This is a genomic window from Paenibacillus sp. J31R98 (assembly GCF_056269245.1).
On sequence record NZ_JBWDNO010000002.1, the window covers coordinates 230686 to 287171 of the forward strand.

69 protein-coding genes and 1 pseudogene (1 of these 70 running past the window's edge) are annotated in these 56486 nt (G+C 45.8%); 15 read left to right on the plus strand and 55 right to left on the minus strand.

Translation table 11 applies throughout. The annotated features are described in order from the left end of the window. From selD to AC0YNX_RS09360, 3 genes are all read right to left on the minus strand, one after another. A protein-coding gene (selD, locus tag AC0YNX_RS09350) for a selenide, water dikinase SelD (RefSeq protein ID WP_475816212.1) crosses the window boundary here: on the minus strand, positions 1-593 show its 5' portion. The gene continues 448 nt to the left of window position 1, outside the view; 593 of the gene's 1041 nt are visible here — the first part of the coding sequence; it begins with the start codon at positions 591-593; the stop codon falls past the left edge of the window. 142 nt (positions 594-735) lie between these two features. Continuing rightward, positions 736-1284, minus strand: coding sequence for a Rieske 2Fe-2S domain-containing protein (locus AC0YNX_RS09355; protein WP_475815419.1), 549 nt, complete (start codon positions 1282-1284; stop codon positions 736-738). A 103-nt stretch (positions 1285-1387) separates the two neighbouring features. Next, positions 1388-2230: a phytanoyl-CoA dioxygenase family protein gene (locus tag AC0YNX_RS09360; protein ID WP_475815420.1), complete on the minus strand. Its 843-nt coding sequence runs from the start codon at positions 2228-2230 to the stop codon at positions 1388-1390. A gap of 371 nt (positions 2231-2601) precedes the next feature. Here AC0YNX_RS09360 and AC0YNX_RS09365 point away from each other — a divergent pair, with 371 nt between their 5' ends. Further along, positions 2602-3114 carry a hypothetical protein gene (locus AC0YNX_RS09365; protein WP_475815421.1) on the plus strand — a complete coding sequence of 171 codons (513 nt, stop codon included), beginning with the start codon at positions 2602-2604 and terminating at the stop codon, positions 3112-3114. Between the two features lie 82 nt (positions 3115-3196). Next, a complete protein-coding gene (locus tag AC0YNX_RS09370) occupies positions 3197-3655 on the plus strand; it encodes a hypothetical protein (protein ID WP_475815422.1) in 459 nt (152 codons plus the stop codon). 560 nt (positions 3656-4215) lie between these two features. Here AC0YNX_RS09370 and AC0YNX_RS09375 read toward each other — a convergent pair. The 29 genes from AC0YNX_RS09375 to AC0YNX_RS09515 all read right to left on the minus strand — a co-directional run bounded on the left by AC0YNX_RS09375 (position 4216) and on the right by AC0YNX_RS09515 (position 22416). Further along, positions 4216-5487, minus strand: coding sequence for an MFS transporter (locus tag AC0YNX_RS09375; protein ID WP_475815423.1), 1272 nt, complete (start codon positions 5485-5487; stop codon positions 4216-4218). 83 nt (positions 5488-5570) lie between these two features. Next, complete coding sequence (locus tag AC0YNX_RS09380) at positions 5571-6044, minus strand: GNAT family N-acetyltransferase (protein ID WP_475815424.1); 474 nt, start codon at positions 6042-6044, stop codon at positions 5571-5573. Positions 6045-6087: 43 nt separating this feature from the next. Then, positions 6088-6759, minus strand: a complete 672-nt coding sequence (locus AC0YNX_RS09385; RefSeq protein ID WP_475815425.1) for an HAD family hydrolase — start codon at positions 6757-6759, stop codon at positions 6088-6090. A gap of 12 nt (positions 6760-6771) precedes the next feature. After that, on the minus strand, positions 6772-7209 hold the full coding sequence (locus tag AC0YNX_RS09390) for an N-acetyltransferase family protein (protein ID WP_475815426.1): 438 nt from the start codon (positions 7207-7209) through the stop codon (positions 6772-6774). Between the two features lie 20 nt (positions 7210-7229). Next, the gene (locus AC0YNX_RS09395; RefSeq protein WP_475815427.1) at positions 7230-7748 is read right to left on the minus strand and encodes a GNAT family N-acetyltransferase; all 519 of its coding nucleotides are present in this window, start codon (positions 7746-7748) and stop codon (positions 7230-7232) included. Positions 7749-7765: 17 nt separating this feature from the next. Then, the gene (locus AC0YNX_RS09400; protein ID WP_475815428.1) at positions 7766-8227 is read right to left on the minus strand and encodes a GNAT family N-acetyltransferase; all 462 of its coding nucleotides are present in this window, start codon (positions 8225-8227) and stop codon (positions 7766-7768) included. Between the two features lie 22 nt (positions 8228-8249). Continuing rightward, a complete protein-coding gene (locus AC0YNX_RS09405) occupies positions 8250-8795 on the minus strand; it encodes a GrpB family protein (RefSeq protein ID WP_475815429.1) in 546 nt (181 codons plus the stop codon). A gap of 24 nt (positions 8796-8819) precedes the next feature. Then, entirely contained in the window at positions 8820-9245 is a 426-nt protein-coding gene (gene fosB, locus AC0YNX_RS09410) for a metallothiol transferase FosB (RefSeq protein WP_475815430.1), read from the minus strand. Positions 9246-9273: 28 nt separating this feature from the next. Beyond that, positions 9274-9534 carry a DNA-binding protein gene (locus AC0YNX_RS09415; RefSeq protein WP_475815431.1) on the minus strand — a complete coding sequence of 87 codons (261 nt, stop codon included), beginning with the start codon at positions 9532-9534 and terminating at the stop codon, positions 9274-9276. Between the two features lie 71 nt (positions 9535-9605). Continuing rightward, positions 9606-10160 carry an NUDIX hydrolase gene (locus AC0YNX_RS09420; protein WP_475815432.1) on the minus strand — a complete coding sequence of 185 codons (555 nt, stop codon included), beginning with the start codon at positions 10158-10160 and terminating at the stop codon, positions 9606-9608. Next, complete coding sequence (locus AC0YNX_RS09425) at positions 10123-10656, minus strand: DNA topology modulation protein (protein WP_475815433.1); 534 nt, start codon at positions 10654-10656, stop codon at positions 10123-10125. Before AC0YNX_RS09425 ends, AC0YNX_RS09420 begins: the two co-directional genes overlap by 38 nt. 13 nt (positions 10657-10669) lie before the next feature. Beyond that, the gene (locus tag AC0YNX_RS09430) at positions 10670-11095 is read right to left on the minus strand and encodes an HIT family protein (protein WP_475815434.1); all 426 of its coding nucleotides are present in this window, start codon (positions 11093-11095) and stop codon (positions 10670-10672) included. Beyond that, positions 11092-11700: an FMN-binding negative transcriptional regulator gene (locus AC0YNX_RS09435; protein ID WP_475815435.1), complete on the minus strand. Its 609-nt coding sequence runs from the start codon at positions 11698-11700 to the stop codon at positions 11092-11094. The genes AC0YNX_RS09430 and AC0YNX_RS09435 overlap by 4 nt, the downstream gene beginning before the upstream one ends. 29 nt (positions 11701-11729) lie before the next feature. After that, the gene (locus AC0YNX_RS09440; RefSeq protein WP_475815436.1) at positions 11730-12272 is read right to left on the minus strand and encodes a GNAT family N-acetyltransferase; all 543 of its coding nucleotides are present in this window, start codon (positions 12270-12272) and stop codon (positions 11730-11732) included. 25 nt (positions 12273-12297) lie between these two features. Continuing rightward, the gene (locus AC0YNX_RS09445) at positions 12298-12684 is read right to left on the minus strand and encodes a hypothetical protein (protein ID WP_475815437.1); all 387 of its coding nucleotides are present in this window, start codon (positions 12682-12684) and stop codon (positions 12298-12300) included. A 3-nt stretch (positions 12685-12687) separates the two neighbouring features. Further along, positions 12688-13143: a GNAT family N-acetyltransferase gene (locus tag AC0YNX_RS09450; protein WP_475815438.1), complete on the minus strand. Its 456-nt coding sequence runs from the start codon at positions 13141-13143 to the stop codon at positions 12688-12690. 3 nt (positions 13144-13146) lie between these two features. Further along, the gene (locus AC0YNX_RS09455; RefSeq protein WP_475815439.1) at positions 13147-13446 is read right to left on the minus strand and encodes a hypothetical protein; all 300 of its coding nucleotides are present in this window, start codon (positions 13444-13446) and stop codon (positions 13147-13149) included. Between the two features lie 39 nt (positions 13447-13485). Then, positions 13486-14289, minus strand: coding sequence for an inositol monophosphatase family protein (locus AC0YNX_RS09460; RefSeq protein WP_475815440.1), 804 nt, complete (start codon positions 14287-14289; stop codon positions 13486-13488). A 74-nt stretch (positions 14290-14363) separates the two neighbouring features. Next, positions 14364-14780, minus strand: a complete 417-nt coding sequence (locus AC0YNX_RS09465) for a hypothetical protein (protein ID WP_475815441.1) — start codon at positions 14778-14780, stop codon at positions 14364-14366. A gap of 23 nt (positions 14781-14803) precedes the next feature. Beyond that, positions 14804-15139, minus strand: coding sequence for a hypothetical protein (locus AC0YNX_RS09470; RefSeq protein WP_475815442.1), 336 nt, complete (start codon positions 15137-15139; stop codon positions 14804-14806). Positions 15140-15164: 25 nt separating this feature from the next. After that, on the minus strand, positions 15165-15593 hold the full coding sequence (locus AC0YNX_RS09475) for a GNAT family N-acetyltransferase (RefSeq protein WP_475815443.1): 429 nt from the start codon (positions 15591-15593) through the stop codon (positions 15165-15167). Beyond that, a complete protein-coding gene (locus AC0YNX_RS09480) occupies positions 15577-16260 on the minus strand; it encodes a hypothetical protein (protein WP_475815444.1) in 684 nt (227 codons plus the stop codon). The genes AC0YNX_RS09475 and AC0YNX_RS09480 overlap by 17 nt, the downstream gene beginning before the upstream one ends. 42 nt (positions 16261-16302) lie before the next feature. Continuing rightward, positions 16303-17544 carry a Cof-type HAD-IIB family hydrolase gene (locus AC0YNX_RS09485; RefSeq protein ID WP_475815445.1) on the minus strand — a complete coding sequence of 414 codons (1242 nt, stop codon included), beginning with the start codon at positions 17542-17544 and terminating at the stop codon, positions 16303-16305. Further along, entirely contained in the window at positions 17519-17881 is a 363-nt protein-coding gene (locus tag AC0YNX_RS09490) for a hypothetical protein (RefSeq protein WP_475815446.1), read from the minus strand. The genes AC0YNX_RS09485 and AC0YNX_RS09490 overlap by 26 nt, the downstream gene beginning before the upstream one ends. A 38-nt stretch (positions 17882-17919) precedes the next feature. Next, positions 17920-18555 carry a pyridoxamine 5'-phosphate oxidase family protein gene (locus AC0YNX_RS09495; RefSeq protein ID WP_475815447.1) on the minus strand — a complete coding sequence of 212 codons (636 nt, stop codon included), beginning with the start codon at positions 18553-18555 and terminating at the stop codon, positions 17920-17922. A gap of 156 nt (positions 18556-18711) precedes the next feature. After that, complete coding sequence (locus AC0YNX_RS09500; protein WP_475815448.1) at positions 18712-19350, minus strand: GDSL-type esterase/lipase family protein; 639 nt, start codon at positions 19348-19350, stop codon at positions 18712-18714. Between the two features lie 46 nt (positions 19351-19396). After that, positions 19397-20113 carry a ferritin-like domain-containing protein gene (locus AC0YNX_RS09505; protein WP_475815449.1) on the minus strand — a complete coding sequence of 239 codons (717 nt, stop codon included), beginning with the start codon at positions 20111-20113 and terminating at the stop codon, positions 19397-19399. Positions 20114-20223: 110 nt separating this feature from the next. Next, complete coding sequence (locus AC0YNX_RS09510) at positions 20224-21273, minus strand: S-layer homology domain-containing protein (RefSeq protein ID WP_475815450.1); 1050 nt, start codon at positions 21271-21273, stop codon at positions 20224-20226. Positions 21274-21399: 126 nt separating this feature from the next. Continuing rightward, positions 21400-22416, minus strand: coding sequence for a Gfo/Idh/MocA family protein (locus AC0YNX_RS09515; RefSeq protein WP_475815451.1), 1017 nt, complete (start codon positions 22414-22416; stop codon positions 21400-21402). A 110-nt stretch (positions 22417-22526) separates the two neighbouring features. On the opposite strand from AC0YNX_RS09515, the gene AC0YNX_RS09520 reads away from it, so the two are divergent. Further along, complete coding sequence (locus AC0YNX_RS09520) at positions 22527-22931, plus strand: VOC family protein (RefSeq protein ID WP_475815452.1); 405 nt, start codon at positions 22527-22529, stop codon at positions 22929-22931. A gap of 70 nt (positions 22932-23001) precedes the next feature. On the opposite strand, the gene AC0YNX_RS09525 is transcribed toward AC0YNX_RS09520, so the two are convergent. The 3 genes from AC0YNX_RS09525 to AC0YNX_RS09535 all read right to left on the minus strand — a co-directional run bounded on the left by AC0YNX_RS09525 (position 23002) and on the right by AC0YNX_RS09535 (position 24953). Further along, a complete protein-coding gene (locus tag AC0YNX_RS09525; protein ID WP_475815453.1) occupies positions 23002-23883 on the minus strand; it encodes a TolB family protein in 882 nt (293 codons plus the stop codon). A gap of 113 nt (positions 23884-23996) precedes the next feature. Next, a complete protein-coding gene (locus tag AC0YNX_RS09530; RefSeq protein ID WP_475815454.1) occupies positions 23997-24434 on the minus strand; it encodes a hypothetical protein in 438 nt (145 codons plus the stop codon). 54 nt (positions 24435-24488) lie between these two features. Continuing rightward, positions 24489-24953, minus strand: a complete 465-nt coding sequence (locus tag AC0YNX_RS09535; protein WP_475815455.1) for an HIT family protein — start codon at positions 24951-24953, stop codon at positions 24489-24491. 294 nt (positions 24954-25247) lie between these two features. On the opposite strand from AC0YNX_RS09535, the gene AC0YNX_RS09540 reads away from it, so the two are divergent. Both AC0YNX_RS09540 and AC0YNX_RS09545 read left to right on the plus strand, forming a co-directional pair. Further along, complete coding sequence (locus tag AC0YNX_RS09540) at positions 25248-27338, plus strand: RICIN domain-containing protein (RefSeq protein WP_475815456.1); 2091 nt, start codon at positions 25248-25250, stop codon at positions 27336-27338. A gap of 342 nt (positions 27339-27680) precedes the next feature. Continuing rightward, positions 27681-28574 (plus strand): LysR family transcriptional regulator, encoded by an 894-nt coding sequence (locus AC0YNX_RS09545; protein WP_475815457.1) that lies wholly within the window; start codon positions 27681-27683, stop codon positions 28572-28574. 67 nt (positions 28575-28641) lie between these two features. Here the strand turns inward: AC0YNX_RS09545 and AC0YNX_RS09550 are convergent, their stop codons facing one another. After that, entirely contained in the window at positions 28642-29823 is a 1182-nt protein-coding gene (locus AC0YNX_RS09550; protein WP_475815458.1) for an MFS transporter, read from the minus strand. A 329-nt stretch (positions 29824-30152) separates the two neighbouring features. On the opposite strand from AC0YNX_RS09550, the gene AC0YNX_RS09555 reads away from it, so the two are divergent. The 5 genes from AC0YNX_RS09555 to AC0YNX_RS09575 all read left to right on the plus strand — a co-directional run bounded on the left by AC0YNX_RS09555 (position 30153) and on the right by AC0YNX_RS09575 (position 34815). Further along, the gene (locus AC0YNX_RS09555; protein ID WP_475815459.1) at positions 30153-31613 is read left to right on the plus strand and encodes a spore germination protein; all 1461 of its coding nucleotides are present in this window, start codon (positions 30153-30155) and stop codon (positions 31611-31613) included. Positions 31614-31666: 53 nt separating this feature from the next. Next, on the plus strand, positions 31667-32746 hold the full coding sequence (locus AC0YNX_RS09560) for a Ger(x)C family spore germination protein (RefSeq protein ID WP_475815460.1): 1080 nt from the start codon (positions 31667-31669) through the stop codon (positions 32744-32746). A 1-nt stretch (position 32747) separates the two neighbouring features. Then, positions 32748-33851 (plus strand): GerAB/ArcD/ProY family transporter, encoded by a 1104-nt coding sequence (locus AC0YNX_RS09565; RefSeq protein ID WP_475815461.1) that lies wholly within the window; start codon positions 32748-32750, stop codon positions 33849-33851. Positions 33852-33943: 92 nt separating this feature from the next. Then, positions 33944-34321, plus strand: a complete 378-nt coding sequence (locus tag AC0YNX_RS09570) for a MerR family transcriptional regulator (protein ID WP_475815462.1) — start codon at positions 33944-33946, stop codon at positions 34319-34321. Positions 34322-34392: 71 nt separating this feature from the next. Beyond that, complete coding sequence (locus AC0YNX_RS09575; protein WP_475815463.1) at positions 34393-34815, plus strand: ester cyclase; 423 nt, start codon at positions 34393-34395, stop codon at positions 34813-34815. Between the two features lie 60 nt (positions 34816-34875). Here the strand turns inward: AC0YNX_RS09575 and AC0YNX_RS09580 are convergent, their stop codons facing one another. Beyond that, positions 34876-35739: a LysR family transcriptional regulator gene (locus AC0YNX_RS09580; RefSeq protein WP_475815464.1), complete on the minus strand. Its 864-nt coding sequence runs from the start codon at positions 35737-35739 to the stop codon at positions 34876-34878. Between the two features lie 127 nt (positions 35740-35866). On the opposite strand from AC0YNX_RS09580, the gene AC0YNX_RS09585 reads away from it, so the two are divergent. Then, positions 35867-37096 carry an MFS transporter gene (locus AC0YNX_RS09585; protein WP_475815465.1) on the plus strand — a complete coding sequence of 410 codons (1230 nt, stop codon included), beginning with the start codon at positions 35867-35869 and terminating at the stop codon, positions 37094-37096. A gap of 143 nt (positions 37097-37239) precedes the next feature. On the opposite strand, the gene AC0YNX_RS09590 is transcribed toward AC0YNX_RS09585, so the two are convergent. Beyond that, the gene (locus AC0YNX_RS09590) at positions 37240-38223 is read right to left on the minus strand and encodes an SDR family NAD(P)-dependent oxidoreductase (protein ID WP_475815466.1); all 984 of its coding nucleotides are present in this window, start codon (positions 38221-38223) and stop codon (positions 37240-37242) included. A 103-nt stretch (positions 38224-38326) separates the two neighbouring features. On the opposite strand from AC0YNX_RS09590, the gene AC0YNX_RS09595 reads away from it, so the two are divergent. Then, positions 38327-38872 (plus strand): TetR/AcrR family transcriptional regulator, encoded by a 546-nt coding sequence (locus AC0YNX_RS09595; RefSeq protein ID WP_475815467.1) that lies wholly within the window; start codon positions 38327-38329, stop codon positions 38870-38872. 108 nt (positions 38873-38980) lie between these two features. Here AC0YNX_RS09595 and AC0YNX_RS09600 read toward each other — a convergent pair whose 3' ends face one another. The 3 genes from AC0YNX_RS09600 to AC0YNX_RS09610 form a co-directional block, all read right to left on the minus strand. After that, positions 38981-39559, minus strand: a complete 579-nt coding sequence (locus AC0YNX_RS09600; protein WP_475815468.1) for a ribonuclease FAU-1 family protein — start codon at positions 39557-39559, stop codon at positions 38981-38983. Between the two features lie 65 nt (positions 39560-39624). Then, positions 39625-40188: a phosphoglycerate mutase family protein gene (locus AC0YNX_RS09605; protein WP_475815469.1), complete on the minus strand. Its 564-nt coding sequence runs from the start codon at positions 40186-40188 to the stop codon at positions 39625-39627. 212 nt (positions 40189-40400) lie between these two features. Further along, entirely contained in the window at positions 40401-40934 is a 534-nt protein-coding gene (locus tag AC0YNX_RS09610; RefSeq protein ID WP_475815470.1) for a P-loop nucleotide/nucleoside kinase family protein, read from the minus strand. A gap of 249 nt (positions 40935-41183) precedes the next feature. Between AC0YNX_RS09610 and AC0YNX_RS09615 the strand changes: the two genes are divergently transcribed. Both AC0YNX_RS09615 and AC0YNX_RS09620 read left to right on the plus strand, forming a co-directional pair. Continuing rightward, positions 41184-42128: a ribose-phosphate diphosphokinase gene (locus AC0YNX_RS09615; protein ID WP_475815471.1), complete on the plus strand. Its 945-nt coding sequence runs from the start codon at positions 41184-41186 to the stop codon at positions 42126-42128. Positions 42129-42197: 69 nt separating this feature from the next. Then, entirely contained in the window at positions 42198-42737 is a 540-nt protein-coding gene (locus AC0YNX_RS09620) for a GNAT family N-acetyltransferase (protein ID WP_475815472.1), read from the plus strand. Between the two features lie 349 nt (positions 42738-43086). Here the strand turns inward: AC0YNX_RS09620 and AC0YNX_RS09625 are convergent, their stop codons facing one another. The 12 genes and pseudogenes from AC0YNX_RS09625 to AC0YNX_RS09680 all read right to left on the minus strand — a co-directional run bounded on the left by AC0YNX_RS09625 (position 43087) and on the right by AC0YNX_RS09680 (position 54122). Further along, a complete protein-coding gene (locus AC0YNX_RS09625; protein WP_475816213.1) occupies positions 43087-44076 on the minus strand; it encodes a tRNA dihydrouridine synthase in 990 nt (329 codons plus the stop codon). A 236-nt stretch (positions 44077-44312) separates the two neighbouring features. After that, positions 44313-45158, minus strand: a complete 846-nt coding sequence (locus AC0YNX_RS09630) for a phytanoyl-CoA dioxygenase family protein (protein WP_475815473.1) — start codon at positions 45156-45158, stop codon at positions 44313-44315. Positions 45159-45205: 47 nt separating this feature from the next. After that, positions 45206-45949 (minus strand): histidine phosphatase family protein, encoded by a 744-nt coding sequence (locus AC0YNX_RS09635; RefSeq protein ID WP_475815474.1) that lies wholly within the window; start codon positions 45947-45949, stop codon positions 45206-45208. A gap of 48 nt (positions 45950-45997) precedes the next feature. Next, the gene (locus AC0YNX_RS09640; RefSeq protein ID WP_475815475.1) at positions 45998-47014 is read right to left on the minus strand and encodes an SDR family oxidoreductase; all 1017 of its coding nucleotides are present in this window, start codon (positions 47012-47014) and stop codon (positions 45998-46000) included. 666 nt (positions 47015-47680) lie between these two features. Beyond that, positions 47681-48226, minus strand: a pseudogene (locus AC0YNX_RS09645) (DNA alkylation repair protein). 69 nt (positions 48227-48295) lie between these two features. Then, positions 48296-48697, minus strand: a complete 402-nt coding sequence (locus AC0YNX_RS09650) for a P-loop NTPase family protein (RefSeq protein WP_475815476.1) — start codon at positions 48695-48697, stop codon at positions 48296-48298. Positions 48698-49354: 657 nt separating this feature from the next. After that, complete coding sequence (locus AC0YNX_RS09655) at positions 49355-49852, minus strand: NUDIX hydrolase (protein ID WP_475815477.1); 498 nt, start codon at positions 49850-49852, stop codon at positions 49355-49357. Positions 49853-49999: 147 nt separating this feature from the next. Beyond that, positions 50000-50806 (minus strand): CPBP family glutamic-type intramembrane protease, encoded by an 807-nt coding sequence (locus tag AC0YNX_RS09660; RefSeq protein ID WP_475815478.1) that lies wholly within the window; start codon positions 50804-50806, stop codon positions 50000-50002. A 146-nt stretch (positions 50807-50952) separates the two neighbouring features. After that, positions 50953-51354 (minus strand): VOC family protein, encoded by a 402-nt coding sequence (locus tag AC0YNX_RS09665; protein WP_475815479.1) that lies wholly within the window; start codon positions 51352-51354, stop codon positions 50953-50955. A gap of 85 nt (positions 51355-51439) precedes the next feature. Beyond that, on the minus strand, positions 51440-51583 hold the full coding sequence (locus tag AC0YNX_RS09670; protein ID WP_475815480.1) for a hypothetical protein: 144 nt from the start codon (positions 51581-51583) through the stop codon (positions 51440-51442). Beyond that, positions 51583-52221, minus strand: coding sequence for a hypothetical protein (locus AC0YNX_RS09675; protein ID WP_475815481.1), 639 nt, complete (start codon positions 52219-52221; stop codon positions 51583-51585). The genes AC0YNX_RS09670 and AC0YNX_RS09675 overlap by 1 nt, the downstream gene beginning before the upstream one ends. A 419-nt stretch (positions 52222-52640) precedes the next feature. After that, a complete protein-coding gene (locus AC0YNX_RS09680) occupies positions 52641-54122 on the minus strand; it encodes an aldehyde dehydrogenase family protein (protein WP_475815482.1) in 1482 nt (493 codons plus the stop codon). A 213-nt stretch (positions 54123-54335) separates the two neighbouring features. Between AC0YNX_RS09680 and AC0YNX_RS09685 the strand changes: the two genes are divergently transcribed. Beyond that, positions 54336-54830 (plus strand): hypothetical protein, encoded by a 495-nt coding sequence (locus tag AC0YNX_RS09685; protein ID WP_475815483.1) that lies wholly within the window; start codon positions 54336-54338, stop codon positions 54828-54830. 165 nt (positions 54831-54995) lie between these two features. Here the strand turns inward: AC0YNX_RS09685 and AC0YNX_RS09690 are convergent, their stop codons facing one another. Both AC0YNX_RS09690 and AC0YNX_RS09695 read right to left on the minus strand, forming a co-directional pair. Continuing rightward, positions 54996-55523 (minus strand): AAA family ATPase, encoded by a 528-nt coding sequence (locus tag AC0YNX_RS09690; protein WP_475815484.1) that lies wholly within the window; start codon positions 55521-55523, stop codon positions 54996-54998. 793 nt (positions 55524-56316) lie between these two features. Next, a complete protein-coding gene (locus tag AC0YNX_RS09695; RefSeq protein ID WP_475815485.1) occupies positions 56317-56457 on the minus strand; it encodes a hypothetical protein in 141 nt (46 codons plus the stop codon). Between the last annotated feature and the right edge of the window lie 29 nt (positions 56458-56486).

The following is a 56486-nucleotide window of genomic DNA, read 5'->3' on the forward strand; positions in this document are numbered from 1 at the left end:
GCCGTCTCTTCCGGCGTCAGCTGATCCTTCTTGATCGAAGTCGTCAGAATGCCGACACCAATCGGCTTCGTCAGAATCAGGCGGTCGCCAGGCTTCGCGCCTGCATTCGCCCGCACTTTATCAGGATGGACAAGTCCGGTGACCGCAAGTCCGAACTTCGGTTCTTTATCGTCAATCGAGTGCCCGCCAACGAGCGTTGCACCGGCCTCCTCGACTTTATCTGCTGCACCGCGCAGAATCTCGCTCAGTACGCGCTTGTCCAAGGTGGAGATTGGAAAAGCGACAATATTCAATACCGTCAAAGGCTTGCCGCCCATCGCATAAATATCGCTAATTGCGTTCGCCGCCGCTATCTGGCCGAAATCGTACGGATTGTCGACGATCGGCGTGAAGAAGTCGAGCGTCTGCACAAGCGCCAGCTCGTCTGTCAACTTGTATACGCCTGCGTCATCGCTTGTGTCGAGGCCGACTAGCAGATTCGGATCGGGCTTTGCCGCTGGTAAATTCCGAAGAACGGCCGACAAGTCTGCTGGACCGATTTTGCAGCCGCAGCCGCCTTTGCTCGAGTATGAAGTTAATTTAATATCCTGAATTGAGTCCGTCATCGCTCGCATTCATTCCTCTCAAAGACAATATATAAATGGTACCCGATACACATAGGAGAAGCAATGAGGTCGCTTTCAATAACAAAAGCACCGGCGATGCAAGATGCAACCCGGCGCTCCTCAATCTCCATTATGATTCACTTCGTTGAATCGGCTGCATGGCATCGAAATATACGCGGCCGCCGGCGATGATTGGCTTGAACGTATCTAGTCCGCGATTCACGACGTTACTTACGTTTTCTCCGAACTTGCCAAACTCTGCGCCATGACATGGGCAGATGAGCACCAGCCCCTTCGTCTTCGCGCGCTGCGCATCGGATGCCGGCTCAACCGGGCAGCCCAAATGCGAGCAAGCCGGTGACAATATTAGGATTTGCCCGCTAGCATCCTTCGTCACATAGACGAACCCTCTAAGCGATTTCTTGTACCAAGCATCCACATACTCAGCTTCGTAATTCATTTTCTTCATCTCGGTTAGAGCCGCTAACTCCTCATAGCTGCCCAGATCTACGATATTTCCCGGCCGCTGCTCGGCTTCCGCATCACTCTTGTGCGTCTTCGCGCCGTAATAGAATAGTCCCGTTGTTCCCGTCAATGCAGCAGCAACACCTAGAGCGAGTTTGCCGGTAGTCCCTAGAAAAGCACGACGCGACAGCTGCCGCGGCATTCGATCCTTCAAGCTGTCCACCTCCACATAAACCGCCAGATGCCTCCATTATAGGTCTGAATTTGGAAAATAAAAAGAACTACAAAGCCGAAGCTTTGTAGTTCTTGTGACAATATTACTCGTGCGTAGGCTCGATTGCAGGGAAGCCAATCTTCTGCCAACGGAATAGGCGCTGAGCGCGCGGCGACATGTTGTCGTACGTCTCTTGCGGAATTTGTACCCGGTTGTCGCGGTCAATGGAGCTGTAGATGAGCGCGATATTCGGACGAATTTCGTTACCCTTGTTAGGCGTTCCTCTGTGCCACATACGAACGTCGCGGATCAAGATTGAACCTGCTGGCATATGCACTTTCATTGAATGCATGTATTGCGCAAGATCTTCCGGCTTCGGCGCATTCGGGCCGTACCAGCTGTCCGGCATCAAGTGCGTGCCGCCTGGCCAAATTTCCATCGGACCATTGCCATCGTGTACGTCAACGAGCGGAATGTTGAATACCAAATCCGTGATCGGCAGGGACACTTGGCATTGATCGCCGAAGCGAGCGCCGTAGTCTGCGTGAACCGGCTGTGTCTTCTGTCCGCCTGGCAGCGAAGTGTTGGACGAGAACAGTGTTACGCTGTATTCAGGACCAAGTACTTTGTCGATGATTGCCATTGCGAACGGATGCTCGATTACGAGCGAATCGTTGAACGGAGCTTCGAACGGAAGGAAGATACCAAGGTGGTTCGTGCCTTCGTTGAAGCCTTTCTTCTTCAGGTAAATATCATGACCGTGCTTCTCAAGGAACCAGTCCATCGCTTTCTTGAATGATGTGAACAGTTCCGATACTTTCTCTTTCGGCAGAACGCTTTCAATAATAACATAACCGTTAATCTTAACCAGGTTAGCGGCTATCTCAAGTGTTTCCGGTTTAAGTGTTAGTGTATCCAATTCTTCTTGACTAACTTTCAAATTCACCTAAATCACCTCAAGGTTCGTCATCGTAAGTATCTTACACACCTAAACTAACACATTTGCTCAACGAATGCTATTATTTTTTCACAAACTTAATTAAGTTTATTAAAAAATATAAAAACAAGGAACCATAAAGCACCAATGGCACTCGGCCTCCAAGGTTCGCAGTCGCAAGGCTATGACCTTGGACGATAAGCTCACTTTATCGCTCAAGTATTCACAGAAACGAACATGTATTTTCTAACGCAATGATTAATGCCGCTCGCTTCAGAAGTCTGATTCATTCTATAATGGTCTAAGCTAGTTTTACCTAATACCAAGGAGGAAAATAGGTGTTTTTACAAACAGAGCCACATACGCGGACTAATTCCTATATGAAACAAGCCTATGAAACCCCGTCTGTCCGAGCGCATCTTGTTAATTCAGCGGTCGTCTCCATCTACAGCGATTACTCCGGTGCTGCCGGGGAAGCGGTTCATGGCGCGGGCTGCTGCCTGGTGTACAACCGCAATATGTACGTGAGCGGACGTCAGCTGGCACATGATTACGAGCGAGGCTCTAATTATGGAGAAATGCTTGCGATTGCATTCGGGGTTAAGCTGCTTGCAGAACTGCTCGAACAGTTAACGCTCAGGGGAGCGACTTTACCTAAGAGCGCCATTGTATATTCCGATTGCCATTCCATCATGAAGCTCATGACGGCGCCAAGTTTGTCGAAGGCTTATTATGAAGAAGCTAGAGCGGAATACTTGTCCGCATGCGAGCAGCTGAACGCGAAATTCCCGTCCATCCAGGTCGAGGTCAAGTACATCGGCAAGCATAAGAAGGGCAACCCGCTGCACCGGCTCGCACACAATGCGGCGCGCAAAGCGATTGGCAAAGGTTAGAAACTCTTCATAAAACCCTGAATCCGAGCCTCCCTCCCGTATTCTATAAGGATGATACCGTTAATGGAGGGAGAATCAACCAATGGCTACCGAATCAGCTAGTGCTGCGGCTCGCAGTTTTACCGTTTCCAGTGAAATTTTCAGCAATCCCCATCTCGATATTTATTCGCAAATGATCTATATCGTCCTCAGCTCGTCTGCAGCGGATTCGATGTCGCTCAGCTTGTCCGAAATGGCGAGCAAAGGCAGGATGTCCGTGAAACAAGTCATTAAAGCAACGCGAGACCTGAGCGATCACAAGCTCATCTCGCACAAAATGTTCAAGCATCTCGTCGGCGAATTCAACGATGACCGTCTCTCTTGGGCGGCTAAAGGACTACTCACGTACTGCAAAACAAATCCGAGCGCAAGTCTGGAAGAGCTGCTCGCGTTGTCCGATCAATCCAGCGAAGAAGAGAATCGAGTCATTCTCGCTCTGCAGGAGCTGAAGCAATCCGGATACTTGGATGAGTATCCCGAGTTGAAGCAGATCGCGATCTAGGAAGAGACCAGCGACAATCCAAAATAATAGATGCAGTACAGATATTGTATGGAGAATGACAGCCCCACATCTAGATATTCCATCCTCCAGCGTATGCTCCATTATTGCGCGCGAGGCTCGAACCAACTCGTACTCAATTTAGCTAGCACCGGCTGTGCCTACTCTACCAGCCAACGCTAACGGATCGTATAAACCTTATTCGCGCGATATTAGCTCTGTTCCCGCTTTAACGGATCCCAGCGATGCTATTCGGCCAAAATGGAGCATAAAGTGCTGTTTTGGAGCCAAATAACGCTTCCTGAGTCCGTTAGAATTTCAAATGAGACTAATTCGACCGAATAACGCCTCCTGGTTCCGTTAGAATCCCAGGAAGCTCGGAGACTTCCAGACTTCCGTCCTATCTCGATCGAGAACTCGCTCGAATGAGTCGATCCTTCGACCGGACTGCTGCGAATTCCGCTAGTCGTCTTGCTAATAACGCGACAGCATGAAGAAACAGAAGAAAGCAGTGACCCTCGGGTCACTGCTTTCTTCCTTTCTTGCGAGAATAAGCCTCTAGGCTAGGATGCCGCTAACTCCTTCTGCTTCAACCGCTGATCAAGCTTGCCTTGCACGACCCAGATATACAGGATGAAACCAACGAGCAACGCCGCAGCGGTGAGTAGGAACGGCAGCGAATAATGTCCGCCTGCCAGTATATACCCGGCCCAGTATGATGCAATCGTATTGCCGATGCTCCTGGAGACAGTGCGCATTCCGGCGAACAAATTGCGGTCCTCTTCGGAGACAGCCGACATCGACTCGCTATCAATCAGGTTGTTCAGCATCGTAATGCCTGTGCCTCTAATCATGAGCAGCACCGCGAACGAAGCAACCGGCATTATTATCGCCATCAGACAAGCAAGGACAATATTGCAAACGAATGTAACCATAAACGTCCGGCGGCTTCCCCAACGATCCACGAAATAAGGGACAATGATCGAGCCGATGAAGAAGAATAAGCCGGAGAGCGCAAGCAGCGACGAGATGGAGCCGTCGTTCATATCAAAGCGGAACTTCAAGATGACGTTCAGAAACGGACTAACGAGTCCGTATGTAAAACCGTTGCTGAAGTTCAGCAGCGACAGCATGAGCAAGAAGTAGAACGCATGTCGCTTCTTGCTCTGCTCCTGCTCCTCCTCCCGCGCTCCTGTTGCAGCTTGCTGACCGCTCGCTTCGGCGTTAGCAGGCTTGCCACCTGACGATGGAAGAAGCAATCCGCGCAGCAGTGCCATTAAGGCGAAGCAGCCTGCCGCAACGAAGAAGGCATTCTGGTATATAGTCGTTGACCCTCCAAGCCAGTCCGGCAGGAAACCGCCGAGCATCGTACCGACTCCGGTGAATAGAGTGAAGATAGCGAAGAGCAGCGAATAAGCGCTTGTCTCTTCTTTCTTCGTACGGCAATATTGGAAAATCAATTGAATTTCTGAATTTACGATAGCGGTTACGCCAAGTGACCATATCAGCTGTGCGACGGTTACCTCGACTCGGCTTGTACCGAAGCCGAACACGACGAGCGAGATACAAGACAGCATGATGCCGAATACGAGCATCTGCTTGCGACCGACACGCTTGACGAGCAAGCCGGCAGGAAGGCTTGTCAATCCGACAGTGAGCGCGCCAAGCGATGTAATCTGGCCGATAACTCCTTCCGAGAAGCCGAGCGCGAGCAGATGCAGATTCAGAATAAGACTGAATATCCCCGCTCCGATACCGAATAAGCTTTCTGTTGCGATGAATCTTTTGACCCCTGGTGATAAATCCCGTACTAAGCTTGCTGTGTAGTTCCACATACGATTGCCTTTCCTCTAGCTGAGAGTGTGACTACTATCATAATTCATGCCATCATTTCAATCAATGGATGGGACCATATCCCTCACCTGAGCGATGTAAGCTCCATCCGTAACCGAATCATATCCCGACAAGGAATTCCATTCTCGATAATCGGCTCTGAATAATGCTTCACGAAGTAGTCCGTCTCAATACCTACGATGCGGAACCCGCATTTCTGATACAGCCCGAGCTGACCAAGACTGGAATTGCCCGTTCCGATCTCAAGCTGACTGTACCCCTGTTCCTTGCTGCTCCTAATCGCATGCTCAAGCAGGAGTCTTCCCAGCCCGACACCCTGCTTGTCCTCTCGGACGGCGATATTCATAATCTCAACCGTCTTAGGCCCCGTAGCCAGCAGCACATAAACACCGACAGTCTCTCCATCGTCGGCTTCTGCTACCATACAAGCGCTTCGCTCTATGTATGCTTCAATGGCTTGCCGCTCGGGATCTGCCAGCAGGAGCAGCTCATAAGGCAGCGGTTCATCCTTGAGCAGCTGCCTGATCATAATCGCCATGCTTTCTTACCACGCCTTTCATAATGTCGCCGGAAAGCTACCGCTAAATCAGTCGAAGAAGCTCATTCAGCTGCTCAATGGTATGCATCGGCTTCGCCTCAAGCTCATCCCGCCAAGGCTGATTCACTTTGATCCAGATCGTAGCCATACCTGCTTTCGAAGCACCTTCGATATCATTGACCGGATGATCGCCGATATAGAGACATTCCTCCGCACGCAGCCCCAGCTTGCTAATGGCGAGCTCGAAGATATGCGGGTCCGGCTTCTTCACGCCTGCTTCCTCAGAGACGATGATAAAGTCGAATCGATCGCGAATCCCAAGTTGATCGATCTTCCCGTATTGAATCAACGTCCGCCCATTGGTGATGAGGCCGACCTTATACTTCGAACGCGCATGAGCGATAACCTCGTCTGCTTCATGCATGAGCACCGAATTGCTTACATAGTTCTCCTCATAGTAGCTCATTAACTCGTTATGAGCAGGTTTCTCCTTCAGCTCGTCCCAAGGCATCTCTTCGAGCAGCTCAATGAACAGCTTGCGTTTGTCCTTGTAACCGTCCTCATCCAGCATAATAATGCGGTCGTACAAGGGCTGAACATGCTCTACATGGCTGAAATACTGATTAACGAAAGCTTGCGTGAACCGTGAAAAAGTATGTGTCCGATCAAGCAGTGTATTATCCAAATCAAAAATAACCGCCTTCAGCTGCTCCATCTCATTTCCCCCTTAGTTATTCAGCTTCTTCGCAAACCTGTAGCCTGTTATCGCATAGCCGCGCTTCTTATAGAAGGCATGCGCATCTGTACGTTCTTCTTTAATGCCGCTGTTGATATAGACAAAATTAGATCCCTGCTGCTTCGCCCAATCCTCCGCATGTGCCAGAAGTGCCTTGCCGATGCCTTTCCCTTGTAAGCCTGACTGCACGGCGAGCGAGGAAACCTGCGTCTTCAGATCATTGCTCACATAACTGTGCTGGATTCGTAAGCCGATCATGCCGACAATCGCACCGTCAAGGCTGGCAACGAAGGTATAATAGTTGGGACTTGCCGAGATGCGATCCATTCGCAGACGCATATCTTCATTCGAAGCAGGTGAACCAAGCTCAGCCATTAAAGCTGCCAGCCCTTCCAAATCCGACTCCTGGTAAGCTCGAACATCCACCATTCTGCATGCCCCTTTCTTGGTTATGACCGATTCAACCAGTACACCATGAGCTCTTCATCGTGATAGACGCCTTTATACTTCAGAGCATGACGCTCCAAACCGTACACTTCAAATCCAAGTGACAAGTACAGCTTGCGGGCTTGCTCGTTGCTGGTGACAACCATAAGCGTAACTTGATCGAGATCATTGACTCCCTGGACTCGCTCCAACAGTCGTTCAAGCAATTTTCTACCTACCCTTTGCTGCCTTGCTTTCGGACTCACGAACATCCCCCAGATGAAGCCCTTGTGCCTCACTTTCGTCCCGTCTTCCCGGCGGAACCCTACCATGCCGACAAGCTCGTCTTCCTCTGTATAGGCACCGAGAATGAAGTGATCTTCTTTAACTTGGATACGGCCCCGCACGGTCTCAATCGGCGTTCCGACCGAATCCTCGTAAGTCGAACCGAATGCTTCTGGACTGTCCTGCAGAGCCTGCAGCCGAAGCCCCCAATAAGCCTCCACCTCATCTGGTGTAATCAGCCTGATCTCTATCTTCATCGCTTAACCTCCTCGCGTCATACCAAGTGCTTCTTGTAGATTTTTGTCTCGCTGCCATCCATATAGTAGCCAATCCCATCGCATTCCCAGCCGTAACGTTCATAGTATCCGCTTAGCGTCGTGCTCAGGTAGATCGCTCCATATCCTTTAGTCGTCGCTGCTTTCTCGGCATGCTCCATTAACCGGCTCCCAAGTTCTTGTCCACGATAAGCAGGCTCTACGAATAGACAAGCGAGCCACGGACATAAGTCTTGCCGGCTTATGAGATCATTGCGAAGCAGAGCACATATACCAACGAATCGATCGTCCTCAACAGCCACATAAAATTCAGGCAAATCCACCTCAGCTGCAAGCGAATGCTCGATGCAATCCCGATAGAACGCCAGATTCTGCTCCGTTCCCCACTGGGACCAAATATAGTGGATCGCACGTTCGATGAACTCACGAGGCTGATTATGCAAGGACTCTATTAATATCACATTGAGTACCCCCTTGTAGCTTCTACATATCCGAAATACCTGGTCGCCAGCCAATCTCTTGGCTCCAGCTGCTTGCTCTTCGCATAATTTCCCAAATATAGGGCTCTTTCTCGTCTACATACCGCTGCCGTTCCTCCCGATACAGCGCCATTAGGCGGATTTTGGCCTCTTCATACAGCTTCGCCTCATTCGGCATCGCTCGCACATAATCGCGGAATAACAGCGCAAACTGCTGACCGAAGCTCCCTTCCTCTCTTACATGAATATGGGTTCTTCGCATGCCCTCTCCCTCGCGAAAATACCGTTTTGTCCGTTCTCCATTATCCGCTCTATATACATATCCGAGAGATTCCAGCGGCTGCTGATAGTCGATTACCGGCTCTAACGCGCGGACCGAAATTTGAATATCAATTACAGGCTTGGCTGCAATTCCGGGTATAGCAGTCGAACCGATATGATCGATTCGCGTTGCAAGCTCGCCAAGCGACTCGCGCATCCGCGCAGCGATCGTCTGGAACTCCATTACCCAGTTCGGGTCGTAAGGCGCTACAATTATCGGATCAGCCAACGTCGATCAAGCTCCTCTGTTTGTTTATTCATCGTAGAAAGTCATATGAGGTTTGGTCTCACGGTAATACGCAAGCCGGTCCTGAAGATTGCCTGTATGCAGCTCAAACTTATGTCCATCTGGATCGGTAAAATAAATCGACTGCCGGTCCGCCGCCGCGCGCTCCCGCCCGGTTAGGATATTCACACCGTGTTCCTCTAACTTATGCAGCCAAGCATCGAACTCCGACTCCGCAATCGTAAACGCCATATGCGTGTAAGACTGGTGAATCTCGTTTCGAGGTATATCCTTCTCCTCGTTGAGCGCGACCCAAAGCCCGCCCAAGTCGAAATAAGCCAGCGACCTGCCAACGACAAGCAGCTTCGCCCCGAATACTTGCTCATAGAAGGTAATTGACTGCTGCAAATTAGATACCGAGAAGCAGAGGTGATTTAACTTTGTAAGCTTCATTGTACGATCTGCTCCTCTTTCGCATTCGTTATTGATATTGCTTGCGCTGCGTTGCCGTTTCTTTAATCCAAGCGTCTAGCTCGTCCCGGCTTACATAGATTTCATTACTGATCTTGAAGTAAGGGAACATTTTGCCGGAATAACTGCCATTCGACTCTAGAATTGTGTCTTCGAGTGTAATTATCGTGTTAATCTCATCTACGGTGAGATGCATATATTCCGCCGTCTCGGCAAGATTCATCAGCGGTCCGTACTGGCTCGCATCGCCTGCGTGACGGTTGTCTTTCAATAGATAACAGCCTCCAAGTATTGAAGCTGCAATAATAATGGCACACAATAGATTGCTATATGAAAATGATTTCATTGCTGCACCGTCCCGCCTATTCTGAATAGTTCAAGCTCCTCCAACAGCAGCTGCCGGTCCCATTCGACCTCTTCCGGTATGGGGTAGGACGTAACACTGTTGAGAACGCCTTCCTTAAATACACAGTAATGGTTGTAACAGGCTTGATGCTCAAGCATATAAGGCATATATTGGGGCAAATGCGTCGCAACCCCGACATTATCCGGATGCATAATCCAAGCGATATCTTTCCAATCGAGGATGCCTTCATCCGTCTTCACCGGAGTTGCATATGGATAGTCTGCGTCTACTTCAGCTGTATATAAATACATCCCGCCAAAATAATCCTCATCGACCTGCCACGTCACAAGCCCTTTGAACTTCACGCGTATATCGCTAGCCTTAATACCCGTTTCCTCGAGAATCTCGCGCATAATCGAATCCCGCGCCATTTCCCCTTCTTCCAGCTTGCCGCCGACTCCGTTCCAAGCACCCATCCACGATGGCTTTTCCCGGTTCAGCAGCAGAATTTGATTATTTCTGCGAATGAAGCCGATATTGTATTTGATCATGCAGCAGTTCCTTTACTTGTTTTCTTGTTTGGAGAATAATGACTTGCTTACCGCTCTCAGCTGCTTGCTCCAGTTTGCTCAGCGTGTCCTTGCGGCTTCGTTTCGGATAATTCCATACCCATTTGACAAAAGCCCAATCGATCTTTTCCTGGCAGCCTTCATTCATATCCGGACGCGTCTTCTTATGGAACATAATTCTTCGCTTGAAAATCCGGTACATACACAGCCATCTTGGCATGTCCAGCAAAATAACCAAGTCAGCCCGTTCAATCCGCTTACTCATCGTGCGTGAATAGTTCCCGTCAATGACCCATTGCTCTTGCATCGTTAAGTGCTCAATGGTTTGGTCCCACTCCGCTTCCTGCGGCATCACCCAATTCGGTTTCCAGAAATAGGTGTCAAGATGAATGACAGGAAGAGACCATGCGCGGCCAAGCTGCTGCGCCAGAGTGGATTTGCCAGCTCCCGAAGAGCCGATGATAAGAATGCGGTTCAATTCCGTGCGCCTCCTATGGCTTCAATAGAGCCTGAATTGCTTGCTGCAGCTTCTCTTTCACTGCATTCGGCGGTTCTGGATTCGCATCTTGCTCCGGCTCCAGCCATCCGAAGCCATCGCCTTCATATCTCGGGAATACATGCATATGATAGTGTCCGAGATCGTTAAATTGTCTCCCATTCTGGATGACGCTGATGCCATCCGGCTTATAAACGGCCGACAACGCATGACTTACGTGAACCGATGCCGCCATTATGGCAGAAAGCACAGCTTGATCCATCTCCACAAGCTCTGCGTAATGCCTCTTGGGGAGAATGAGCGTATGTCCTTCATTAAGAGGAGCAATGTCTAGTACGCATGTGACGTATTCATCTTCATAGACGACCTCGCATGCCTGCCAACTGTTCGCGATGCTGCAGCCTAAACAAGTCGTACTCATTCGCTATTACCTCGCATTAACCGTGCGATCTCTTGCGCATTCGAGCTCGAAGATTGCTCCAGCTTGCTGATGACGAGTGCTTGGCGCTCTTTGGAATGATTTTGGCTTAGCTTCCATTTCCCTTCCACACGATCCATACGTATACGGAACCCGACGATTCCCTTCATCAGTCCGTCTACGACTCCCCGGTTCGAATCGTCAATGTGGTACTCACTTCCCGGCTCCTCGTAGGTTACGACCATTTGGTTCAAGCATTGCAGCAGTTCTGCCTCGTCTTCAATGAACTCGATCTGACCGTATGCATGAACAGCGGTATAGTTCCAAGTCGGCACGGACTGGTTCGTTTCATACCACGAGGAGGAAATGTAGGCGTGCGGCCCATGGAAGATAGCCAGCACCTCTTGCCCGTTAATATCCACCCACTGCCGATTCGCTCTCGCAAAATGCCCAATTAGGCACCGGTTCTCCCGATCCAATATGAGAGGTAGATGCGTCACTGTCGGATGTCCTCCGCTCATTGAGAAGAGCGTCGCAAAGCTGTATCGCTCCATGTGGGCGAACAATGTCGCTTCGTCCTCCATAAGCGTATGTTTTGGAATGTACATGCTTACTCCCCCCTCTTAGCAGCTTCTATCTAGTCATTGCCATTACCAATTGCTACGATCATATGAATATCGAGCGGCTCTTTCATCAATAGCTTCTCATCCGGGTTGGAAGTCAGCCGCGCTCCGCTGCTATGGTAAAAAGACACAGCCGAGCGTGTCTCCGTCGATGAGATATAGAGCGACTTCGCCCCTCTTCGGATAGCTTCCTCCCGAATCTGCCTGAAGATTGTGCTGCCGATCCCTTGCCGGCGATAGGCCCGGCTCACATGCATGAGGTCCACTTGCAGCTGATCTCGCAGCTCACCGATGAATGTTGCAGCAAGCACGCCGAAGCCGGCTAGTTGCTCACCGTCGAACGCACCAATAGCGAAGCCGCCTCGTTCACATTCCTCGGCAAACCTCTGCTCCATCTCTGTCATTAGTTGTTGATCCCAAGCTGGACACTCAAGTTCTACTTCTCGCTCTGTCATCATGCCATTACGCATCTCGTAGATGAGGTCGATATGCTCGGAACGGTCGATTTGGCTCAGCTTCGATGCATCTGTGGCAGTCATCTCGCGATATTGAATCATAGATGATCAACCTCCGTGGATTCTACTAATAGATGTCCAATTTCTCTTTTACCGTTAAGCCGAGCTCGCCATTATCCTTCAATAAATCGACATTAATGGTGGCTTCACCTTTGTAACCAGGCTCGATATAGCCGAAAATAGCTGCTTGCTGCTTACCATGTCCCGTCTCATAAACAAGCATAATACTTGCTTCTCCACGGACATCTGGGACAAGGTGGACTCGCTTGGTCGAATGGGCTCTCACCGTTACGACCTTCGGTCCACCGGGATAATCAATGGATAAGTGATTCAAATCCTTATCCAGATTATTCTTAATCGTAATTTGAAAGCCGCCATGATCATGATCAACCACAAACATAACCGCGAAGAAGGCGACAATCGCTACGCATGCGAGCAATATGGCTTTTTTCAAATGCTACAGATCCTTCCCCATACAGACACTATCTTCGCTGCCGATATACGGCTCGTAATTGGCGATCTGCTCGTACCCGAGCTTCGTATACAAAGCGATTGCTTCCGGCTGTCCCGTGCCTGTCTCGAGAATCGCTCTTCGGTTGCCTTCGCGCTTCGCCCATTGCTCAAGTTCGTTCATGATCGCGCGGGCAATACCCCTTCCGCGATTCTCCTCCAGCACGAACATTCGCTTCATCTCGACGACGCCGGACTCTTCGGCTTGCCGAAAACACCCGCAGCCTACCGGCTCATTATCCGCGTAGGCCACGATTGCTCTCACATCCAATTTCACTTGATTGAACGCATGGTAGAACTGCTGCGTGTCCGGGTATCTATCCCATAAATCCCGATCAAGCAGCTCGGTCATATAGACAAAATCCAAATGATCTGCCGACACTTTCTCCAGTTGAATGCCCATCGTTTACACATCCTTATTCTGTTGATCGTACTCTTTCATCAATTCTTTCATCTTAACTAAATTGGACCTAATCGGGTCAAGCAAGGCAAAGATCGCTCCGATGATGATGCACAGCGCTCCGAACCAATAGTTCAAGGATAGATCCAGCGCATAATTATCAGGGGTATATGACCCTGCGGCAGCCGCTTGAAAGGCAGCATATCCTAGTTTCACTGTAAACTCCTCAACCAGCTTGGATATGGTAACGATGCTCACACCGACCAGAATCGAAACAATCGACAGAATCATTCTAACTATCTTCAAGCAATCCCTTCCTTTCGGGCTCCACTCATCATGACTCATCTATGCCCCAAGCCCCGCTCTCACAATCTTAAGCAGCTGCTCCTTATGATCGGGATGGCACGCGATGATATAAGGCTCATTACTCATACCCGTGAACGGATTGCCGTCAAAATCAATAACGACACCGCCCGCTTCCTTCACCATGAGCAGTCCTGAGTACAGATCATCGCCTTCTGAGTTGTATAGGACTATGCCATCCAGATTTCCTTTTGCCAGCATACACCAGAGCAAGGTCGGTGCCCAAAGCCGCAGCATTCGCTTAAAGCTCGTATCAATATGCTGTCTAAGCGCTACAGCAGTAGAATCATTCTGTACGCCATGCCCCTGGATCCAGCCAATATTCCCTCTGGCCAGGTTCGCAGTGGGCTTAACCTCGATTCGATGTCCATTGCAGAACGCGCCTTCGCCTCGTACAGAGACGAATAGCCGATCAGTCAAGGGCTCATAGATGACGCCCAGTACCGGCTCGCGCTTATAGATCAAGGTTATGGATGTCGAGAACACCGGCAGTCCAATTGCAAAATTATTCGTTCCGTCCAACGGATCAATCATCCACAGCCAATCGCTCTCCTCACCGAGGATACCCGCTTCTTCACTATGGATTTGGTGCTCGGGAAAAGCTTCCCTGATGCGCTGGATAATGACTTCTTCTGCAATCAAGTCTACTTCCGTAACCATATCGCCAAACTCATCTTTTGTTCGGAGCTCGGCGAAATTATCGAATTTCGCCTTGCATATTTGACCTGCCTCGCGAATAACAGTCTCTGCAAGCAATCTAGCGGCATGAATGGTTGTCTCGTACAAGCTGCGTCACCTCGGACCTATTAGAGTTGAGCAATATTTTACCATATACACCCATTTATCGCAGTAAATTTTCGTTAAGGAGCCTCAACCTTATCGACAATTCTCCACTTGCCGTGACCTAGCTTAACAGTCAACTGGATAGGAACACGGAATGAGCCATAATTCACGCCCGAGTCTACACCTGATCCAGACCCCATATACGTGTAATTAATCCATACTTTTGCGCTTGTGAATAAATGCGCTACAGCACCTGTGCTCAGAGAAAACTCGATCTTATCGCCAGGTGAAGAAGGATAGCTCTCTTGCCTTGTGAAGTAAGGCAGAACCTCCTCGGCCACATAGATGCCTCTCATCTCATTATCTTGCTCAGGGTGGAGATAGATCGTTCTCAGCGTATCTTTCACGCTGCTTAATATCCACGCATAGAAGACGGCATACACCATTAGAAAAACAAGCAGGGATGCGAGCACCCATTTCAATTTAAATATCATGCGCAACGTTAGCTCTGCCTCCTCTACCAGTATCTCATTCTCCTATACCGACACAGCATCAGACAGATGAGATAGGTGATACTTATGACTCCAACGAGCCGATAGATATTCGAAGTCGTGAGCATTACAACGCCATATGGCACACTCCAGAGGAACGCGGCGATAAGAATAATAATACGCGATTGCAATAAGCCGATGGCAAACAAGCAAGCTGGCAGCACGATCATCACGAATGAATGAACAGGACTAAACTTCGTCATCCCCTCGAAAAAAGGATTTTGCCAAGCGAGCAGCATCCAGATTAGCAAAGCCAATACGCATGCGAAATAGCCCATTTGTTTAATTAGCGCCAGCTTCACGGCAATCTAGCTCCTTTATCGCAAATTAACGAATCTCACGGTTATGTATCGTACCGAACATGCCTGTTAGGCCATCGTGCTTATGAAAGCCGTACTTGTTATAGAAGTCTTCTTTCCCTTGAGCTGCGAATAAACCGATGAATGCCTTCTCCGGTGCGTGCTCGGACAAGTAGCTTCTGATCGATTCCATGATGAGCTTGCCAATCCCCTGCCCTTGATAGTCTGGCCTTACGGCAATATCTTGAACATAGAAGAAGATATGTCCGTCCCCAACGACGCGGCCCATTCCAATTGTTTCATCGCCAATTTGCACAACGACGCCATATAACGATCGGCTGAGTGCCGCTGCTGCCGCTTCAAAATTCATAAAGTCTTCCCATCCCACTGCGCGGCATAACCGTGTGTATTCTTCAATCGTCGCTACTCTATGTACAGTCTTAATAGATTCGTTCATCTTGTCCTCCTATAGATGCGATACGGTCTTTCGAAATACCCCATTCTTGAAACAATAGCTTCAGCTCTTCGGCAGTTCGTTCGATGAACGCAAGCACGGCTTCGGTTGTGAAATGGAGCGGCTCCATCTTAGGCTCGTGATCGGGCTCGCCCAACCAATCTAGCTTCAACTCCCGATAGTGGCTCACTTCGTGCTCCGAGACAAGCGGCTCTATACCATCAGGCAGCGCTTGCCGAAGTGCAAGCAGTACTGCACTCGCCCATGACTGAGTCCGAAGCAGAGCGAATTCCGTCTGGCTAACCTCTTCGTTATAGACATCCCGAATGCTTCGATCCTGCTTCTCCCTGTTGAAGTCCTGCTCAAACCTTGCATAGATCGTATCCGTCCACCTCATATCAGCGTATACATGCGCGATATACCCAAGTATGAAGTCTGCCCGTACACTCTCCCGATTATCTCCAAGATAATGCAGGCAAGCTTGTTTCAACTGTTCGACATTGGGGAGTTGTCCTTCCGTAACGAAATGCGTCGCGCCTTTCTCCTCACGGGTCACATGTCCCCTCGCATGGATCGCATCCGGTGCAATGCTTCCGAGCAGGAAGCTGGGGGACGGCTGTCCATCGTACAATTTCTCCGCAATTCCAAAATGAACCATTGGCCAAGGCATACTCATCCGCCTCCTGTATGTATTAGCTTCGTCCCCGTTTCCTTACAGCTTGAGTTCCATCTCGTGCGTCGCTTTGAAGCCCATTGTCTCATAGAGATGCCTTCCTGCGGGAGAAGCCAGCAGCCGAATCGTCTTCACGCCGCTTGCTTGAAGCCAGCTAATTGCTTCTTCTGTAAGTCGCCGTGCATAACCGCGATTTCGGTACTCCGGCATCACGTAGACGTCTCCGATAAATCCGTAACGATCCGGCTCATAGAAGCTGTAGGGAATATCCGACTTCAAGAACGCACCTGCACACGCGACAACTCTTCCTTCTTCTTCCAAGACGAAGTGGATAGCAAGAAGGTTTCGATACATCTCGCCATAGACCGCGTGAATCTCAACAGGTGCATCCGCCTTAAGGTAATGCTTGATGCCGGCTTCTTCGAACATCCTTATTTTCAGATCAACAATGGTCTTTATTTCATCTGTAGTCGCTTGTCGGATCAATTGTGGCATGTCCGCGAGAATCCGCTCAAGTACGACACGCACACCATCTTCATCGTTCGTTAACGTAACCTCGTCCGCTGCTTCCTGCACATCGCGTGGCGCATTTCCCATCGCAACGGAATAGCCTGCCGCTTGCAGAAGACCGAGATCATTATAGTCGTCGCCAAAAACAATGATATCCGCCATCGTAAACCCGAGCTTCCCGCACAGAAGCTGGACTCCCGCTTCCTTCGAGGCAGACAGAGACATGATTTGGACCAGCTTGCCGCCATCAGTAACTACGATATTTAATCGGGAGGAAAATCTTGAAGCTAGCGAAGTTATGGCCGGTTCATCAATGGAAGAGAGTAGGATTTTGGTAGGATGGTGTTCTTTCAGTTCCTCAATCGATTTGCGAATCGGATTACCCTTCCTTCGCGCGACGACTGCGTAATCCACAACCCCTAGACAGAACCATTCATCCTTCACTTCTACGCTAAATTCCACATTTGGCGCAATCTCGAGGCAGTGGTCCAGGAACTCACCGAATAATTGCTTCTCAATAGGAAAATGATGCTCTTCGCCGCCAGAAGGACTGCAGACGAACGCACCATTGTAATAAATGAAATTGCCTATCGCGTATAAGCGTTCAGACAGCAGCTCTCTCACCGCACGGGGAGGGCGCGCCGTCGCATAGATAATCGAGAGACCGCGCCTATGACACGCAAGCACAGCTTGCTCCGTCCGCTCCGAAACTTCTTTATTCGAATCAAGCAGCGTACCATCCAGGTCAAGTACGAGGGCTGAGATTGTCATGGTTCACATCCTCTGAATTTGGCGTCTGCGATTTCTCATGCAGCTCGGCGACCAGCTTGCGGAAGCTTGTTCGCGCCGATTCGTTCAGCTCAAGATCTCGCACATATTCGTTATTAAATAGCAGCTTCTTGATAGCCTCATCCGTCTTGATGACGAAGCTGTAATGCTCGTTGCTCGCATAGAACTGATCGAACCATTCCTGTTCTTTCTTCAGCTTCTTCAGCCGCTTCCTGTATCTCCGCTCGTCTTTGCTGGCAAACAAGCCAGAGCTCAGGTCTACCATGCTTTCTCCAAGCGCCTCTATGAGGGACGAGATTCCATCAGCTACCAAGATCATGCTGAACCACCTCTTATTCAGAATAATGATGTTAATGTTTAATACAGCCTCTTCTCATAGCTCTCGCGAAGTGCGGCTGCTATCTCTTCTTCCGTCTTGCCGAGCTTGCTGGTATGATCAACCAGAATGCGCGCCGGCTTCGGAAGTGTATCCTGATCGGGCCAGCTTGCCGGCTCCCACAGCTTCGAGCGCTTGAACGCTTTGGCACAATGGATGTAGCCTTCCTCGATTTCTACTCCAATTCCAAGAAGAGGTGTTTTGCCGTGTGCCTCCAGCGGCTGCAGCAGCTCTTGATCTTTGATAATGCAAGCGCGACCGTTAATGCGCAGCGTCTCTTCGAGCCCAGGGATTATAAATATAAGTCCGATTCGGGGATTAGCAAGTAGATTCCGAAGAGTATCCATTCGCTTATTGCCAGGACGTTCCGGAATGAGGAGATGTGTTTCACTCAGCACCGCCACGAATCCCGCTGCATCGCCGCGCGGAGATACATCGCATGCCCCCGTTGCGTCGCTAGTTGCGACAAAGACTAAAGGTGCCTTCGCTATAAACTCCCTGCAATGCCGATCGAGTGTTGTAACGACCTTGCTTCGTACGAGCTCGCTCGGATGTCCAAGCATCGAACGCAGCTCCTCTTCTGTATGAACGATCTCTTTAAAGAATGGTTTCATCATCGTTGTCCTCCATCTGTGCAGCAGTCAGTAGTTCAGCCGTGAGAATATCCTCTCATTATAGCAGTCGCTGAAAAAGCTGGAAATAACAAGAAGGCTACAGCGCCGATTATGCGTTGTAACCTTCCGTTTCTCATTAAAAGTTATGTATCTTGCCGCTTACAAATACCGTTTCAAATTATTCAGAATGATGCTGTACGCGTTCGGCCATAAATGGATGCCTTCTACGGTGAATTCTGGCTTCAAATCTCCTTCGTCGTTCGTTAAGCCTTCGTTCACGTTAATGAATGTAAATCCATGCTCTTCGGCTAATTGTTCGATTCCTTCGTTCGCCTCTAGAATGTTGGCGTTGGTTCGGGTGGCAAACATCGGTATCTTATCGTTGCTATCGATTCCAAAATCCGCTTGCGCGTTGATTGGATAATAGGCCATCACGAACACTTCGCATTGCGGCAAACGGGCTTTAATCTGATCCATGATGCGATTGTAATTCACAAGCAGGGTCTCTTTGCTGTACCCGTCCAGCCCAGCGCCACCGATATCATTCGAGCCAATATTAATGAAGAGCTTGCTTGGCTCCAAGTCAAAAATACAAGTGTCCATCGATTGCAGCAGATCTGCGCTCGTCGTACCGCCAATTCCACGATTATAGATGACCCGGTCAAGACCAAGATTCAACGTCAGCTGCAATTCGTAAATAGGAAAACCTTCCATAAGAGATGATCCTACAAATAAGATTTGCCCTTTCTTGGCGAACTGGTTCAGCATGCGGTACTCATTCAACTTGGGTTCGTTCATAGCAATCACTCCTGGATAGATGATTTTGTGACCAAAGCCAGCACTTCTATGATCCTACTACAATCTGATCTGACTCCAAAAATTCCTCACGACAACTCTGATAAAAGCTTCTTCGACTCATTCCCGCTGCGCTAAAAACGCTCTTATGTTGCTGCCATACAATAACTAAAGTGCCTTCGAGAAGGATTCTATGTATTCTTCTTGATATGCGATTATGGATGTTACCTCTATGTTGAGCCAGTTTATGAAGGGTTTCTGATTGAAACTGAACATGCTTCTCTTCATCTTGCAAGATCTGATTGCATAAATCGATCAAAGTTTGCGACTTTGTAGAGTCCTTCAGAGCTTTATAATAAATCTTCGCAATAATCTCAGCGGTTATCAAGACAATAATGGATAATTCCAATCCAGCACATTTACGCAGCTTTCTAAAAACTTGATCAACCCAGTGATTACGAATAAGCTGAATTTCTTGCTTTCTCATGAATCTTGCTAAATCCCGGGCGTGACGCTGTTCTTCTCGTATAAACTCTACTAGTGAGTCATAATAATCATGATCTTGCGTTCTAGATACATATCTTTTTGCGCTGTTGATTAAGTGCTTTCCTTCTGAATTCTCACCTAATTGAAACTGTTGGATTGACTTCATAATAACTTGACGTTCATATAGTGATAACTCGTAGCTATCATCCCAGCTAATAGAATTCAGATTTAAGCTATTATCTATAAAATATTTCTTCCACTTAGAAAAATCAATGTCCATGAGCGTGCTCCTATAGAAATTTGCTCAAATATGAAGAAGCTGCCGGAGAACCGGCAGCCTCAGTTGGTGTTTACACAGGATGTTATTCCATTCCAGATTATAGCCTTAGATCAGTCATTCAATGGTTTTTTGCCAGTATGCGCCTTCAGATAATCGTTGGCGGAGTTGATCGCTTCTTTCGCTTGCGCCAACGTCACTTCGTCTTGCGGCTTGAAATTACCATTCTCGTCCAGTTGCACGATGCCGTATTTGAGCGCTCGTTGAATGGCACCGGAGCTGACTACATTAATTTGGTCTCCATCCTTGATATCCGCCGGAACCAGGTTGATCATCGGCAGATTGCCCCCGCTCTCCATAGCCTGTACGAGAAGCACGGTAAATGTTTCACGGTTCAGGTTGGCATTGGGATCGAGTTCCTCAATTAGGGACGGCTTCACGCCTATCCCGTCGGCAATCAATTGCAAGCCTTGCGAGACGGATACTTTAGCATCCTCAATTGCAGGTGCGGCGTGAGCCTTCAAGTATTCCAGAGCATTGTAGATTTCTTCGACGGCTTCTGCACGGGTGATGATCAACTTAGGATTCATGTTTCCATCCTCCCCCAGTTTAATGACGCCGTAATGCAATGCGCGCACGATCGCACCGGAATATTCCACGTTAATTTGGTCTTCATCTGTAATCTTGACTGCAGCTGGCTTAATCATAGGCAGCTTGCCGTTTGCTTCGAAAGCGTGGATCAATTCATACGTGAATCTTTCTCTCGTGAGCGGTTGATTAGGACTCAAGTCTTTCGGGAAGTCGAGCCCGTTGACCGCAGCAACAATGAGTGCATTCGCGTACCATTCGCCGTCTTTCGCGTTCGGGAAGTAATCCGATGCTTTCGGCTCTTTCACGAACCGAACTAAATCCAGGTTCAGATTCAGCGCGTTAACGATCAATTGGATGCCTTGCGCTTCCGTCATAATCGCATGCGGAGCAAATTGAGTGGTCGAAACGCCTTGTACTAAGCCCCGCTGCTGCAGGGAGATGATTTTATCCTTTGTCGCACTATTGTCCAAATCCGTGAATTCAGAAGTCGCTGCGAAGCTTTGCCCCGCGAAAGCAACCAACATTGCCGCCGTCGCCATCATCGTAACCATCTTGTATTTCTTTCTCATCATTCCATCCACCTCATGCAGTTAATTTGGGTCATACAAATAGATGGACGGGCCTTGGTTAAAAAAGGTTACAGTGTGTAGATGTTAAGAGATTGTAAATTTGTTCACGCGCTATCCAACCAACCGCTCTTAAAGTTGAATCGGCCGCATCCCCTGCTCCATGGAATCCGTGATCGCTTGCGTAAACTTCATATAGCGCACACCTTCCTCGAACGAAGGAACGCCTTTCTCTCCATCCGCCACGGCACGCAGAAATTGCTCCTCAACTTCCCATTGCTGGACTAAATCTACAGGTATGTCGATTCTGCGCTCTCCCTCACTCGTATTCACAAACACGAAGGGCTCGCCCGGTATGCATCGTAGCGTCCCTCGGCTTCCGTGAATCGTCAAGCTGCTCGCATCGATCGCGGCAGCACCGGTGAACAAGGCAGTGAGAGTTGCTCCTCTCTCAAACTGCCCTATGACTGTAACCGAATCAGGCAAATCCACCTTGGATTTGCCGTCACGGTCGGCTGGCCGCTCGGTCACCCAGGTTTTGCCGAGTGCGCTTAAGTGGCTGAGCGGACCGAACCACCGGTTCAGCACCTCGCCCATTATGCCAACGTCCAGCAGATTGATTCCTTGCAAATCATGACGTTGACGCCAATGCAGAGGCTTATCCGAATCATTCAGCGAGCTCGTCGCATGATGCAGGACGATATGGCGAACTTCACCGAGCTGTCCATCTGCCAAATATTGCATCACGAAAGGTTCGACCGCCATATAGGTTGGAGGAGGACAAAGCATAGTTGTAAGCTTCGTATTCCGATCTGCTTCGAGCATCTCCTCGGCCTCAGTTAAATTCATAGCCATTCGCGCCTGACAAAATACATGCTTGCCCTTGGATAGCGCATAACAGCTGATTTCCTTGTGCATATAAGGCGGTGTGCAGTTAAAGATGATGCGGACCTCCGGATCATCCACGACTTCCTTCCAATTCTCATACACTTTGGCGAATCCGAACGCCTCCGCCACCTTCCTGCTGCTCTCCAGACTGCGATTGGCTACAGCAACGAATTCGACTCCTTCGATCTTCTGCAAATTAGGCAAATGCCGGGATATCGCGATCCCTCCGGCACCGATCATTCCGATTGGAAACTGTTTCATGTTCTTCCCTCTTCTCTCCATGACATTGTAATTCCATTATGATTCGCTTCTACTGCAAGAAGTAAAGTATAGTAGGAGTAGTTGAAAATATATTCTAGGAGGCTACAGCCATGTCACAGGATATTTGGATTAACTTGCCGGTTAATGATGTTGAGAAGTCTACTGCCTTCTTCAATGAGATTGGATTCCATGCAGTGAGCTTTGGTAACGAGAGAGCCAAGCTTGCCATTGGCCAAACAACGATTCTGCTGTTCCCAGTTGCGGCGTTTGAGAAATTTACAGGTTCAAAGATTACAGATACTTCCCATAACGCAGAAGTCATATTCTCCATTGGTGCTGGGAGCAGAGAAGAAGTCGATGCCTATATTCAAAAAGTAGAGTTTGCCGGAGGAAGCATCTTTGGCAAGCCGAATGAAATTGACGGTTGGATGTACGGCGCAGGATTCGCCGACCTGGATGGTCACCGCTGGAATCTGCTGTACATGGATGAGAGCAAAATGCCGAAGCGCAAATAGAGAAACGCCGGTTACCGCTTATGGTCACCGGCGTTTTTGTTACCCGTATAAACTGATATACTGCGTAAGATTACTCCTTCAATCTGTAGCTAACGAATGCCAATCGACTGCTGTCGGGAGACCACGAATTGACGTTAATGGTTCCCTGTCCGCCGAACAACTTAACAAGCGTACGGAATTCGCCGCCTGAGCTAGGCATGATGCGAATTTCAACTTCCTTGTTGGGAGGATGGTCACCGGGAGCGACATCGCCTTTGCGGTATGTAATATAAGCTACATTTTCTCCATCAGGAGAGATATGCGGAAACCAGTTGTTGCTTTCATCGAATGTCATCTGAATCTGCTCGCTGCCATCGGCATTCATGCGCCATACCTGCATAAGACCCGTGCGAACAGAATTGAACCAAATGTGTTTGCCGTCCGGTGAATATTCAGGCCCATCATTCAGTCCAGCGGTATGCGTTAACTGCGTTTCGATACCTCCGTCTACAGGAATGGTATAAATATCGTATTCACCATTCCGCTCTGCGCAATAAGATAGCGTAGTTCCGTCCGGCGACCATCCGTGCAAATAACTTGGAGCCATTGGCGTAACCAGCACCGGTCTGCCACCTAGCAAAGGGAAAATATAAATGCGAGACTGCCCGTCCTCGTAAGTATGATGGCTGACGGCGACGTGCGAGTTATCGGGTGAAAGTACGTGGTCGTTATTACATTGAGTGGCGAAACCCGATTCGATCATCGCGCTTTCCCCTGTACCGAGGTCATATGAATACAGATGTCCCAAGCTGTTATAGATGAGATAATTGCCGTCGCCAGTCCAATTAGGCGCTTCGATCAGATAATCGAACTCGGCCAAGATGCTGCGCTCGCCGCTCCGCACATCAACGGTTTCCAGAATACTCGTTACGTTTCTGCCTACTTCTTTACGGGGTTCTTCTAACCGCTTCATCCTACATTCACCTCGGTTTTAAATTGTGGCTTTCATGCACGTAGCCTATTCTGCTATTCTTGTACTCTTTTATTGTAAGCACAAGTTGACCGATAGGTATATCTTTTTCTACCTTATAGCTTCAGCAGTTCCGATTCAGCTATGTGCTTGGTTAGCTTGTCTAACTTAGAAGACGGAAACCAGTCTGATTGAGTCATACTGCTTCCATATTTAATTACATGAGTTACAGTACATGCAGACATATATATGTTGTGATGGATGAACGGGTTTACCAATATGGAGCCCCCATGTTTAATCATTCTCAAAGAAAGCTCACCCTCAGAAGTCAATTCGGCATATACCAGCCAACCGCTCTGAATCACATATAATTCAGTAAGCTCTTTATGAAAATGACTGTTTTGCCATCCACCTACGTTTGGTGCTTCCGTTCTTATATAAGATGTTCCGTCCGAGCTTATCAATCGGAATCGTCGTTCACCATTGTCCATTCGTTGATGCAACGTTTCGATTCCTAAATCTCGGGCTTCTTCATCAGAAATCCTTTTGGGCACATTGAACCCCCCTTCCTTAAACAGCAGATACATCCTTAAAAACAGAGGAATAGCTCAGTAGGCTTCTTTTAATATCTCCTCAAGCTTTTCCGTAATTTGCCCCCGAAGCTTTGCATGTTTTTCGTCGGAATACTGTAACTCCTTCCAATTCCATAAATCCCCATACTGCCAAACTGGATATGGTTTTTTATCTTCTGGTTCCCATTCATATCGAGGAAATATATGAGCATGCAGAAAAGCTTCCGAGTTTCCGTAAATGGAGTAGTTCACACGTCTGGGGCTACATACCGATTGAATAGCGTCACCGATAAAACTCATATCCAATAGATATTCCTTACGTTGTATAATTGATAGCTCGTTGAGCGAATTAACCTTTGGATACGCTAGTAGAACACAGTAACCAGGCAGAAACTGAGTATCACCAATCACTGCAAAGCCACTTTTCATTTTCGCTAAAACCATTAGGTTTTCTCCACGTTCTATTGCACCAAAACGATCTCTTTTCCATCCCTCGTCCACTGTATCCCTCATTTCTAATCATTCATTCAAAATAAATGTACCACTAAAAACTAAATTCTGAATGGATTAATAGAGCGTACATAATGGATTTAAGTGACTACTTTGGGAGGATTCAACTATGCTGCACGTTAGTGTAAATTTTGTCTTTTTGAACTAAGGTTGATAGAGAAGTCTATTGATTTGTTTTAGATTTCGTTGTTTACACGCGTGTTTAATAGAACTGCGATTTAATATAATGAAAACGCTTCCCCCGATGCGGAGCTGCGAGAATATCAACAAGGAGAGTGATGATTTATGACACAAAAGAAAGGCTTATTTTCACCCAAAAGGTTTTGGGCGGCATTCATGTCCGCGGTATTGATTGGGTCCGCGCTTCTGTTCGCGCAACCCGCTCACGCGGCAGCGTCATCCTTAATCGTTAACAATGTGAACAAGTACGCGACGGACGGTGATCAGGTCTGGGCACAAGGCGGCTGGATGATGAAGGAAGGAGATACCTATTACTGGTACGGCTTGGACACTTCTCAACCTTCAAAGCTTCCTGATAAAACGCCGAATCCGAACTGGAAGAAGAAAGTCAGTGCGTACACGTCAAAAGATCTTGTAACCTGGACGGCACATAGGGAGATAGTCGATTTTCAATCTATTAACACGTACCGAAACAATACGGGAGATACATCCATTCCCGAATTTTCCAACAACACATGGTTCGGCAGACCGCTTGTCCAATATAACAGCGTAATTGATAAATACGTGATGTTCATGGAATACGGCTGCTGCGGCTATCGCAATTCGCTATCGATCTGGTACAGCGATTCGCCAACAGGTCAGTTCGAATTCCAGAAATTCATTCCTAATCCGGGCGGTTACTACGGAAATGGAGATCTTGGTTCGATTATGACCGATGATGATGGCACTACCTACATTACTCAAACGGTTGATTGGAGATTAACGAGCTCGGGAATACCTGACTATAACTCCGGCATTTATATTGGTAAAGTAGAAACGAAGCTGAATACAAACAATCAATATGAGATCTCTGTCACGCCTGTGACGCTTTTGAAGTCTCCTAATAAGGAAGCCACCACGCTCTTCAAAATAGGATCCAAGTATTACATGCTGGCTTCCGAGACGAATGGTTACGAATCCAGCCGAACTTATTATTATACGGCGGATAGCATCACTGGTACTTGGAGCAGTTCTCTGTGGGCAGGAACAACGACTTGGACTGGAGCGAGCTACGCGGGCACAAGTCCTACAGGCGCTAATTCCTTCGATACACAGATCGACCAAATCCTTCCGATTGAAGGAACACAAGAAACGATGTACCTGTATATCGGCGACCGTTGGAACAATATGGATAACAACGCCAAAACAGGGCCTGCCAGCACGGGCCCAGGTCGGAATGCCTTCTATCCGTTGACTTTCGACAGCACAGGTAAGCCGGTTATCAACGGCTATGAGAAATGGTCCATTGACGTGGCAGCCGGAACTTGGTCTTCCCTACCTGCTTCTGTTGTAGATACGAATTTGTCCTATGCTCTTATGAATGGCAACTCGGGGAAAGCGCTTGGCATTACAAGCAATCTGACCACAGACGGGGCGACGCTCGAGCAACGTCCATTCAGTGGTGCGGCAAGCCAATTCTGGAAATTTGTCGATGCTGGAGCAGGTTATTACAACATCCAAAATACCAACAGCGGCAAATATATGGATATCAAGGACAACTCGGCAGCTGATGGCGGACAAAGCATTCAATGGACGGACAGCGGCGCGAATAGTCAGCAATGGCAGCTTATCGACGCCAGCAACGGGTATTATAAAATCAAGAACCGTAACAGCGGCAAAGTGCTTGGCATCAGCGGCGGTTCAGTGGGGGATGGCGCTCCAGTTATCCAGTGGGCAGAGACCGGCTCAACGAACCAAACATGGCGTCTGAATTCGGTTGCTCCAATTGACTTGACGAAGACATATTCCATTACGAACCGCAATAGCGGAAAGACTCTCGGCACAGTATCTGACGCAACAGCGGACGACACAAAGATCGAGCAGCGCACATACACAGGTGCAGCAAGCCAATCCTGGCAATTGGAGTATTCGAATGGCTATTACAAAATCAAAAACCTGAATAGCGGTAAATATATGGATATTTCCGGCGCTTCTACAGCGGACGGAGCAAGCAGCGTCATTAACTCGGCAAGCAGCTCTAACAGCCAGCAATGGCAGCTGGTTGCTGTTGGCGGTGGATACTACAAGCTTAAGAACGTTAAGAGCGGCAAGATGCTTGGCCTCAGCGGCGGCAGCACGGCTGATGGCGCCATTAATATGCAGTGGACAGAATCATCATCCGCCAATCAAAACTGGAGCTTAGTTCTGATTCCGTAAATGTATGGTTCAGTTAGAAAGCTAATACGTGATTTTCCAAGCCCCACTTAGAATGGAACTCTTCAAAAAAAAGGACCTCAACCTCCACTTTCAGTGGAATTTGAGGTCTTTTTTTGTGAGCCGGTTGCATGGAAGCTCTGCTGTTATCGATGTACGATCCCCCGGTAGTGCTTATTTCCATCTTTCGCATTGCTGCCACCAGAGAGAAAGCAACTGGTCAAATGCACCAGCTACGACCGGCATTAGTAAAGTGACTTTTCTGTTATACTGAAAAACATAGAATAACACAATGATGTAATAGCAAATCTATCAGTAAATTCAATACTTACAAGGAGGATTCCCTTGGACATCCAGTATTTCATTACTTTTCGTGAAGTTTCACGCTGTCAGAACTTAACACGAGCTGCTGAACGTCTTGGATATGCGCAATCAACCGTCAGTATACAAATTCAAACCTTAGAGAAACATTACAATCAAAAGTTATTTGATCGAACCAGTAAAAAATTTAAACTCACGGAATCAGGCTTACAGTTGCTTCAGTTCGCGGATGCAATCGTCAATGCTTATTTCAACGCGGAAGAGCATTTCACCAAGGAGCCAAAAACAAACCTTGCAGTAGGAGCAATCGAAGCCTTAGCTACTTATTTTTTGCCCCCTTATGAAGCTTATAAAAGAAAATTTATGGATCGAAACATATCATTTTTCCCTAGTTGCGAGCTTGATTTGATCAGGAAGATCAAGCAGAATGAACTCGATATGGGTCTCATCCTCAGTACTCATCTTTCTGATCCTGAGATAAGAACGATACAAATCCGTGAGGAAAAGCTTGTCATCGTTTGCCATCCGGATCATCCTTTGAGCGGGCAGAAAAATATTAATATGTCGGTATTGCAGAACAGTTCCTTCGTACTGACCGAGAAAGATTGCGGATACCGAGCAACTCTGGAAAGAGTACTGAATGAGCACGATATTTCTTATCAAATTGTTTCCGAGATGGGTAGCATTGAATGCGTTAAACAGTGTGTCATGTATGGCATGGGGCTTGCTTTCATGCCATTGTTCGTCGTTCAAGAACAGATCGCGAATAACCAGCTATCTTTCATTACTTTACAGGATGATCTTCTTCCATCCTTTTACACCCAAATTATTCTCCACAAAAACAAACGGGTATCGTCATCCCTTCAAGAATTCATAGATATGTTATCTCCACGCGTAAATCAAGTCGTGAGCGTTTAAATGATTTATTAAGGCGGTCGCGTTTCCCTAAGGGATTTATGTTCGATCGCCTTCTTCTTTTTTTGTGTTATTCTGTTTGACTGACTAGAGATCGGTTGTTGACTGTCGAGCTAACCGTAAGCATGAAGAGTACAGAAGCGAACGAGAACGCTCCAAGCCACATCGCGCCGGTTACATTGGTCGTATCGACTGCCAAACCGCCTATTAAAGCTCCCAGGCTGACAGACAACTGATAAATACCTACATAGACCGGAGTTATGGCTTCTACAGCATCCCTAGCAGACGAAAGAACCAATAGCTGCAAGCCCAAGGGAGCCATTCCCCAGGCGATCGCCCAAATAATGAAAGCAATGATTGAAATAACAATGTTATGTCCAAACAGTGAAATGCCCAGTAATGAAATAAGAGACAAAACGACTGTTAAGACTATCAATCCTTTTAGGCTGCGACTGGCTATGAAACCAGCGATGAAATTGCTTATGAAAGAAACAATCCCGTAGACTAGCAGTATCGTACTGAGTAGATTCGGGCCCATTCCGGTCACTTGCTGGAAAAAGGGCGTTATATACGTGTAGCCTGCAAATTGACCACCTACAAAGAGAATCGCAATAACAAAGACGGCTCTTACTTTCTTCATTTTTAACAACTCCAAGTAATCTTTACCACGAACCCCCTGTTCCATCGGAATTCTCGGAAGCAGTATGAACTGGATGATGAAAACAGCAATCGCAAGTATACATCCTATCGTGAATGCGATTTTCAGATCAAAATGTGCAGCTATAAAAGATGCTAATGGAACACTTAAAACCGTGCCAATCCCAAATCCTCCTAGCACAATCGATATTGCTTTTGATACATTCTCTTGAGAAACTAATTTTGCTTGAGCAGGCAAAGACACTGCCCAGAATCCTCCAACACTTATTCCAAGAATAATTCGCGCAATGACTAGCATCACGAATTGGGTTGAAATTATCGAAAGCACGCCAGATACAATAAGCAGCAACGATAGTCCAAGGAACACTATCCTCCGATCTAGACGTCCGATAGTTATTGTAGCAATCGGCCCCGCAATGGCCGCTAGTATAGAAGTGGACGTTACTGTTATTCCGGCAGTACCCTCCGATACATGAAAGCTTCGGCTAATTTCAAAAAGTAGGCCAACTGGCAAAAACTCTGTGAGAGAAATTGAGAAAGCACCTAACGCAATTGCAATAATAGCAAACCATGGATTCCGATTCGTAAAACTCAATGTCAAACATCTCCCTGCTAAATATTTTTGCATATATGAAATTCTAAATCTTGATTTATTTTAAAAATTCACTAGGGATCACCTCGAGCACGATTTATGTGATGTTACAGATGTGATTTATAATATAGCACAACCTTTCCATTGTAATTAGCTATACATTTTGATGATAGTGTTTGTATATTTCGATGGATGCGCTTACAATTAAATCCCGGATTTTGTATTTCGTGGTAGCGTCCAAAGTCTCTTAAACTTAGCCCTTCAATGGTACGCGCATATTATCACCATGATTTGGAAAACCTCATGAATACGATTGGAGGTTGATGTATTCCATGTCTGAGGTCAGTCACGAAACGAATTTGGTACAAGGGATAACGGATCGGCTTGGCCATTCGTCGGATATGATTTGCCAAAGACTCAGCATATACAACCATTTCGAAGTCTATTGCCTCTATCTTGAGTCCCTGATCTCCGCAAATCGGGTAGATGAACTCCTAATCAAGCCGATTGTTGATACCAATCACGAGGGTGATATCGAACCGAAGGATCCACTGGACTGGTTGAAGAAGAACATTCCGTATATCCGTAAAAGCGAGTTGACAGAGCTAAACGAATGTACCGACTCGCTATTGGAAGGTCACTGCCTGTTAATTCTGCCGAGTACTGGGATCGCGTTGGACTATGACGTATATAACGCACAATCCAGAACTACTTCAGAACCCAATTCCGAGTCGGTCATCCGAGGCCCGCGAGAGGGTTTTATTGAAGATATCAACAGCAATGTTGCTTTGATCCGCAAAAGGTTGAAAAGCGATCAGCTAGTGTTTGAAAGTTGGATACTCGGAACGATTACAAAAACGAAAATCAATCTGGTCTATATGAACCAAATCGCCTCTGTGTCAGTCGTCGATGAATTCAGGCGGCGGCTTCAGTCGATTCGTACGGACAGCATCCTGGAGAGCTCGTACATAGAAGAATGGATACAAGATCGAACCTACACTCCGTTCCCTCAGCTATTGAGTACGGAGCGTCCAGACGTTACTGCAGCGAAGTTGCTAGAAGGCAGTATCGCCATAATGACAGACGGAACGCCGGTTGTCATCTTGGGACCAATTACTTTGTTTCAGCTGTTTATTTCTCCCGAGGACTATTATCAACGGGCGGATATTGCAACGTTGCTTCGTTGGCTCCGAATGTTCGCCTTCTTATTGGCGATTTTTGTACCCGCACTTTATATTGCTATCGGCAGTTATCACCAGGAGATGCTTCCCACGCCACTTCTGATCAGCTTGGCCGCCCAACGGGAAGAAGTACCGTTCCCAGCGGTGATCGAAGCGACAATAATGATGGTGACCTTTGAATTGCTTCGTGAAGCTGGTCTCCGCATGCCGAGAATCGCGGGACAGGCGATCTCAATCGTCGGCGCACTTGTACTCGGACAAGCGGCCGTTGAGGCGGGAATTGTCTCTGCCGCCATGGTAATTGTCTTATCAATTACGGCAATATCCAATTTTATAGCGCCGAACTACTCTTTCGGCATTGCACAAAGAATCGTCCAGTTCTTGTTCATGGCCCTGGCTGGTGTGTTGGGCTTATTCGGATTGTTATGCGGTACGTTTTTTTTACTGGTTCATCTCGCCTCACTTCGTTCCTTTGGCGTCAAATATTTAAGCCCTGTGGCTCCATTTGTCTGGTCCGATTGGAAAGATACTCTAATAAGGGCTCCAAGACCATTCCTGACACGGCAGCAGAGCAAATCTCAAATTCAAAAGTCGAAAGGTGAACTAAAATGAAGGCATCCCTGTTGGCCTTTGCTTGTCTCCTCATTTGCACGGGATGTTGGGATATGAAAGAGATTAATCAGCTTGCAATCGTTAGTATAGGAGGAGCCGATAAGGATCCTCGAACGGGTCAAAGTTACGCTTATTTTCAGGTCATTAACCCCACAGGTGCAACAGTGAGAAATCCTGGCTCCTCGAAAGCTTCCGTCTATACTTATGAAATCGTGGAAACCAGTCCCGGTAGAATGACGGAGAAATTGACCACCTCCCTACCTAGGATTCTATTTGGTGCCCATACCGAAAGTTACGTGGTTTCGGAACGTTACGCCAAGCAAGGCATTGGGGACCTAATCAATTATTTGGAGTTAAATCCCGAGCGTCGAACCAATGTCTTCTTGTTCGTGACTGATTCGCCCATTGCCGATGTTATGAGCACCTATACGGTCTTGGATCGGCTTCCGGGCCGATTTCTTCGCTCACTTATGGAAATGCATGAAAGGAACTTCGGTTCCCCTGTCGCTCCAACGCGAATGAAAGACGTAGTTGAAGGACTCTCTAGGTCACAACCAACCATAGTGCCTATCATTCATCTGAAGGGTACAGCCCCCGGATCTCAGACCGACCGTCTTGAAGAAATCGAAGGTATGAAACAAGCACTTGTCATTACGCAAGGAGCCGTATTCATCCAAGGGCGAATGGTAGGCCGTATGGACAGAGAAATGAAAAAGATCTGCTTCCTATTAACTCGAAAAGCCACAATGGCTGTCGTAAGCTTTACCGTTAATGGAACAAGAATTGATGTTGAGGCCCAGGATACTCACGTGAAGCTCAAGTTGAATCGAACTTCGAATCGGTTAGACATGTCAATCAAAACGGAATTACGCTTTCTGACCAACGGTCAGAATATAAAAATAACGCAACAATATCTGCATGAAATTGAACAGGCGTTCAACAAGAATTTTGAACAGGAAGCCGCAAAGGTCGTTGATTTTGGAAGGCAAAATAATTGGGACCTCTTGGGATTACAAGACCGGGGCATTGCTCCTGAGAATTGGAAAAAAACCAACATCAACTTTCATATTGTATCCAAAGTTATATCAACAGGGAGTATTAGCAAGGCGTATATACCTGGAGAGGCGGAGTAAGATGGAAAATGCAAAACTAAGCGGATGGCAAATCACTTCGCTTACTGTTTGTTTTGTCATCGGCACCACTTTTGTCGTATTACCCGGCGGTTTAATCTCTGCTGCAAAGCAGTATAGTTGGATCGTCATGCTTTTCGCCTGTTTGTACGGCTTGGTTCTTGCATATGGTTGGTTGTATCTAGTCAAGCGATATCCCGGGTTAAGTCTTATCCAGATTTCGGTGCAAGTTTTGGGGAAATGGATCGGTGGATTGGTCGCTGCCCTTTACATTTTTTATTTTCTGCAAGTAGCATCCTGGGTGACTCGAAATATGAGCGACTTTATGCATATCAATTTGATGCCTCGAACACCGCTTTCTGTTTTTAACATCGTAGTCTTGTTAGTTTGTGCTTATACCGTGTCCAAAGGAATTGAGACGATCGCCTTTGTCTGCCAAATCGTTTTACCGTTCCTCATTCTCTCCTTCTGGGTCCCTTTCTCACTCTTTCTCAAAGAATGGGACTGGCTCCGCTTTCATATGTCTTCGAATATTGATTTCTTTCACGTCTTGCTGGAGACAAAGTATACGTTAGGATTTCCATACATGGAAACCGTTTCGCTGCTCATGATATTACCTTATGCTGGGAACAAAGCTAAAAAGGGCTTCATCATTGGGATCGCCGCTGCTGGGCTGATGTTTGCAATTTCGATTTTTATCACCATAGGCGTTCTTGGTGTATACCGAAGCTCTCACGTGACCTACCCGATTTACATCATTTTTCGAGAAACGCAGCTCTCCAAATTTATTGAACACCTGGAGGCTGTCCTGTCGGTGAACTTGCTGTTCCTCGTATTTCTGAAGCTAAGCATATTGTTTTACTGTGCCGTCCTGGGTATTTGTCAGCTGTTCCACATACAAAATCGCTCCATCATCGCATATCCGACCATCTGGTTGATCTCCGCCTATTCCCTCTTATTCAAGAACATAATTGAAAATGTGGAATGGGTACAAAACTACCTATTTCCTTACTACACGCTATACGGTGTTATTCTACCGGCCGCATTGGTTGTGGGAAGTTGGATACGCACGGCTAGAGAACCACAAAAGAGAGAGATTATGCCGTGATCGGTCACATTCTCTTTTTTTTTTGCTTGACCCTAGCATTAATGTCAGGGTTTAGAATGGAGTCATCTTGGCCAGAAAGGAGGAAATAACGGTTGAGAATCGGAGAATTAGCTGAACGCACGGGGGTCAGCATGCGCTCGCTTCGTTATTACGAACAACAGGGCCTGATTACCCCTATGCGGCAGGAAAACGGTTACAGAATATACTCGAAATTTGCAGAAGATCAGGTGCGGACGATTCAACTGTACTTGAATCTCGGCCTTTCTACGGAAGAGATTAAGGGAATCCTGCAATGTGTCCTTAAGAACAAGGAAGCCTTCTGTGATGAAGTGCTGCCCATCTACCAGCAAAAGCTTAAGGAGATAGAGGAACAAATTTATTTACTTAGTGGAATCCGGACGAACTTGATTGACCGCATCGACTCCATATTGCTCGAACGAACCGATCTCAGCCAGAAGGAACGTGTATGAGTCGCTGAGTTCGGACCGTACACATAATCGCCTAGAGACGTATAATACAAACTTTTAAATGAGGTGAACAGATGACTTTATACGGTACGATTGGCGAAGAACTTCTCACGGAGCTCTGGACCAAAGTCTATAACATTCCGCAGGATCTCGACGCGATTGATCGACTCTGCACGGATGATGTTATCCTCTCGAACCCCGATGGCGACATTGTGGGCCGTGCTGCTTTCAAAGAGTGGGCGCGCAAATTCACCTTGAAAATCCGCGATATTAACCTGAAAAGTCTCGACATGTTCAGCAGTGCAGACGGCACACGCATCGTGTCGCGCTGGGTGGTAACAGGGTACAACCAAGGTATACTGGGTTACCCGTCCGACGACCGTCCAATCCGGTTTTCCGGCATCGCGGTTTGGGAGGTTCGTGAAGGAAAGCTCGCCCACAACTGGGTCGAGCGCAGCTCATATGAGCTCTCGCAGCAGCTCGGCAAGCCTCTATAATAGCAATCAGAGTCCGCGCACACTACGCCGCGGACTCTTTTTTTTTAGATTTATTTGCAATTATAGCTCCTTCATCTTCGTAATAAATTCCTTAGATGCAAGAGATATTTCCTCGAATGAAAGGGCAATAACTCCAATTTGACGAGTCATCTGGGGTTCAATACTCTTCACAATAAGATGATGGTTAACTGAAGAAAGTGAGAAATCAGAAATTAGTCCGATGCCAAGATTGTTATTCACCATATGGATCAAGGTTTCGGCACTTTGAACCGTAAGATTCGCTTCAAGAGAGAGATTGTACTTTTGCAGAACATTAGATATAGCAGCTTCATGCCCGCCTGTGCAATAAATGAACTCCTGATGATATTTTCTGAAATTAATGGTCTCTTCATTTCTCAATGCATGATGCTCGGGAATGATGACGACCATTTCATCTGATAGTAAGCATTCATATTCAAAATCCTCAAAGGGGGATGACACAATCCCGATATCGATCGACCGATCCCTTACCCACTCCTTAATCTGGCTGGAAACGCCCTCAATCAGCTCTATTGTTATCTGCGGATATTGAGCTCTGAACTTCGCTATGGTCTTAGGCAGCAATAAGGTTGAGGCAGCTGGAAATGAGCCGATCTTTACTTTCCCAGTCAGCATTTGGCTTTCCTTAGCGGCAACTTCATGAATTTTATTGTCGATTAATTTCATCTGTCTAGCCAGAATCAAAATTTCTTTGCCCACGTCGGTTAGAATGAGTCCTTGATGTTTATCACGCAGGAATAGCTTGACATGAAGAGACTCTTCCAAATTTTTAACGGCCTTACTTACTGCCGGTTGGGAAATAAATAACGCTTTTGCAGCTTCGGTAATATTCATTTTCTCAGAAACCATCATGAAAATGTTTAAATTGTTCGGGTTGATACTCATACTTTAATCATAACTATTCAGTTATACCCTTCATTATAAATTTGTATTTCTGTTATATCGAAATTTAACTTATCATAAATGGCAAGAATAAAACAACTCAATGAAGTCAAAAGAAAGGGGTTCTATCATGAGTGATCCTAGTGACAGCATTCGGATATCACATACCAAATTCGTTACTACTTCCTTGCCACGTCGGATTTGGACGACTGCGTGGATTATAACGGCCGTATTTATTTTATCCAATTCCCCTACACCGCTTTATGTACATTGGCAAGAACATATTGGCTTTAGCAATGGTATGCTTACTGTAATATTTGCAGCCTACATTATAGGACTACTGGGAACCCTTCTAGTGGCCGGTCAGTTATCGGATCACTACGGACGTAAAGCTGTGTTATATCCAGGATTAAGCATCGCTGTAATGGCTTGCTTATTATTTGCTTCGGCTTCTTCCGTTATTATGTTGGTCCTTGCACGTTTTTTGTCGGGCATTGCTGTCGGTGTAATTGTCTCGGCAGGGATGGCTACAGTTGTTGATGTGGGCGGAACAAAAAACAAACCATTGGCTTCACTTGCAGCTTCGGTTGCTATGGTACTCGGTGCAGGACTTGGCCCTTTGTTCGCTGGAATTATGGCCCAAACAATTAATCAGCCTGTATTACCGATTTTTATCGTTGAATTAATTATTTTAACTTCTGTCTTCATTGTTATTCGTAATCTTCCACAGAATCGCCGTTCCCATCAAAAGAGATGGATACTGCGGCTTCCAAGCGTCCCCATCGAGAATCGTACCCATTTGGCGTTGGGAGTTGCTATATTCGCGCCGGGCATAACATCGACTTCCTTTATACTGTCTCTTGGTCCGTCGCTGCTTTCGAAATTATTTCATATCACAAGCCCGCTTGTCGCTGGAGTAATAACCTTTATCATGTTTTTAACTGCAACTGGCGTACAATTCGCGGTAAAAAAACTTACGATTCGAACCATATTAATTCTCGGCATCCTTGGCATATTTTTATCTATGATCTTTATGGCTGTAGCCGTGAATTTTTCAATTGCGATTCTGCTGATCTTTGCAGCTGTTCTAGCTGGTGCAGGACAAGGATTAGGTCAATTAGGCGGCCTTACGCTCATCAGTTTGCATGTTCCTGAGGAAAGACGAGCCGAAGCAAACGCCGTTCTTAATATGGGAGGGTATATTCCAGCCGCCCTACTCCCGGTAGGAACAGGATACCTAATTGATATCACTGGCTTGGCTCTTGGAACAACTTTATTCACAATTGTACTATTAACTGCTGCAATTCTGGGAGCTATCTTTGTAGGAGTCAATTTGAAAAATTCGAAGAATGAAAGTTGATATTGTCTATGTTGTCTACAACCCACTTGAGCTTACTCAAGGTGTGATCAAATAATAGTTAAACAAAGGCAGCCGGTCGTCAATGACCGACTGCCTTCGATTTTTGTTCAGCTCTCGATCCCATTAGTTTAATAAGCATAGTATTATTTCGAATTCAATTTCGGACGGCTCATATGCAAAAGTTCTTCACTGATTGTCCAAAGCTTCTCAGCCGAATCCGAATCAATCGCCCACATGCGGACCCCTTGTTGAAGCGCACTGTCGGCCGGTTGCAGTTCAGCGATATCGACATCTTCGCAATAGACGCCACCTTTACCATTCAGCATCGGGCTGACTGCACACCACACGGATGTGGCAGCACCTTGCTCGGCGGTTTTGAAGCCTCCGGAAGATGTATAGGTTCCGTCTTCGTTGCGTATTACGTCCCATGCAGCTAAATCTCCATCGCTCAAGTGCCGTGCCAATCCTGATAGGATGGCGCCGGGATGAACCGCAAAAGCGCGCACCCCGTGCTCTCGTCCTCGTTTATCAAGCTCAATGGCAAACAACGAACACGCGATCTTTGATTCGCCGTAAGAGACAAACTTGTCGTACGGTCTCCTTGTGAAATGCAGATCGTCAAAATCGATCGGCCCAGCCATATGGGCATTGGATGATAGAGCGACAACCTTAGCATCCCCCGAATTCTTTAGCTCTTCCCATAAGCGTAATGTCAGTTGAAAATGTCCCAAATAATTCGTCGCGAAATGAGTGTCGAAACCCCGCTCGTCGCGAATATTAGGAGGGAAGCTAACGCCTGCATTCAGAAACAAAAAATCTAACGAATGGTAATAATTCCGAAATGCTTCGGCAAATTCGTCTATTGATGAGGGATCCGCAAGATCAAGGCGTATCACCTTAACATTATTCAGTGGCGCTAGAACTTCCTGTGCTTTATTAATATCTCGGGCACCGACAATGACGGTAGCACCGGCTCCGGCAAGTGCGCGAGTCGTTTCCAGGCCGATACCTCCATGTCCCCCTGTGACGATTGCCACCTTTCCGCTAAGATTTTGTCCTGCCAATACCTCTTGCGCGGTCGTATCGGGTCCAAATCCTGATTGCAACGGTTTTTGCTCGACTGTCATTGTTGTTGCTCCTCTCAAATCCGTTTTAGACATTAGACATTAAACGTCTATGTGTCTATATTATACAAGTGTACAAAACCTGTAAAGTGTATAAAATAGGAATATGGACGATAAAAAGAAGCTTCATATTGTTGCAACTGCTTTAGAGATGTTCTTCAAGTACGGTTACAAGCGAGTATCGATGAATGAAATTGCCGAGGCTGCGGGCATCTCGCGCGCAGGTCTTTATTTATTCTTTAAAAGTAAGGAGGAAATATTTAGCGCCGCAATAATTCAGTACGGCGACAGTCTCATCGAGGAAATCAATAACGGGCTGTCATTCCACCAAACAATGGAAGACAAAATTTTATTCGCCTTCGAAGTATGGGCGATCCGCAAATTCGACGAATCGCTCCGCTCGCCGGAATTTAAAGAGATAACGGATATCTATTATCAGTTTTCTCGTGAAGCGCTTGAGATGAGCTACGTTAATTTTGAGGCCCTGCTAACTTCCTTGCTGGAATTGCATCCCAGGGCCGCGAACAGTGCGATTTCTCAGGAGAGACTGGCACATTTAATAACAGGCGCATTTCACGGCTATAAACTTGTTGCCAAGAGCTCTGATGAGCTCCGCCAAATGATTCAGGACTTGCTTAAAATCGTCGTCTAAGAAGATCAATTGGGAGCCTCATAGACAAAAAGATCGTTCTATCGCCGTTTCTGGCTGAATAGAACGATCTTTTATTTATATGGCATGTTCATGTGACAGCTTATTGAGCTAACGTTCCCCGTCAGCTGAATGAATTGCTTTTTTTTCAAGCTTTTGCGACAGAAATTCTTTATGTACTTCTGCAAGCTTTAATAACGCGAACTCATCATGCTTAATCAATTCCCTGAGCTTAGTTGACTCTGCCCTGGCTAAATCATACAGTGTCTTATTTATGATTCCGCTGATAAAAGCTTCTTCCAGTTCATCTGTGTCCTTATTAATAAGTTCACCAGAAGGTAAAACAACTATATCCAGGAACAAATCGTCCATCCAAGGTACATTTTTCTCACTAACTCCATTTTGGGAACAAATATCAATATACCACTGCACGATATTCCCCTTTGAATCAAACATTGTTGTTACCGAATGGTTATGGCCCGACGGAAATTGTTGAAGCCATAGATAGCCATCATCAACAATACAAATTTTTTCTCCGTTATAATCAACGTTAAGGGGGGCTGATACTTTGACAATTCGTAAGAGGGTCACATAACCATTGAAGCTATCCGATTCGATATAAGACTGAGCATATTCCCTCAATAAAACACGCTTCCAATCTGAACGGTCACCGAATTTCCTTTTTAACACTAATACTCCCCCTCAAGAGCTTTCATTCAGCTTAACATTTACCCACTTTTGGAAAAATGACTAGACTATAAATTCATTCGATATACCCCAGCCTCACCGAGAAAATCTTGTCTGGTCAATCCTTTCTCTCCAAGCAATATTCGATAATTCGTTATCGTGCCATCATGTGAAATAATGAATATTTTTTTATAGCTTTGCCCGATCCACTCTATTAACCGATTAGCATATCCTTCAAAAATTCCTTGTTCGATCCTGTTGATCCCTTCTGTCCAGCAATCCAAATTGAAATCAAGAACTTCAATATCTCCATAGAGATTTGTAATTTCAGTTGTAGAAAGGATATGATCACAAGTTAAAACAGGAAGTTCGGGGTTCTGAGGAAACATTCTCGGACCAATAAGTGGAGAAACAATGAAGTCCATACCGCTTTTTATAATAGTTGCCGTCTCAATCGTACGTTTAGTTGGACTTACAAGAACTAAATCATCAGGACCAATTTTAATTTCATTTTGCAGCTGCGTTACTTGAAATTTGCCGTACTCTGTAAGACTAGGATGCAGAGTATTCAACTGATTTGGATAATCATTGAGATGTTCTCCATGACCGTGCCGAATAAATATAAATTCCATTTCCCGCCCTCCTAACATTAACTCACATTCGTGATTTAGATATTCAACTCTTGTACCGGTTTGCCCCGCTTACCACTTACCACTCGCACACGAAAACAATCAAGAAATGTTGTTGACACTTCTTCCCACAATGATAATGATGATTATCATTATTAATAAATCTTGCGTTATCTGCTCCATCGTCGTCAATCTGCAGAATTGACCTAAAAATATTATTTATTAATATATTGCAGAACATCTTTAATGTAATAGCCTACGGGTTGAGAAGTATCTACTTTCATACATTCCAACTGTGATGGTTTTTTAGCTCGATTGATTACTTCTTGCCATCTATCTTCAGGTATATCGACTGAAGCAATTTGAGTAATCATTCGCTCACGATTTTTCAACCTATTGTTGAGTTCATGAATATCGTTCAATACGCACTCTACATATTTGTATTTCACACTATGTTTTTCAGCCAATAAGGTTCCTTTCTCAACTAGCACATCGTACAAGCAAGGACTATCTAAGATAACGCTGTGTCCTTGCGAGAGATGGAAATCAACTAATGACCATTCAATATGATAAGCAACTCCTCCAGCACGTTTGGGCTCTATTGCAAGCTCTTCTAGGCCTAATCCCTCTAATAATCCTGTTTTCACGATATCATGGTCTATGATAACTGCTTTAGTGAACTTAGCAATTTCCCTAGCTAGAGTTGACTTCCCAGACCCTGGAAATCCAGACATTTGCAGAAAGTACATATGTACGCCCCCCATATTCGTATCCTAGTCATTATTGATTCTAAATAATAGACGTAAGAAAAAGGGAATAGGTTTCCAATTTATAACTATATGACACACGCTTGTAGCATTACAAGCGTGACTGTACGGGTAATTTTGAATTTACAAAGGGAAAGGATATAATGGGACTAAATGGTTGTTGCAAGAAGATAAACGACAATGCTTACGATGCAAGAATTACGAATTCATTCTTTTGGAGGAGTCAAGCGGATGCAAAATGTAAAAATATTTTCCGGTTCATCGAACCGCCCGCTCGCGGAAGAGCTATGCCGGCAGCTTAATGTTCCTCTTGGAGACATTGAGATTTCCAGGCTTCAAAGCGGAGAAATCAGCTTACGTTATATCGAATCGATTCGCTCTGCTCATGTCTATATCGTTCAATCCTTATCTCATCCCGTAAATGAGCATTTAGTCGAACTCATGATTATGATTGATGCTGCAAAACGGGCTTCAGCCAAAACGATTAATATCGTTATGCCGTATTATGGCTATGCTCGTCAGGAACGGAAAGCGGCCCCGCGCGAACCTATTTCCGCGAAGCTCGTAGCCGATGTGCTGACAACTGTAGGTGCTGACCGCATAATAACGGTTGATCTTCATGCCGATCCGATTCAAGGCTTTTTCGATATCCCTGTTGATCATATTACCGCATTGGATCTCATCACGGATTATTTGAAATCTTTAAACATTAAGAATCCGGTCGTTGTCTCACCTGACGCTGGTCGGGCAACAACCGCTGAGAAGCTCGCCAACTATATGGACTGTCCATTTGCAATTATGATTAAGAACCGTCCCGCTCACAATAAGACGAAAATCACACATATTATCGGTGAAGTCGAAGGCATGACTCCGATTATTATAGAGGATTTAATCGATACAGGTGGTACGATTGTAAATGTTGTTGAGGCGCTCCATAAAAAAGGCGCGAATGACGCCTATATTTGCGCAACACATGGGTTGTTCTCGGAAAACGCGCTCGAGAAGCTGTCGCACCCCTACATTAAAAAGGTCGTTATTACGGATACCATCGCAATTGACCCGAACCATTCGGATAAGTTCGTTGTACTCCCAATGGCGGAGCTTCTCTCAACTGCGCTCCTAATTATTAATAATGGCGGATCGATAAATACACTGTTTAAGACGAAGCAAATGTAGGAATCGTCTGAGTGAGAGACAAGGCTGCCGAGTCGATTCGGCAGCCTATTTCTAGGAGGAGTATCCGCCATGCGCATAGAAACTCAAAACATTGTTATAAGAACCTTGGAAAAAAAAGATGCTGAAATGTTTTATTCAATTGCCAGGGAATCGTCTGTATACCGTTATATGTCGGATTGGGCTGACGGACGCGCACATCCGCAGGATTATTATGGATTGATTGATCAGTATCAAAAGCTATCTGAAAATACGGATATTTCCATTGGCCGTTCCTACGCGATTGCCTTGCCAAACACCGATGAGATGATTGGTATGATAGGGGTGGGGCTTAAAGAGAAGCTAAATGAAATTGAACTGGGGTATTTCATGTCGGAAAAACATCAAAGGAACGGATATACCAGAGAAGCGATAAGTGCATTGGCAGAATGGTGCTTTGAGGTATCTGATGTTAAGTATTTAATCCTGACAATTAATTGTGCCAATGTTCCCTCGAACAAATTGGCTGAAAAATGTGGATTTAAGTTGATTGAAAGACGAACACCTATAGGGGATAACCAATTTTATATGGAAAATGATAGTTACTATTATTACAGAAGCTACAAAAAATAAGCAAAATAGGAGTTGGATTCTTGTTCCATATAAGAATCCGACTCCTATTGATTGTACTATACTTACCCGGTTTTCTTTGTTCGTATTACTTATAGTAATTATATTTTTTGCTCATGTACTTCATAAAGTCAGAATGAAGTTGAGCCGCCTGTTTTTCTACCGTGAAAAACTCACCTTCGATTTCTTGGTTTAGCCTTCTGACAACGTTCATACTTGTAGACATTCGATCTTTGTCGATACCACCTATGATCAAGCCTGATGCTTCCCTAATTTGACCATACGTTTGTACCAGTGGCTCACCTGGTGCTTTTTTTCCTCCAATCCTACCCTATCCAATTGTCTAGCGGGCTTAATTTCCATGTTCCTCAGCCCCATCATGCTCCTTGTCACCAAATTTTTCAAGCAATACACGCACTTCACTTTTTGATTTGGCGTTCATCAAGCTGGTTCTGAGTTCACTTGCCCCTCGAAACCCACGGACATAGATTTTGAAGAAACGGGTAAGCGCACTAAACGAACGTGGTTCCTCTGCTGAGTATTGATCATGCAGATCCAGATGGAGCCGCATCAGATCAAGCAATTCCGCACTGTTGTGCTCCTTCGGCTCTTTCTCAAATGCATATGGATTTTGAAAAATACCGCGTCCAATCATAATACCGTCGACACCATATTGCTCTGCAAGTTTCTGGCCGGTCTGACGGTCAGGGATATCCCCGTTAATGGTCAGAAGTGTATCTGGCGCCACCTCATCACGAAGCTTCTTAATTTCCGGAATCAGTTCCCAATGAGCTTTTACTTTGCTCATTTCCTCTCTTGTCCGAAGATGGATGGACAGATTAACAATGTCTTGTTTCAAAATATGGGTTAACCAGTCACGCCATTCGTCTAGGTCACTAAAACCGAGCCTTGTTTTTACACTGACAGGCAGTCCCCCGGCTTTGGCGGCTTGGATGATATCCGCTGCGATTTCAGGACGGCAGATCAGGCCGCTGCCCTTCCCATTCTCTGCTACATTCGCAACTGGACAACCCATATTAATATCGATGCCTTTGAATCCTTCTTTCGCCATGCCGATGCTCATTTCACGGAAAAATTCCGGCTTATCTCCCCAGATATGTGCTACAATCGGCTGTTCATCGGGAGTAAAAGTCAAGCGCCCACGTACACTTTTGTTTCCCTCTGGGTGACAATAACTCTCCGTATTCGCAAACTCCGTAAAATACACATCTGGTCTGCCTGCCTCACTTACCACATGGCGAAACACAACATCTGTCACATCTTCCATGGGTGCTAGTACAAAAAAAGGTCGTGGTAAATCGCGCCAAAAGTTTTCTTTCATCATTAAAACCCCTCTATACCTACCAGAACAATCGTTGTCCTTAGAATAGTAAAATACTTGCTGTCAGTGGAACATTGTTCAAACACCATCACAGGTTAACAACAGACATTCCATAACGTACATGACTTTATTATAAACTGAAAAACGTCATGATGGTATGTCCCCTTCGGACCGTCAAAAAAGCCGCGATTTTCGCGGCCTTTAATGAGATAATGTTTCTTTCACCATTACAGTTTTCAACAACCTCTTGCGGGACGATGGCGATTCCATTTCAACGGTTCTACATCTCCATCATATCGTGCCAATAATGGTGCCATCATGTCTTTTGCAGCTTGCGGCCATTCCTCAGGAATCTTAGTCGACATCCCCGCAATAAATCCCTGTACAGGTTCAGTTAGAGCATGCAAATCCGGATGGAACCATAACGTAATGACTGTTCTGCGTTCATTTGATCCATTGGAATGTGAGGCGTGTAATATCCTGGAATCTCCGATGACCAAATCGCCTGCTTTTACTTCCACATTTATTTCATCTGGTCGAAGGGAGAATGCTGGCAGCTCTAGATTGGATGCTTCAGCCAATTGGCTCGAATGAGCTTCTTCTAGCTCAGCATGCAGCGGATTGTCTTTAATATGCGAACCAGGGATGACACGCAAACAACCGTTTTCTGGTGTTGTATCAACCAGATAATACATTAGGAATAATTGCTGGGGCACATCACCGAATCCGTTTGGATCATCCCAACATGCATAGTCATAATGCCAGAATAATCGGGGACTTTGCGGAGGTTTACTTATTACATACCCGCTTGTGAATTTGGGGTCGGCATACCCAAGAGACGCCAGTGCTTCTAAAGCTTTCGGCCATGCAATTAATTCTGCGAAAACAGGATCCACACTTACGCTTATCATACTGCCCGTCGAGCGCTGTCGTTTACTTTCCTCCGCCGATTGTTGAGCCAGCAATTCTTCTGTTACTTGCCGGATTGTATGAAGCAAGGACGGATCGAGCACATCGGGGATTATACAATATCCTTGCGTGAGTAATTGTTCACGTTTATCCTTCGAAATAATTGTTGTCATGATTCCTCTTCCTTCCCCTTTAGCGGCCTCAAGTATGATCTACAAATCTACAAATCTTCAATACCTTCAGTAATCATATCATGCGGTAAATGGCCTACATAGTTAACCATTCGAAGGCTTACCGCTCCATCATCCTCAACATCGACCCGCGCAATTGAAGCATGCGAGAAGGCGAAACGGTTATGATCACATGGCTCGCATCCCAGTAGTACGTTGAGAAAGACGGAACCAAATGCAGCGTGACAAACAACGGCGATGCGGGCATCCTGCCCTTCGTATGTCTTTCGTAGAGCCTCTATCGACAGTCTAGCCCGTTCATAGGTTTTCTCCCGTGTGTCTGCTTCCAATCTTCCCTGCCATACGTCCGGCCAATCAAATAGCTTGCTTGCCTGAACCCCTTGATATACGTCTCCCAGTTGCGACAGCCTAGGATAATGCTCACTTTGAGCCTCTCTTATTGCAGCTGCATGATCGAAGTGGGCCTTATATGTCCCTTCCAGCTCCAATTGACGCATCGCTGGCCAGCCTCTACGATCTGTTTCACACAGGATTGGCCACACGTGCCAAGGAACTTCTGGTTGCCTCTTGTAAATCGCTTCCGCCGTTTGCAGCGCCCGCTGTAATGAACTGGAGTAGATCGCATCCAAGCGTCCCCAGTTTGCAAATTGCTCCCCCGCAAATGCCGCCTGAGCTAGACCGCGATGCCCAAGCGGAGAGTTCGGATGGCCCGGATAATTCGGTTCCTGATCCGCAGGCTGGGCATGTCTGACTATATAGATCCGCATCGACATTGGTGCTCGTAGACCTCCTATTTGGGTGTGCTATCGTACTTGAAGGAGCTAATCTGACATGGATGCTGCAGCCTTCTGCAACACATGAATTACCTTATCGCACCAAATATCGAATTCATTATCTTCTCTCTGATGTTCAGGATGGGCTATTATGTAATCCACAGTACGCTTAATCCCTTGGTCAAAGCGTATCGTTGCTGCAAAGCCGGGAACTAGTCTTTTCAGCTTAGAATTATCAAAGACAACGGAGTTAGCCTTATCTCCAATTAACCCGCCTCGATAATCCTGTTTGCTGCAGGCTGCCAGAAACTCGGATGAAACATGGACTGCTTGAAGCTTGACCCCAAGAGCATCGGCTATTGCCCCGTAGATTTGATTCCAAGTAACCGTTTCATCGGAAGTAATGTGAACGGATTCTCCAATTGCATGAATATTACCCATTAAACCGATAAAGCCTTTTGCAAAATCGCTATTGTGAGTCATTGTCCAAAGGGAAGTTCCGTCACCATGGATAATAACAGGTTTGTTTTCCAGCATGCGTTTGGCTACTTGCCAGCTTCCATTTTTCCCATGGACGCCAAGTGGCAGGGACCGTTCATCATAGGTGTGACTAGGCCTTACGATAGTAATGGGGAACCCTTCATCGCGGTATTTCTTCATCAAGAAGTCTTCGCAAGCGATCTTGTTTCTGGAATATTCCCAATAGGGATTTGAAAGTGGAGTGCTTTCCGTAATGCGATAATCGGATAGAGGTTTCTGGTAAGCAGAAGCGGAACTAATAAAAATAAACTGCTTCGTTTTACCGTGGAACAATCGGAAGTCTCTCTCCAATTGCGTGGGATGAAACGCGATAAAATCCGCCACGACATCAAAGTTCAAGTTGCTGATAAGCTGAGATACTTTAGCTTCGTCATTAATATCCGCTTGAAGGATATTCACGTTAGACGGAAGGCTGTCGTTTCGATTGCCTCGATTCAGGATATACAGCTCACACCCTTCATCCGATAACTGCTTTGTGATTGCCGAACTAATCGTTCCCGTACCTCCAATAAATAACGCTTTCATATCACACCTCCGCAAAGTATGAAAGTTTAGCTCATGACCTTATCGTGCAAATCTAGACATTACTAGTATTCTCTTATGGTTTCGTTACTCCTTTATAGTGAATAAAACTAGCCATTACTTATTGATATAGTCCATTCTTTTTGGCAACTTCAATCGCTTTGTACCCAGAGGGCTTCATTCTTCCATTGGTAATGAGAAGCTCTGCTTTGTCTTTATTTATTTTCGACCAGATGCTCTTAGCCCTACGCGGAGTAAAACGTTGAATCCACATTTTCTCATCAAACTTTTCCTTCTGGCTGTCAACCCATCCGTAACACAATGCGCTTTAAGTGCTTCATCGTAGGATACGGTAACCACACCGGAATTTTTTCCGCCCCTCCGTTAGACGATATTAACGGTTATAACCGATATTGCTGAGCCAGCTCGCTAGAATCAACACCGCTGCTACGGTGTAGACCACATAGTCTTTTCTGCATCCTCCTCCAATTGCACACGCACGCAAACTGTAAAGGATAATACTTCCAAACACACTAAATGTTTCGCAATTGTCTAGAAAAGGATTTCTTAAATACAAATAGCCGCGATATTCGCGGCCTCTAGCGATATCATGTTCTTGTCATGCAGCTTCTTCCGCGGACACTCCGTCTTCCTCTGGTAGTTCCCGTTTTATTGTCGTTTGTTAACTTCAATCCTAATGAACTCCGGTAAATAGCTGGGAGCACATCCTTTTGCTACGATTTCATCTTTGTAAAGACCCGTTTTCTCACCAAGTGTAATACAACGCGCACGATTCTTGTCATCATATACGCCAATCCAGAACGCGGTAAAATTCATCGCCCATTGAACTTCGGGTTCTTCCTGTGTCATTTTCCCATGACATCATCCATGCAATTGTCTTCTTGTGCTTGGTGAGCTAATTAGCCATTAGCCAATCCATTAAGTTATTTCGCTCATCATAAGCGTGAGTCTGCATATCCGTATCGAGCATATTTAGCACTTCTTGTGAAAGGAGTTTTTTATCCATAATCAAGATTGCTAGTAATCTGAGTATAAACTCTTCGGTTGACCAAAGTTCCATAGCCAGCTCGTGGTCGATTTTATGTCCTTCGCGATATTTCTTAAGTCGCCTAGCTTAGTGTTACTATTAATCTGAGGTAGAATGTTTTCTGCTTTTAATGAATGTAATATTTTCGTGCTTTTATTTTCACTCAATTTATACAACTCCTTTATTAAAGCACGGTTTCCTACTATGTCCTTGCCACTAATGAAGTTAATTCACTTCTAGAGCTTGTCTAACCATTTGGACAGCGCCTTCCGATTGTGAAACCGCATCACTTTTGCGGAACTCACGCGCGATACCACGGATTCTAATTCCGGTCGTTCTTTACGAAGAAACATCGTAATTAGATAACGAACCGATAACGACTCGGTGCAGCCTTCGGGAAGCTCGGGCCTTTGAACTTTCCGATACATCCACCATCGCTTCAACCCTTGCCATGCCGCTTGTGCTCCATTGTAGTCAAGATACACGATAAGATCGGCACGCTGCAGCCTAATCCGATCGTCCGGATAAACATACCCTTCGATTACCCAACGATTCTGTTTCACTATGGTTTCATATTCATCATTAAATTGCTCTTCAGCTACTTCTACCCAATTCTCTTTCCAGATTAACGTATCCATATGATAAACAGGTATATTCAACGCAAGGGACAGCTTTCTCGCACACGTTGATTTACCAGTTCCGCTTATACCGATGACCGCTATTTTATTCAAAATCTATTCTACTCCATCTCTCTGACTGTCTGAATATAATGATTCTGACAGTGCCTATTTGTCTGTCGGGGGTTTCAATAGAAATGATTTACTGCGTGCAATTTTTTCCATTTGTTCTAGTATCCTGTTGTCTTTCAAATAACGTGCCCGTTAGTTGAATTAGTTAAGGCTTAAAAGCTAAATTATTTGACCTTCCCAGTCAACTAAAATAAGTTGATCTTTTGAAAGTAAGCACCACTCGATTATTGTCTTTACAAGACCTGGCGTAACGATACGATCATCCCAAATTGGAGTCTGTACTCTTACCCAACCTTTGCGAGGTTGATTGTCTAATCCTCCAAACTCCATTCCCTTTACCACAATGTGCGGTATCTTATCTTGGTCTGATTGTGCCACATGATTAACTTCCGTTTCCCTTTTGAATTAATCCCCATAGGCTGGTAACCTCACTAATTTCATACTATTCACGGCATCATCGGAGTATCCTGCCCCTTGGAGACAAGAGAAAATGGAGCAACTGCCCATGATTAATTGAACAAACGAGCCCGTTAGCGAAATGAGTTGCTACTGTAACACTACCCAATTATCCAAACGTTGGAATCCAACGGATAATTTCCTCGTTTTTACCCATTGAATCGCTTGAAGAACGAGAGGAGAAGAATTGTCAGCTGTTATTTCTTTAATCGGTATCCATAATGCGCCTAGTGAATCTTGTCCTTCAAACATCTCAGGAGTTTGTGTAAGAAAGCCGTCGATAATTTGAACCATATAAAATACGGCAACATGATGAATATGGGAAGTACCCCTTTTGGATAGTTCATATGGAATCAAATAATCACAAACACCTACATTTTCTGTAATCCCTACGTTGACTCCAGCTTCCTCAATGAATTCTCTTTGGACCGCCTCCGTTAAAGATTCATGAGCTTCAATTGTACCTCCAGGTAGGTCATATCGCCCGAAGTATGGACCGCCTCCCTTTTGGATGACTAATAGCTTCTCATCAATTAAACAAATCCCGTATGCACCTAAATGCCGATGCCAATGTTCAATTTTGCTCAATAAATGCACCCCACAGAATCTATCTTAATCCCCTTAATTTCTTCAAATGATTTCCATAATCCTGCTCTTTTAGTTGAACAGGTTAGAAGTGAATAGGCCGCCGATTAATGTTCGGCAGCCTGTACGGGTCGATGAGACGCTTTTTACTTACAAGTTACTCGAGCTTTTAGTAGTAGCATACATCATCACGCTCGCCGCCATGTACGCCGCTGCAACAGCAATGATGAAGATGAGCCAGCCATCATGAAGGCCATTAAACCAATCGAATGCACTCGTTTTGACAAATGAGAAAAATACCACGTTAAACGAGCATCCCATGAGGAGGACCGACCAAATCGATCGCAAGCGGATATACAAATAGCCATACAAGAGACCAAGTGGTATGCCAAGGAGTTGCATGGCGAGTCCACCCGGCTGGAGGGCTGCGATAATAATTGAAACGAGGATCATCGCCAAGAAGACCGTCACATTTCTACGTACTTCGTTAAAGAGAATCCCCATGAACAAGATGATCTCCAGAGAGGTGTTAATGACTGCGGAGACTAAGAGATAACCGGCCGGAACATCAGAATATTGATCAGTGAAGCTTGCCAGCTCACTAACCCCTAGATGGAGAAAAAGTTTGAGGGCAGCGGTGAAGAAGAAGGCAAACCCGATACCGACAGTGACCATATGTACTGTTTGTAGATTTGAGATAGGAAGGTACTGCTGCATCCGTATGAAGCCAGGCGGTGTATGTGAAACCATCAATTTGTATTTCATCTTATAAGCTAGATAGCATAATACGATGGACTGAACCAGTACGATAAAAGCTTGCGCGGGCAACTGTTCTCCTTCCCCGAATGTTCCCCAGCCGACCAGCGGGTTTACTGCCACATTGTAGATCACAATCGAGGCTATAATCATAGCCACATACAGCACTACATTTGCAAGCATGCCAAGGTATTGTCTCATGATTCCAGTCGCCCCCTTAACCGGGTTCCCACATATCGGAGGATCAAGACAACATATTCGAGGAATGGGCTATCTATGCCATGGGTTCGTATAGGCAACCTGATGTATTGAACTATCGTGCCCGTTCGTTTAAACTCCCGAGTTGATCACGAAATAAGTTCTCTATTTACAACGCCTCCACCAACGGTAATTTGATAGCCGTTGAGATCACGGAATGTAAACTCGCTCCAATGATTTGTGTAATTCGGATCTCTAATGATAGTTATATTTTTATCCATAACTTCTTGAGCTATCAAATCAACGGCATTCGTATAACAATATACATCAAAATATTGATCCTCGTATCTAGAACTGATTGGGTTCACCTCATCTTCTTGTTTAGCTTCAATAAGAATGAGAGTCAGTTTCCCTCTCGAAACATGGTGGTGAAGTACCCTATCACCGATCACTTCATATTTGAAGCCTAAATCGGAATAAAACTGAACGGTTTGCTCCAAATTTTTGACTAACAAGACGAACGAGGAACCATTGATGATAATCTCTGTCATAGCGAACACTCCCAAATATGGATTTCTTCAATCAAGATTATCTTCACCTTAAACCCAATAAATTCCTGCTTTGAGTACATCCTTTTCAACAACACTGCCCCGTCAGCAGTACAGGCTGCCGTTTAGTCGGCAGCCTTTTGCTGGCTGCTGTTTCTTCCACATTCGTGCCCATTAGTTTAATGAATCGCCGATCGCCTGCTACGAACAACTCACTCGAAAGAAGCACCATTATTTCATTTGATCCCATAATGGATCGAAATCTTCTTTGCCCATTTGGAAGTACACTTGCGAGTCTGCATAATATAAATAACGGCCGTTCCCAAACAAAACCAACACGACCTCGCTGCCGTCTTCGAGTTTGAGGTATAGCTCCTTAATCTTAAGTGTGTTCCAAATTTCTTTCTGATCCAATACAGATCGTTCTATTGGCTTGGAACTGAGCAGTGCTTTCAAAAATTGGTTCGCACGCTTGTTCCACTTAAGCTCGTTATAATCGTTTCTCAGGTTCCTCGAACTATCGATAGTCTCCCACCTCGCAGAGATAACATGATTATGTAATTTCAATTTATTGAATAAATCTGCTCCACTGGTCAACCTAACTCCGTTAAAACATTCATAGAATACAGCCTGTGTCCTTCCATCTGGCAACGCTTCCAAAGTCATAATTCGAAACCCGCTGTCATAGCCACGTACCGCGTATACAGCTAGTACCCCAATGTTTGTAGTGAGATCCTTAGCAAAAGGTCCCGTGACGCTAGTCCATCCATATGTAGTTCGCCCAAGTTTATCTCCGCGTATCTTTCTTGCGTCCTCATAACTAATCTTGGTGTTGCTGCTAGTGTATACTTTGCCTTTATACATAATCATGCCTATGTAATCAGCCGTGCCGCCCTGAGGAAACGATTCTGGCGGTACGAACGCTGGTATACTAACAGGATCATACGTGACCTGTACATGGTCATTTCGCATAGCAACTACAGTGTACAGCAATATTAACAAGCAAATGGCTCCACTGATACCTAAAGTTAGTTTAGTTTTGCGGGATATCTTGTTTAGATTCGTATCTATCCTTTTCCCTCCTCCTTATAGCTGCGGATCGCAAGCTGCCATAGCATGTTTCATAAAACTTTCGTTTCAACAACTTTCTCTCTCGTCACAGAAGAATTCTAAATAATTCCACGATATATCAATAATTCCTGGTTTTGATTGAACTAAACTGCCCGTTAGTTGAGAAAAAGCACGCAATAATAATAAGAGCTTTGGCGGCATCGCCAAAGCTCTTATTGTTATTGCATATTAATCCAAACACTCTTGACTTCGGTGTAATTGCGAAGTGCATAGTCTCCCATCTCGCGCCCGATACCAGATTGTTTATAGCCGCCAAACGGAGATGCGGCGTCAAACACGTTATAACAGTTGACCCACACCGTCCCGGCGCGGAGACGGTTGGCTACGTAGTGCGCATTTTTAAGATTCTCGGTCCAAAGCCCAGCGGCAAGTCCGTATTCACTGTTATTGGCGCGATCGATTACATCATCGATGGATTCATACGGAATCGCACATATAACCGGACCAAAGATCTCTTCGCGGGCAATGGTCATCGATTCGTCAACGGCTGCAAAGATCGTCGGTTTGACGTAGTAGCCTGCATCGAAGCGATCCTCTCCACCGCAAACAAGCTCAGCGCCTTCTACACGTCCTTGACGAATATAGCCAAGCACTTTCTGCTGCTGCTCCAGCGACACAAGCGGGCCTATTTCCGTATCCGCGTGAATGCCGGGTCCTTGCTTGATTTTTGCTGCGTAGGAGGCCATGTCCGCAACCACATTGTCATACGCTTTCTTCTGCACATATACACGGCTGCCTGCGCAGCACACTTGTCCTTGGTTAAACATCACGCCAGATAGCGCGCCTGGGATGGCACGGGAGAGATCTGCATCCGGCAAAATAATGTTCGGTGATTTACCGCCAAGCTCCAGCGTGACACGTTTGACACTGTCCGCCGCTTGTCGTGCGATAAGTTTACCGACCTCCGTGGATCCAGTGAAGGCGATTTTGTTCACGTCAGGGTGGTTGACAAGCGCCTGACCTGCCGTTTCGCCAAAGCCCGGGACAATGTTAACGACGCCGTCCGGAAAACCGGCTTCTTGAATGAGCCTTGCCAAATAAAGTGCGGACAGCGGCGTTTGTTCTGCTGGCTTCAAAACGACGGTGCAACCCACAGCAAGGGCGGGACCCAGTTTCCAGGCCGCCATTAACAGCGGGAAGTTCCATGGAATGATTTGTCCGACTACTCCGACAGGCTCATGGCGAGTGTAGTTGAAATACTCACCGGCAACTGGAATCGTTTGTCCTGTAATTTTGGTTGCCCATCCCCCGTAATAGCGGAAATGATCTATCGCAAGCGGAAGATCGGCTGCTCGCGTTTCGCGGATTGGTTTTCCGTTGTCTAGCGACTCGAGCTGCGCAATCTCTTCGCGGTTTGCTTCAATTAAATCGGCAAGCTTAAACAAGAGGCGACCACGCTCAGAGGCGCTCATCGTACGCCAAGGACCATTCTCAAAAGCCTGTCTTGCTGCAGAAACGGCCCGGTTAATATCCTCTTCCTTGCCTTCATGCACCTGCGCTAGCGGCTCTCCTGTTGCTGGGTTATAGCTTATGAATGTTTGGCCATCTGCCGAATGTACAAATTGACCATTGATGAAGATGAGCTGTGGCTGTTTGAGTTGATTTTCAATCGATTGATTGACTTTAACTTCCTGTGCCATTTGTTGACATCCCTCCATTTTGAGCTTATATTTTTCACTTCACTCACAAATATATGGGGGAATGTCCCATTTAATAACTTGGCAAGTAACGCAAGTTTCTGATAGCTATTAAGCTATCCTTTCTTACTCCAATATTTGTAGATTGTATAAAAATATTACTTGCTATTAGAATTCAATAATGAGTATCAGTATAAGAAAAGGTAGATTATGAATATGAAAAAATGGCTTTGGACTATAGGAGTGATTGCGTTTCTTAGTCTTATCGGTTTGAGTACTCTCAGCTACATAAACAAATACCCCAAGCTAATTGGTAATGAAGTTTTCAATGTTCGCGTTTTTGATTCACAGTATAATCTCATTGCACGCTGGACTATAGACCCTAAAACAAAATGGTTGTCTGATAATGACAAAGAAACAAGAAAAGCGATGCATCAACTACTTCAACCGTTTAATGACAGGAAACTGGTTAATGGAAAAACGGGGAACTCCAATTACTGGTTTCGAATTGATGCCAGAAAAGGTAACGGATTCAACTATCTTGTATGGCTAAGAGAAGGAGCTCCAGCAGGGTTTGTTGAAAGCACAGATGTTCCACGTTCGTTTGAAAATACGGAGTATTTACCTGGAGAGCAATATTTCGCAATTTCAGAACAACAACGAAATCAACTTCTGAATTACTTAAAGTCAAAACAAGAAAGTACTAAATAATACGTAAACAGGCTGCCGTGTCGGCAGCCTGTTTATGTTACACAATCAGTGCCCGTTAGTTGAAAAATTCATCATCATTATTATCGTAAGCATCTCCTAGTGATTCAAAATCCTCTTCGAGCCAGTACCATCGTTCACCGATATCATTCAATGCAAATATTGAACCTAAGATTGTGCGTATCGAAGAACCCATTCTTTAATTTGAGCAGCTACAACCGCAACGTCGCTAATCGTAGTATCGACAATAGGCATTGGTGGGCTATATTCTTTATCTGCATTATCAACTAACCATTTTGCAAATTCTTTATAGTCCTGAATCATTTCTTCTGGCCAATTTCTTGCACGTAATCGCTTTTCACGAGTTTCATCTTCGCAGTGTAAATTTAGATAATATACATGCTTAAAATAAGGGTAATCAACACATTTTTCAATATCCCATGTCATTGCTGTTCCACATATTATTGTCATTCGTCCACTTTCAGCAGTATTTCGTGCAACCCTAAGCCATACATCTCTTATTTGTTGTTCGTCATTAATTCCTACTTCGCGGAGATTATCGATATCAAAGATATTGAATTCAGGTAATATTTTTCGAAGCTCATCGATAACATAGGTTTTTCCAGATCCACTTGAACCTGTAACAATAAATAAAGGTATTTTTTTCTCCATTAGAGAGTTTTGTTCATTGCCCATATATAGTCCACCTTTTCGCAAAAGTATTATCTAGAAAACAAAATAGTGAGTGGAAATAGAAAAGCAGTGGATGAACAATCGTTCACCCACTGCTTTTTATTCCGTATTCATGCCTAAGAAGAACCGGCTATCGCCGTCCTAATGCATTTCATACGAAAGCAGTAATGATGATATGATTCATAACGGAGTACATGAACAACCTCATATCAAAGCTTACCCTACAAAGATAAGTAGAGTGCTTAGATCACGCTCATGTGCTATTAGGTTAGATTAACCTTTAATTTCCGTCAGAAACACCATCATCATCATCATCACTGCACATATCCCACCATTCAGCTATTTGTAACAAGTATAAGCCATATTTTGGAACAGTCAAGTATAATAATATTCAAGCCTCATTAGATTCCACTGTAATCTGCTGGTGCTACTTCAGATCCCTTTTTAGCCATAACGAAAACCACCTCCTATAGTTTTCATCGGTCAAACCTCTCACCCTCACTGTAATCCTTTTCTTTCCCCGGCTAAGACTCAACCCTATCATTAACCCTGCCCCTTTCTCATACATACAGAAGATTGCAACATCATAATGTTATTCGCAATAACGGGGAAGCATGCTTATTTGCCATTGACCAAACCTACTGCACACGGCGATAATATCTCTCTTAGCGTGTTTTTCGTAGGAGTCTGCCAGGAGTTTGCGGTTCTCCTCATCCAACCGGGTCAGGCCCTCCCATTCCGATGTTTGAGCCTTACTGCCATATCAACCATCCTTTCTGTCGTGCGGTGCTGTTATTTATGACTTCTCCCTCGTTCGTGTCATGAATACGATCTGATCGACGACGACTATGAGCAGCCCCATATTAATGGACAAATCCGCGATATTCATAATCCCTTGTCCAGCTCCGAATTGGAGGTCCGCGAGAACCGCTCGCACCGGAGAAGCGCTCCCATCATAAATTGGTA

Bases quoted from the DNA above. Each gene is read 5' to 3' on its own strand.
- AC0YNX_RS09590 (WP_475815466.1), bottom strand. From the start codon at position 38,223: ATGACAGTCGAGCAAAAACCGTTGCAATCAGGATTTGGACCCGATACG.
- AC0YNX_RS09490 (WP_475815446.1), bottom strand. From the start codon at position 17,881: ATGATCTTGGTAGCTGATGGAATCTCGTCCCTCATAGAGGCGCTTGGA.
- AC0YNX_RS09385 (WP_475815425.1), bottom strand. From the start codon at position 6,759: ATGGAGCAGCTGAAGGCGGTTATTTTTGATTTGGATAATACACTGCTT.
- AC0YNX_RS09365 (WP_475815421.1), top strand. From the start codon at position 2,602: ATGAAACAAGCCTATGAAACCCCGTCTGTCCGAGCGCATCTTGTTAAT.
- AC0YNX_RS09555 (WP_475815459.1), top strand. From the start codon at position 30,153: ATGTCTGAGGTCAGTCACGAAACGAATTTGGTACAAGGGATAACGGAT.
- AC0YNX_RS09495 (WP_475815447.1), bottom strand. From the start codon at position 18,555: ATGATGAAACCATTCTTTAAAGAGATCGTTCATACAGAAGAGGAGCTG.
- AC0YNX_RS09640 (WP_475815475.1), bottom strand. From the start codon at position 47,014: ATGAAAGCGTTATTTATTGGAGGTACGGGAACGATTAGTTCGGCAATC.
- AC0YNX_RS09620 (WP_475815472.1), top strand. From the start codon at position 42,198: ATGCGCATAGAAACTCAAAACATTGTTATAAGAACCTTGGAAAAAAAA.
- AC0YNX_RS09520 (WP_475815452.1), top strand. From the start codon at position 22,527: ATGTCACAGGATATTTGGATTAACTTGCCGGTTAATGATGTTGAGAAG.
- AC0YNX_RS09665 (WP_475815479.1), bottom strand. From the start codon at position 51,354: ATGACAGAGATTATCATCAATGGTTCCTCGTTCGTCTTGTTAGTCAAA.
- AC0YNX_RS09390 (WP_475815426.1), bottom strand. From the start codon at position 7,209: ATGGTGGATGTTCGAGCTTACCAGGAGTCGGATTTGGAAGGGCTGGCA.
- AC0YNX_RS09510 (WP_475815450.1), bottom strand. From the start codon at position 21,273: ATGATGAGAAAGAAATACAAGATGGTTACGATGATGGCGACGGCGGCA.
- AC0YNX_RS09515 (WP_475815451.1), bottom strand. From the start codon at position 22,416: ATGAAACAGTTTCCAATCGGAATGATCGGTGCCGGAGGGATCGCGATA.
- AC0YNX_RS09685 (WP_475815483.1), top strand. From the start codon at position 54,336: ATGAAAAAATGGCTTTGGACTATAGGAGTGATTGCGTTTCTTAGTCTT.
- AC0YNX_RS09505 (WP_475815449.1), bottom strand. From the start codon at position 20,113: ATGGACATTGATTTTTCTAAGTGGAAGAAATATTTTATAGATAATAGC.
- AC0YNX_RS09465 (WP_475815441.1), bottom strand. From the start codon at position 14,780: ATGATATTTAAATTGAAATGGGTGCTCGCATCCCTGCTTGTTTTTCTA.
- AC0YNX_RS09575 (WP_475815463.1), top strand. From the start codon at position 34,393: ATGACTTTATACGGTACGATTGGCGAAGAACTTCTCACGGAGCTCTGG.
- AC0YNX_RS09370 (WP_475815422.1), top strand. From the start codon at position 3,197: ATGGCTACCGAATCAGCTAGTGCTGCGGCTCGCAGTTTTACCGTTTCC.
- AC0YNX_RS09675 (WP_475815481.1), bottom strand. From the start codon at position 52,221: ATGATTATGTATAAAGGCAAAGTATACACTAGCAGCAACACCAAGATT.
- AC0YNX_RS09430 (WP_475815434.1), bottom strand. From the start codon at position 11,095: ATGAGTACGACTTGTTTAGGCTGCAGCATCGCGAACAGTTGGCAGGCA.
- AC0YNX_RS09615 (WP_475815471.1), top strand. From the start codon at position 41,184: ATGCAAAATGTAAAAATATTTTCCGGTTCATCGAACCGCCCGCTCGCG.
- AC0YNX_RS09630 (WP_475815473.1), bottom strand. From the start codon at position 45,158: ATGACAACAATTATTTCGAAGGATAAACGTGAACAATTACTCACGCAA.
- AC0YNX_RS09610 (WP_475815470.1), bottom strand. From the start codon at position 40,934: ATGTACTTTCTGCAAATGTCTGGATTTCCAGGGTCTGGGAAGTCAACT.
- AC0YNX_RS09560 (WP_475815460.1), top strand. From the start codon at position 31,667: ATGAAAGAGATTAATCAGCTTGCAATCGTTAGTATAGGAGGAGCCGAT.
- AC0YNX_RS09565 (WP_475815461.1), top strand. From the start codon at position 32,748: ATGGAAAATGCAAAACTAAGCGGATGGCAAATCACTTCGCTTACTGTT.
- AC0YNX_RS09525 (WP_475815453.1), bottom strand. From the start codon at position 23,883: ATGAAGCGGTTAGAAGAACCCCGTAAAGAAGTAGGCAGAAACGTAACG.
- AC0YNX_RS09480 (WP_475815444.1), bottom strand. From the start codon at position 16,260: ATGCCTTGGCCAATGGTTCATTTTGGAATTGCGGAGAAATTGTACGAT.
- AC0YNX_RS09450 (WP_475815438.1), bottom strand. From the start codon at position 13,143: ATGGGCATTCAACTGGAGAAAGTGTCGGCAGATCATTTGGATTTTGTC.
- AC0YNX_RS09650 (WP_475815476.1), bottom strand. From the start codon at position 48,697: ATGGATACGTTAATCTGGAAAGAGAATTGGGTAGAAGTAGCTGAAGAG.
- AC0YNX_RS09440 (WP_475815436.1), bottom strand. From the start codon at position 12,272: ATGATTCAATATCGCGAGATGACTGCCACAGATGCATCGAAGCTGAGC.
- AC0YNX_RS09660 (WP_475815478.1), bottom strand. From the start codon at position 50,806: ATGAGACAATACCTTGGCATGCTTGCAAATGTAGTGCTGTATGTGGCT.
- fosB (WP_475815430.1), bottom strand. From the start codon at position 9,245: ATGAAGCTTACAAAGTTAAATCACCTCTGCTTCTCGGTATCTAATTTG.
- AC0YNX_RS09485 (WP_475815445.1), bottom strand. From the start codon at position 17,544: ATGACAATCTCAGCCCTCGTACTTGACCTGGATGGTACGCTGCTTGAT.
- AC0YNX_RS09690 (WP_475815484.1), bottom strand. From the start codon at position 55,523: ATGGGCAATGAACAAAACTCTCTAATGGAGAAAAAAATACCTTTATTT.
- AC0YNX_RS09585 (WP_475815465.1), top strand. From the start codon at position 35,867: ATGAGTGATCCTAGTGACAGCATTCGGATATCACATACCAAATTCGTT.
- AC0YNX_RS09380 (WP_475815424.1), bottom strand. From the start codon at position 6,044: ATGGCGATTATGATCAGGCAGCTGCTCAAGGATGAACCGCTGCCTTAT.
- AC0YNX_RS09605 (WP_475815469.1), bottom strand. From the start codon at position 40,188: ATGGAATTTATATTTATTCGGCACGGTCATGGAGAACATCTCAATGAT.
- AC0YNX_RS09435 (WP_475815435.1), bottom strand. From the start codon at position 11,700: ATGTACATTCCAAAACATACGCTTATGGAGGACGAAGCGACATTGTTC.
- AC0YNX_RS09475 (WP_475815443.1), bottom strand. From the start codon at position 15,593: ATGAACGAATCTATTAAGACTGTACATAGAGTAGCGACGATTGAAGAA.
- AC0YNX_RS09540 (WP_475815456.1), top strand. From the start codon at position 25,248: ATGACACAAAAGAAAGGCTTATTTTCACCCAAAAGGTTTTGGGCGGCA.
- AC0YNX_RS09670 (WP_475815480.1), bottom strand. From the start codon at position 51,583: ATGGTGCTTCTTTCGAGTGAGTTGTTCGTAGCAGGCGATCGGCGATTC.
- AC0YNX_RS09375 (WP_475815423.1), bottom strand. From the start codon at position 5,487: ATGTGGAACTACACAGCAAGCTTAGTACGGGATTTATCACCAGGGGTC.
- AC0YNX_RS09420 (WP_475815432.1), bottom strand. From the start codon at position 10,160: ATGATCAAATACAATATCGGCTTCATTCGCAGAAATAATCAAATTCTG.
- AC0YNX_RS09395 (WP_475815427.1), bottom strand. From the start codon at position 7,748: ATGAAGATAGAGATCAGGCTGATTACACCAGATGAGGTGGAGGCTTAT.
- AC0YNX_RS09625 (WP_475816213.1), bottom strand. From the start codon at position 44,076: ATGAAAGAAAACTTTTGGCGCGATTTACCACGACCTTTTTTTGTACTA.
- AC0YNX_RS09595 (WP_475815467.1), top strand. From the start codon at position 38,327: ATGGACGATAAAAAGAAGCTTCATATTGTTGCAACTGCTTTAGAGATG.
- AC0YNX_RS09580 (WP_475815464.1), bottom strand. From the start codon at position 35,739: ATGAGTATCAACCCGAACAATTTAAACATTTTCATGATGGTTTCTGAG.
- AC0YNX_RS09500 (WP_475815448.1), bottom strand. From the start codon at position 19,350: ATGAACGAACCCAAGTTGAATGAGTACCGCATGCTGAACCAGTTCGCC.
- AC0YNX_RS09680 (WP_475815482.1), bottom strand. From the start codon at position 54,122: ATGGCACAGGAAGTTAAAGTCAATCAATCGATTGAAAATCAACTCAAA.
- AC0YNX_RS09635 (WP_475815474.1), bottom strand. From the start codon at position 45,949: ATGTCGATGCGGATCTATATAGTCAGACATGCCCAGCCTGCGGATCAG.